General features: G+C 38.6%; 56 protein-coding genes (2 of these 56 cut by a window edge). 28 read left to right on the top strand and 28 right to left on the bottom strand.

The window, feature by feature from the left end:
• Window positions 1-899: the 5' end (the start) of an aminomethyl-transferring glycine dehydrogenase gene (gcvP, locus tag IPI99_02010; protein MBK7339286.1), read on the bottom strand. Its footprint begins 1,981 nt before the window's first position; 899 of the gene's 2,880 nt are visible here — the first part of the coding sequence; the start codon lies at window positions 897-899; its stop codon lies beyond the left edge, outside the window.
• Between the two features lie 52 nt (window positions 900-951).
• On the opposite strand from gcvP, the gene IPI99_02005 reads away from it, so the two are divergent.
• Window positions 952-1,593, top strand: coding sequence for a DNA-3-methyladenine glycosylase (locus tag IPI99_02005; GenBank protein MBK7339285.1), 642 nt, complete (start codon window positions 952-954; stop codon window positions 1,591-1,593).
• A gap of 19 nt (window positions 1,594-1,612) precedes the next feature.
• Here IPI99_02005 and IPI99_02000 read toward each other — a convergent pair whose 3' ends face one another.
• Entirely contained in the window at window positions 1,613-2,206 is a 594-nt protein-coding gene (locus tag IPI99_02000; GenBank protein ID MBK7339284.1) for a TIGR00730 family Rossman fold protein, read from the bottom strand.
• 503 nt (window positions 2,207-2,709) lie between these two features.
• On the opposite strand from IPI99_02000, the gene atpB reads away from it, so the two are divergent.
• The 6 genes from atpB (at window position 2,710) to atpG (ending at window position 7,900) form a co-directional block, all read left to right on the top strand.
• Window positions 2,710-3,906: a F0F1 ATP synthase subunit A gene (gene atpB / locus IPI99_01995; GenBank protein ID MBK7339283.1), complete on the top strand. Its 1,197-nt coding sequence runs from the start codon at window positions 2,710-2,712 to the stop codon at window positions 3,904-3,906.
• A 33-nt stretch (window positions 3,907-3,939) separates the two neighbouring features.
• On the top strand, window positions 3,940-4,143 hold the full coding sequence (atpE, locus tag IPI99_01990; GenBank protein MBK7339282.1) for an ATP synthase F0 subunit C: 204 nt from the start codon (window positions 3,940-3,942) through the stop codon (window positions 4,141-4,143).
• Between the two features lie 97 nt (window positions 4,144-4,240).
• A complete protein-coding gene (gene atpF, locus IPI99_01985) occupies window positions 4,241-4,768 on the top strand; it encodes a F0F1 ATP synthase subunit B (protein MBK7339281.1) in 528 nt (175 codons plus the stop codon).
• 2 nt (window positions 4,769-4,770) lie between these two features.
• Window positions 4,771-5,340, top strand: coding sequence for an ATP synthase F1 subunit delta (atpH, locus tag IPI99_01980; protein MBK7339280.1), 570 nt, complete (start codon window positions 4,771-4,773; stop codon window positions 5,338-5,340).
• 30 nt (window positions 5,341-5,370) lie between these two features.
• Complete coding sequence (locus IPI99_01975; protein ID MBK7339279.1) at window positions 5,371-6,957, top strand: F0F1 ATP synthase subunit alpha; 1,587 nt, start codon at window positions 5,371-5,373, stop codon at window positions 6,955-6,957.
• 40 nt (window positions 6,958-6,997) lie between these two features.
• Entirely contained in the window at window positions 6,998-7,900 is a 903-nt protein-coding gene (gene atpG / locus IPI99_01970; protein ID MBK7339278.1) for an ATP synthase F1 subunit gamma, read from the top strand.
• 185 nt (window positions 7,901-8,085) lie between these two features.
• On the opposite strand, the gene IPI99_01965 is transcribed toward atpG, so the two are convergent.
• Window positions 8,086-8,442 carry a hypothetical protein gene (locus tag IPI99_01965; GenBank protein MBK7339277.1) on the bottom strand — a complete coding sequence of 119 codons (357 nt, stop codon included), beginning with the start codon at window positions 8,440-8,442 and terminating at the stop codon, window positions 8,086-8,088.
• Between the two features lie 286 nt (window positions 8,443-8,728).
• On the opposite strand from IPI99_01965, the gene IPI99_01960 reads away from it, so the two are divergent.
• A complete protein-coding gene (locus IPI99_01960) occupies window positions 8,729-9,544 on the top strand; it encodes a mechanosensitive ion channel family protein (GenBank protein ID MBK7339276.1) in 816 nt (271 codons plus the stop codon).
• Between the two features lie 238 nt (window positions 9,545-9,782).
• Entirely contained in the window at window positions 9,783-10,658 is an 876-nt protein-coding gene (gene trxA / locus IPI99_01955; GenBank protein MBK7339275.1) for a thioredoxin, read from the top strand.
• 27 nt (window positions 10,659-10,685) lie between these two features.
• Here trxA and IPI99_01950 read toward each other — a convergent pair whose 3' ends face one another.
• From IPI99_01950 to IPI99_01930, 5 genes are read right to left on the bottom strand one after another with little or no spacing between them, the layout of a single operon-like run.
• The gene (locus IPI99_01950) at window positions 10,686-12,035 is read right to left on the bottom strand and encodes a hydroxymethylglutaryl-CoA reductase (GenBank protein MBK7339274.1); all 1,350 of its coding nucleotides are present in this window, start codon (window positions 12,033-12,035) and stop codon (window positions 10,686-10,688) included.
• Window positions 12,028-13,047, bottom strand: coding sequence for a type 2 isopentenyl-diphosphate Delta-isomerase (locus IPI99_01945; protein MBK7339273.1), 1,020 nt, complete (start codon window positions 13,045-13,047; stop codon window positions 12,028-12,030). Before IPI99_01945 ends, IPI99_01950 begins: the two co-directional genes overlap by 8 nt.
• On the bottom strand, window positions 13,034-13,747 hold the full coding sequence (gene rsmI / locus IPI99_01940; protein ID MBK7339272.1) for a 16S rRNA (cytidine(1402)-2'-O)-methyltransferase: 714 nt from the start codon (window positions 13,745-13,747) through the stop codon (window positions 13,034-13,036). Before rsmI ends, IPI99_01945 begins: the two co-directional genes overlap by 14 nt.
• A 2-nt stretch (window positions 13,748-13,749) precedes the next feature.
• Window positions 13,750-14,004 carry a phosphoribosylformylglycinamidine synthase subunit PurS gene (purS, locus tag IPI99_01935; GenBank protein ID MBK7339271.1) on the bottom strand — a complete coding sequence of 85 codons (255 nt, stop codon included), beginning with the start codon at window positions 14,002-14,004 and terminating at the stop codon, window positions 13,750-13,752.
• Between the two features lie 12 nt (window positions 14,005-14,016).
• Window positions 14,017-14,706, bottom strand: a complete 690-nt coding sequence (locus tag IPI99_01930) for a CDP-alcohol phosphatidyltransferase family protein (protein MBK7339270.1) — start codon at window positions 14,704-14,706, stop codon at window positions 14,017-14,019.
• A 152-nt stretch (window positions 14,707-14,858) separates the two neighbouring features.
• Here IPI99_01930 and IPI99_01925 point away from each other — a divergent pair, with 152 nt between their 5' ends.
• The 3 genes from IPI99_01925 to IPI99_01915 are packed head-to-tail and all read left to right on the top strand — an operon-like array spanning window position 14,859 to window position 18,773.
• Window positions 14,859-16,970 carry a gliding motility-associated C-terminal domain-containing protein gene (locus IPI99_01925; GenBank protein MBK7339269.1) on the top strand — a complete coding sequence of 704 codons (2,112 nt, stop codon included), beginning with the start codon at window positions 14,859-14,861 and terminating at the stop codon, window positions 16,968-16,970.
• A gap of 26 nt (window positions 16,971-16,996) precedes the next feature.
• Complete coding sequence (gene lptC / locus IPI99_01920; GenBank protein ID MBK7339268.1) at window positions 16,997-17,530, top strand: LPS export ABC transporter periplasmic protein LptC; 534 nt, start codon at window positions 16,997-16,999, stop codon at window positions 17,528-17,530.
• A 4-nt stretch (window positions 17,531-17,534) separates the two neighbouring features.
• Window positions 17,535-18,773, top strand: a complete 1,239-nt coding sequence (locus IPI99_01915; GenBank protein MBK7339267.1) for an HlyC/CorC family transporter — start codon at window positions 17,535-17,537, stop codon at window positions 18,771-18,773.
• A 7-nt stretch (window positions 18,774-18,780) separates the two neighbouring features.
• Here IPI99_01915 and IPI99_01910 read toward each other — a convergent pair whose 3' ends face one another.
• Window positions 18,781-19,773, bottom strand: coding sequence for a glucose-1-phosphate thymidylyltransferase (locus IPI99_01910; GenBank protein ID MBK7339266.1), 993 nt, complete (start codon window positions 19,771-19,773; stop codon window positions 18,781-18,783).
• A 107-nt stretch (window positions 19,774-19,880) separates the two neighbouring features.
• Window positions 19,881-20,585, bottom strand: coding sequence for a hypothetical protein (locus IPI99_01905; protein ID MBK7339265.1), 705 nt, complete (start codon window positions 20,583-20,585; stop codon window positions 19,881-19,883).
• A 176-nt stretch (window positions 20,586-20,761) separates the two neighbouring features.
• Here IPI99_01905 and miaB point away from each other — a divergent pair, with 176 nt between their 5' ends.
• The 7 genes from miaB to groL all read left to right on the top strand — a co-directional run bounded on the left by miaB (window position 20,762) and on the right by groL (window position 27,347).
• Window positions 20,762-22,183: a tRNA (N6-isopentenyl adenosine(37)-C2)-methylthiotransferase MiaB gene (gene miaB, locus IPI99_01900; protein MBK7339264.1), complete on the top strand. Its 1,422-nt coding sequence runs from the start codon at window positions 20,762-20,764 to the stop codon at window positions 22,181-22,183.
• A gap of 2 nt (window positions 22,184-22,185) precedes the next feature.
• Window positions 22,186-23,454, top strand: coding sequence for a sigma-54-dependent Fis family transcriptional regulator (locus IPI99_01895; protein MBK7339263.1), 1,269 nt, complete (start codon window positions 22,186-22,188; stop codon window positions 23,452-23,454).
• On the top strand, window positions 23,451-23,945 hold the full coding sequence (locus tag IPI99_01890) for a hypothetical protein (GenBank protein ID MBK7339262.1): 495 nt from the start codon (window positions 23,451-23,453) through the stop codon (window positions 23,943-23,945). The genes IPI99_01895 and IPI99_01890 overlap by 4 nt, the downstream gene beginning before the upstream one ends.
• A gap of 21 nt (window positions 23,946-23,966) precedes the next feature.
• The gene (locus tag IPI99_01885; protein ID MBK7339261.1) at window positions 23,967-24,893 is read left to right on the top strand and encodes a hypothetical protein; all 927 of its coding nucleotides are present in this window, start codon (window positions 23,967-23,969) and stop codon (window positions 24,891-24,893) included.
• A 12-nt stretch (window positions 24,894-24,905) separates the two neighbouring features.
• A complete protein-coding gene (secG, locus tag IPI99_01880) occupies window positions 24,906-25,187 on the top strand; it encodes a preprotein translocase subunit SecG (protein ID MBK7339260.1) in 282 nt (93 codons plus the stop codon).
• Between the two features lie 212 nt (window positions 25,188-25,399).
• A complete protein-coding gene (locus IPI99_01875) occupies window positions 25,400-25,666 on the top strand; it encodes a co-chaperone GroES (protein MBK7339259.1) in 267 nt (88 codons plus the stop codon).
• Window positions 25,667-25,715: 49 nt separating this feature from the next.
• Window positions 25,716-27,347: a chaperonin GroEL gene (gene groL, locus IPI99_01870; GenBank protein MBK7339258.1), complete on the top strand. Its 1,632-nt coding sequence runs from the start codon at window positions 25,716-25,718 to the stop codon at window positions 27,345-27,347.
• 734 nt (window positions 27,348-28,081) lie between these two features.
• Here the strand turns inward: groL and IPI99_01865 are convergent.
• The 9 genes from IPI99_01865 to ligA all read right to left on the bottom strand — a co-directional run bounded on the left by IPI99_01865 (window position 28,082) and on the right by ligA (window position 38,531).
• Complete coding sequence (locus IPI99_01865) at window positions 28,082-29,188, bottom strand: cytochrome C peroxidase (protein ID MBK7339257.1); 1,107 nt, start codon at window positions 29,186-29,188, stop codon at window positions 28,082-28,084.
• Window positions 29,188-29,928 (bottom strand): hypothetical protein, encoded by a 741-nt coding sequence (locus IPI99_01860; GenBank protein ID MBK7339256.1) that lies wholly within the window; start codon window positions 29,926-29,928, stop codon window positions 29,188-29,190. Before IPI99_01860 ends, IPI99_01865 begins: the two co-directional genes overlap by 1 nt.
• A gap of 140 nt (window positions 29,929-30,068) precedes the next feature.
• The gene (locus IPI99_01855) at window positions 30,069-30,923 is read right to left on the bottom strand and encodes a 3'-5' exonuclease (GenBank protein MBK7339255.1); all 855 of its coding nucleotides are present in this window, start codon (window positions 30,921-30,923) and stop codon (window positions 30,069-30,071) included.
• Window positions 30,920-31,357, bottom strand: coding sequence for a DoxX family protein (locus IPI99_01850; protein MBK7339254.1), 438 nt, complete (start codon window positions 31,355-31,357; stop codon window positions 30,920-30,922). The genes IPI99_01855 and IPI99_01850 overlap by 4 nt, the downstream gene beginning before the upstream one ends.
• A 10-nt stretch (window positions 31,358-31,367) precedes the next feature.
• Window positions 31,368-32,210 (bottom strand): TerC family protein, encoded by an 843-nt coding sequence (locus tag IPI99_01845; GenBank protein MBK7339253.1) that lies wholly within the window; start codon window positions 32,208-32,210, stop codon window positions 31,368-31,370.
• Between the two features lie 91 nt (window positions 32,211-32,301).
• On the bottom strand, window positions 32,302-33,813 hold the full coding sequence (locus tag IPI99_01840) for a hypothetical protein (protein MBK7339252.1): 1,512 nt from the start codon (window positions 33,811-33,813) through the stop codon (window positions 32,302-32,304).
• On the bottom strand, window positions 33,794-34,351 hold the full coding sequence (locus IPI99_01835) for a sigma-70 family RNA polymerase sigma factor (GenBank protein ID MBK7339251.1): 558 nt from the start codon (window positions 34,349-34,351) through the stop codon (window positions 33,794-33,796). Before IPI99_01835 ends, IPI99_01840 begins: the two co-directional genes overlap by 20 nt.
• Before the next feature lie 22 nt (window positions 34,352-34,373).
• Window positions 34,374-36,137, bottom strand: coding sequence for a hypothetical protein (locus IPI99_01830; protein MBK7339250.1), 1,764 nt, complete (start codon window positions 36,135-36,137; stop codon window positions 34,374-34,376).
• 210 nt (window positions 36,138-36,347) lie between these two features.
• Window positions 36,348-38,531, bottom strand: coding sequence for an NAD-dependent DNA ligase LigA (ligA, locus tag IPI99_01825; GenBank protein MBK7339249.1), 2,184 nt, complete (start codon window positions 38,529-38,531; stop codon window positions 36,348-36,350).
• A 50-nt stretch (window positions 38,532-38,581) separates the two neighbouring features.
• Here ligA and IPI99_01820 point away from each other — a divergent pair, with 50 nt between their 5' ends.
• Window positions 38,582-39,373 carry a TIGR00266 family protein gene (locus IPI99_01820; protein MBK7339248.1) on the top strand — a complete coding sequence of 264 codons (792 nt, stop codon included), beginning with the start codon at window positions 38,582-38,584 and terminating at the stop codon, window positions 39,371-39,373.
• 61 nt (window positions 39,374-39,434) lie between these two features.
• Here the strand turns inward: IPI99_01820 and IPI99_01815 are convergent, their stop codons facing one another.
• On the bottom strand, window positions 39,435-42,056 hold the full coding sequence (locus IPI99_01815) for an AAA family ATPase (GenBank protein MBK7339247.1): 2,622 nt from the start codon (window positions 42,054-42,056) through the stop codon (window positions 39,435-39,437).
• 132 nt (window positions 42,057-42,188) lie between these two features.
• Between IPI99_01815 and IPI99_01810 the strand changes: the two genes are divergently transcribed.
• From IPI99_01810 to queG, 6 genes are all read left to right on the top strand, one after another.
• Window positions 42,189-42,530, top strand: coding sequence for a 2Fe-2S iron-sulfur cluster binding domain-containing protein (locus IPI99_01810; protein MBK7339246.1), 342 nt, complete (start codon window positions 42,189-42,191; stop codon window positions 42,528-42,530).
• Window positions 42,531-42,541: 11 nt separating this feature from the next.
• A complete protein-coding gene (iscX, locus tag IPI99_01805; GenBank protein MBK7339245.1) occupies window positions 42,542-42,790 on the top strand; it encodes a Fe-S cluster assembly protein IscX in 249 nt (82 codons plus the stop codon).
• A gap of 112 nt (window positions 42,791-42,902) precedes the next feature.
• Complete coding sequence (locus tag IPI99_01800; GenBank protein MBK7339244.1) at window positions 42,903-43,526, top strand: RNA polymerase sigma factor; 624 nt, start codon at window positions 42,903-42,905, stop codon at window positions 43,524-43,526.
• The gene (locus IPI99_01795) at window positions 43,477-44,358 is read left to right on the top strand and encodes a hypothetical protein (GenBank protein ID MBK7339243.1); all 882 of its coding nucleotides are present in this window, start codon (window positions 43,477-43,479) and stop codon (window positions 44,356-44,358) included. Before IPI99_01800 ends, IPI99_01795 begins: the two co-directional genes overlap by 50 nt.
• Before the next feature lie 29 nt (window positions 44,359-44,387).
• A complete protein-coding gene (locus IPI99_01790; GenBank protein ID MBK7339242.1) occupies window positions 44,388-45,302 on the top strand; it encodes a hypothetical protein in 915 nt (304 codons plus the stop codon).
• A 550-nt stretch (window positions 45,303-45,852) separates the two neighbouring features.
• Window positions 45,853-46,779 carry a tRNA epoxyqueuosine(34) reductase QueG gene (queG, locus tag IPI99_01785; GenBank protein ID MBK7339241.1) on the top strand — a complete coding sequence of 309 codons (927 nt, stop codon included), beginning with the start codon at window positions 45,853-45,855 and terminating at the stop codon, window positions 46,777-46,779.
• 306 nt (window positions 46,780-47,085) lie between these two features.
• Here queG and IPI99_01780 read toward each other — a convergent pair whose 3' ends face one another.
• From IPI99_01780 to IPI99_01770, 3 genes are all read right to left on the bottom strand, one after another.
• Window positions 47,086-48,381 (bottom strand): phosphatidylserine/phosphatidylglycerophosphate/cardiolipin synthase family protein, encoded by a 1,296-nt coding sequence (locus tag IPI99_01780; GenBank protein MBK7339240.1) that lies wholly within the window; start codon window positions 48,379-48,381, stop codon window positions 47,086-47,088.
• Between the two features lie 285 nt (window positions 48,382-48,666).
• On the bottom strand, window positions 48,667-49,278 hold the full coding sequence (locus tag IPI99_01775) for an HmuY family protein (protein ID MBK7339239.1): 612 nt from the start codon (window positions 49,276-49,278) through the stop codon (window positions 48,667-48,669).
• Entirely contained in the window at window positions 49,275-51,437 is a 2,163-nt protein-coding gene (locus IPI99_01770; GenBank protein MBK7339238.1) for a TonB-dependent receptor, read from the bottom strand. The genes IPI99_01775 and IPI99_01770 overlap by 4 nt, the downstream gene beginning before the upstream one ends.
• A 167-nt stretch (window positions 51,438-51,604) precedes the next feature.
• Between IPI99_01770 and IPI99_01765 the strand changes: the two genes are divergently transcribed.
• Window positions 51,605-52,459: a helix-turn-helix transcriptional regulator gene (locus tag IPI99_01765; GenBank protein MBK7339237.1), complete on the top strand. Its 855-nt coding sequence runs from the start codon at window positions 51,605-51,607 to the stop codon at window positions 52,457-52,459.
• Window positions 52,460-52,470: 11 nt separating this feature from the next.
• Window positions 52,471-53,244 carry a TatD family hydrolase gene (locus IPI99_01760; GenBank protein ID MBK7339236.1) on the top strand — a complete coding sequence of 258 codons (774 nt, stop codon included), beginning with the start codon at window positions 52,471-52,473 and terminating at the stop codon, window positions 53,242-53,244.
• A gap of 155 nt (window positions 53,245-53,399) precedes the next feature.
• Here the strand turns inward: IPI99_01760 and IPI99_01755 are convergent, their stop codons facing one another.
• The 5 genes from IPI99_01755 to IPI99_01735 form a co-directional block, all read right to left on the bottom strand.
• Window positions 53,400-54,215, bottom strand: coding sequence for an N-acetylmuramic acid 6-phosphate etherase (locus tag IPI99_01755; GenBank protein ID MBK7339235.1), 816 nt, complete (start codon window positions 54,213-54,215; stop codon window positions 53,400-53,402).
• Window positions 54,205-55,689 carry a sodium:solute symporter gene (locus IPI99_01750; GenBank protein MBK7339234.1) on the bottom strand — a complete coding sequence of 495 codons (1,485 nt, stop codon included), beginning with the start codon at window positions 55,687-55,689 and terminating at the stop codon, window positions 54,205-54,207. The genes IPI99_01755 and IPI99_01750 overlap by 11 nt, the downstream gene beginning before the upstream one ends.
• A 16-nt stretch (window positions 55,690-55,705) precedes the next feature.
• Window positions 55,706-56,146, bottom strand: coding sequence for an OsmC family protein (locus tag IPI99_01745; protein MBK7339233.1), 441 nt, complete (start codon window positions 56,144-56,146; stop codon window positions 55,706-55,708).
• 47 nt (window positions 56,147-56,193) lie between these two features.
• Window positions 56,194-57,225, bottom strand: a complete 1,032-nt coding sequence (locus tag IPI99_01740) for an SRPBCC family protein (GenBank protein MBK7339232.1) — start codon at window positions 57,223-57,225, stop codon at window positions 56,194-56,196.
• A gap of 265 nt (window positions 57,226-57,490) precedes the next feature.
• On the bottom strand, window positions 57,491-57,671 hold the 3' portion of the coding sequence (locus IPI99_01735) for a hypothetical protein (protein ID MBK7339231.1). Its footprint extends 167 nt past the window's final position; 181 of the gene's 348 nt are visible here — the last part of the coding sequence; its start codon lies beyond the right edge, outside the window — the gene reads right to left on this strand; its stop codon occupies window positions 57,491-57,493.

Genomic DNA, 57,671 nt, shown 5'->3' with positions numbered 1-57,671 from the left:
CTACCCGGCATAATTCTCTTGAATTCTTCTCGGGTGGCAAAAAAAGCTGCATGAGGTCCTCCAAAACCCATAGGCACACCGAACCTCTGACTGTTTCCCAAAGCGACATCTGCTCCAAGTTCGCCGGGCGATTTCAACAAACATAGAGCAAGTAAATCTGTGGCCAATGCTACGTTGCATCCTTTGGCTTTAGACATCTGTATGAAAGTCTGGTAATCATGAATTGCCCCCCTTTTGTCAGGATACTGTAAGAGGACGCCAAAACATTTTTCCGGCAACTCCATTTTTCTCCAATCTCCAACTATTATTTCTATCCCTTGAGGCCAGGCTCTCGAGCGCAGCACGTCGATGGTCTGATCGAAAACATTGTGATCCACAAAAAATTTGTCAGGGGATTCTTCTTTGTTTTTCTTTTCATTTGCATGGAAAAACATCAGCATCGCCTCTGCAGCTGCTGTGCCTTCATCCAAAAGCGAAGCATTGGATATCGGCAAACCTGTAAGGTCAGATATCATCGTCTGAAAATTCAACAAAGCTTCCAATCTCCCTTGGGAAATCTCAGCCTGATAAGGTGTGTACTGAGTGTACCAACCCGGATTTTCAAATACGTTGCGACGCACTACAGATGGTGTGATCGTACCATAGTACCCCTGTCCGATAAAGCTTCTATACACTTTATTTTTTTGAGCATTGATTTTGAGCTGATTGAGATAATCGAATTCAGAACTTGCTGGTGGTAGTTGTAGTTTTTTGTTGAGTCTTATCTGAGCGGGAACAGTTTGGTCTATCAATTCATCCAAACTGGATACTCCCAGTTGTCTTAACATTTGCGCCAGAGCGGGTCCGGTAGTGCCAATGTGTCTGTTTTCAAATCGATCATTTCTTTCAAAAGAAGCCATACTTTATTTTTAGGCCGCTAAATTAAACATTCAATATAAATTCGCCAACCAAATGCAAAACCACATTGCATCTCAAACGCTGAATCAAGCCTTCTTCGCATCTGAAGATGTAGTGGGCATTGCATCCGAGTTGATAGGATGCCTTCTGATTTCAGAAATTGAAGGCAAAATTTGTAGTGGAAAAATAACTGAATGTGAGGCTTATCGAGCTCCCGAAGATCGGGCAAGCCATGCTTTCAACTGGCGTCGCACTCAGCGAAATGAAACAATGTACGATGAACCGGGCACAATTTATATGTACATCTGCTACGGAATCCATCGGATGCTGAATGTTGTCACAGGGCCAAAAAATCTGCCTCATGCGATTTTGATTAGATCCATACAGCCTGTAGAAGGTCAGGAATGGATGTTGGCAAGAAGGTCTATGAAATCGATTCATCCGAGTTTATGCTGTGGCCCGGGCAATTTATCCGTGGCCTTAGGCTTGGGTATGGACTTGAATGGTTTAAAATTTGGGGATCAATCCCCCTTGAGAATTGCAAAACGATCTCCGGAAATAAATACGGACATGATTACAGCGACACCTCGAATAGGAGTTGAAAGTGCGGGCGAGTCAGCTTCCTGGCTATATAGATTTGTACTGAATTCATCTCAGTTTTATAGTGCTAAATCTTTCACAGCAAAGTATTTGTAAATTTTTTCAGGTTTGGTACTTATACTTTTTCGAGTCCAAGCCACTTTGTGAGATTTGGTGCTTGACAAGTTTTCATTTTTTCGAAAAGGCGAATAAAATCAGAATCCACAATGATCAGAGAATGATGTTCTTTTTTGATAAATCCCTTTTCCAACAAACTGTCTGCCATGTTTAGGATTGGGTCAAAAAATCCATTGATATTGAGCAAGCATACGGGTTTAGTATGTAAACCCAGTTGAGCCCAGGTCAGTACCTCAAAAAATTCGTCCAATGTTCCAAAACCTCCAGGCAGTGCAATTACAGCATCACACATTTCATACATTAAGCTTTTTCTTTCATGCATCGTCCCAACCTGAATCATTTCGGTGATGGCATCATGAGCTACTTCTTTAGTTTTTAGAAAACCGGGTATGACCCCGACGACTTCCGCACCAAACTTCAGAGCAGCATCTGCAACGATACCCATGATACCTAGTTTAGCTCCTCCATAAATTAGCTTGATTTTATGTTGCCCGATATATTCACCAAAAGTTCGGGCTGTATCTTGTAGCAGCTGGTCATTGCCGGAATTGGAGCCACAGAAGACGGTGATGTTTTTTATTTCGCGATACATATCAGGAGTAGTTTGTGATACAGATAAAATTAAGCAAAGATTTAATTTTTATCAAACTGAAAGTCCCAAATGTCGTAAAATCTCTCGTACACTTATTCCGGAATCATTAAATTGCTTTTTACTTATACCAAATAAAAATTGGCATTTCAAATGACTTTTTTGTGATAATAGGAGGAATTTGTGGCTTACCACTTTTTAGATATTGTCTCTGATCGTTACTCGTGAAATTAATTTGAAGAGTCTCCGGGGTGAAAGAAGTTATCAATGTGTAAATCATCCTATTTTCTTGGTCTTTCGCTCCGTATACTGTATTTTTGCAGCGTTTTTTAGAAAAAAGGGTTTATCCCATGAAAAAAACGATTAAACTATTCTTGATTTTGATGGCCTTTGGCTGGACAGCGATGGACGCACAGTCACACGATGGCCCTCAACACTCTTCTCCTGCCTCAGAAGAAGTAGATCCTCATGCTGGACACGACCATGGTCCGGGGGAACAACATGAGATGCCAGCGGAGGGAGTTTCCCATGATGCAAACCAAGATGCTCATGCACAAGGGGATCATCACGAGGAGTTTAGTGCAGACGCTACGGCATTCCATCATATTTCTGACCTGAATGTATATAGTATTGGTCCCTGGAATTTTCCTTTACCCTGCATTTTATACGCCCCGACTCATGGATGGTCTGTGTTTTCGTCTTCAAAATTTGATATAGACGATGCACATCATGGTACTGGTCATAAAGCCGTGGATGGATATGTGTTGTATAAAGGAAGAGTTCAGAGAGTGGCAGATCCATCTTTCCCGAAAGGCGAATTGGCGATTGGCGAGATCCATACAGAAGAAGTAACGGATGACAAAGGAGTGAAGAAAGAAAGACAATTCGTAGAATATAATGGGCAATCCTTTGCACTTGACAAATCCAGCACTGCTGATGGTGGATTGTTTGGTGGAGGAGTGACATCTTTTTTTGACTTTTCAATTACTAAGAATGTGATGGCCATGTTCATCGTTTTTGCATTATTGGCCTGGCTTTTCATATCGATGGCTCGAGCATACAAAGCTGCTCCGGGTACAGCACCGAAAGGAGCACAGAAATTATTCGAACCTTTGATCAGTTTTATTCAAGATGAAGTAGCAAAACCTTTTATAGGACCTAAGTACGTGAATTACATGCCACTATTGCTCTCTATATTTTTCTTTATTTTGGGATTAAATCTATTTGGTCAAATTCCATTTTTTGGAGGTGCTAATGTGACCGGTAATTTAGGGTTTACTATGGTGTTGGCGCTGATCGTTTTTGTGGTTGTTAACATCAATGGCAATAAGCATTACTGGCAACACATTTTTAATATGCCGGGTATTCCGGGTTGGATTAAAGTATTGATCACACCGATTGAGATACTCAGTGTATTCATCAAGCCGATCACATTGATGCTCCGATTGTTTGCCAATATCACAGCTGGGCATATTGTGATTTTGATATTCATCTCATTGATATTTATTTTTGGAAAAGCAGGTGCCAATCCTGGTGCTGCATGGGGCGCATCCATAGCATCAGTATTGTTGGCATTATTTATATCCGCGATTGAATTATTGGTAGCATTTATTCAAGCATACGTGTTTACACTTTTGACCGCTTCCTATATTGGAGCGGCCACAGAAGAACATCACCATGCTGAAGAAGCTGACCATCATTGAATTTTATTGTAAACCATTATAAACTAACCAATTATGGGTTCTATTGTAGCAATTGGAATGGGTCTTGCAGCGATTGGTGCAGGAATCGGAGTAGGAAACATCGGAGGCAAGGCTATGGAAGCTATAGCTCGCCAGCCTGAAGCTATCGGTGATATCCGTGCCAACATGATCTTGACAGCAGCTCTTGTTGAAGGAGCAGCTTTGATCGCTATCTTGATGGCGTTCCTTGCGAAGTAAATGACAAAAAGCCGGATACAGGACGGTTGGTCTCTGTATCCGACTTCTATTTTTAAAAATCAGATAGTTCAACCTTTACAAGACAAGTAAAATAATCATGGAACTTTTATACATAGTTGCCGGACTGGATTTTAGCGTGATCAAGCCGGATTTTGGATTGTTAGCTTGGGCTACAATCGTCTTTATCATATTTTGGTTGGGTATAGGAAAACTTGCCTTCAGGCCCATAGTCAATGCATTGAACTCCAGGGCTTTGGATATACAAAACTCATTAGACGCTGCAAGCAGAGCTAAAGAAGATATGAAACATCTCATTTCTGAAAATGAGAAAATAGCTGCTGAAGCGAGAGAAGAAAAAGCATTGATCATTAAAGAAGCAAAAGAAGCAGGCAATCAATTGGTCGCTGAAGCCAAAGAAAAAGCTAAAGAGGAGGCCCATCGTATTCTGGTCAATGCTAAAAATGAGATCGAAAATGCTAAGAAAGCAGCAATTGTAGATGTGAAAAATCAGGTAGGAACATTAGCTATCGATATCGCTGAAAAAATCATGCGCAAGGAATTGGCATCCAATCCACCACAACAGGAGTATGTCAAAAAATTGGTAGACGAAATTAAATTGAACTAATCATGGCGTTCCATAAAGTAGCCTCACGATATGCAAAATCATTGCTTGATCTAGCCAAAGAACAAGGCAATGTAGCCGGTGTATATGAAGACATAAAAACCTTTATGCAGGCGGCACAGAATCGGGAGTTCTACCTTTTTCTCAAGAGCCCGGTGATCAAAGCAGACAAAAAAGAAAAGATCTTTCAGGAATTGTTTCAGGGAAAAATTCAAGATCTGACATTCAAGTTTATGCAACTCTTGATCCAAAAAGGTCGCGAATCTTTGTTGCCAAGTATTGGTACCGCATTTGTTGATTTGTACCAGCACCTTCATAAGATTAGACCCGCTACCCTGTACGCTGTGGAGCTTATGAATGATGATCAACTTGCACATTTACAAAGTAGTTTTCAGAGCTGGCTGGAGCCCGGTGAGAAAATGGAAATACAACAAAAAAGCCGACCTGATCTCATCGGAGGATTTATCCTCGAAATGGGAAATCAACTCTATGACGGTAGCGTAAAGCGTCAATTGGAAATTATGAAAACATCTCTTTACGATAAATCATATATCAACTTAGTCGAAAAAAAATAATCTCTTTTTCATCAATAAAAAGAATCCATCATGGTATCAATAAGACCCGAAGAAATATCATCCATCCTGAAACAACAAATTTCAGGTGCAAATACTGCTGCTGAATTAGAAGAAGTAGGAACCGTACTCCAGGTAGGAGACGGAATTGCACGCGTTTATGGATTGACAAATGCACAAGCAGGAGAGCTCGTTGAGTTTGAAACCGGAGTGCAAGCAATCGTACTTAATCTTGAAGAAGACAATGTGGGTGTGGTATTGATGGGACCTTGGAATGGAATCAAAGAAGGTTCTAAAGTACGACGAACTCGAAAAATTGCTTCTATCGAAGTAGGGGAAGGATTCTCAGGTAGGGTGGTAAACCCATTGGGTCAGCCTATTGATGGAAAAGGGCCCATATCAGGCGTAAAGTATGAAATGCCAATAGAACGCAAAGCACCGGGAGTTATCTTCCGACAACCCGTCAACGAGCCCCTCCAGACTGGTATCAAGGCGATAGATTCGATGATTCCAATCGGAAGAGGTCAGCGTGAGTTGATCATTGGGGACAGACAAACCGGAAAAACAGCGATAGCCCTGGATACCATTATCAATCAGAAAGAATTTTATGATCGCGGTGAACCCGTTTATTGCATCTATGTCGCATCAGGACAGAAAGCTTCTACAGTGGCCAAAGTTGCCAAAACTCTGGAAGATTATGGTGCAATGCCTTACACGACCATAGTTTCAGCCTCCGCCTCTGATCCGGCTCCATTGCAGTTCTTTGCACCTTTTGCAGGAGCAGCTATCGGGGAATTTTTCAGAGACACTGGGCGCCCTGCTTTGGTGATTTATGATGATCTTTCTAAGCAGGCAGTAGCGTATCGCGAAGTTTCGCTATTGTTGAGAAGACCTCCGGGACGCGAGGCTTATCCTGGAGACGTATTTTATCTGCACTCAAGATTGTTGGAGAGAGCTGCAAAATTGATCAATAATGATGAGATCGCCCGCAATATGAACGACCTACCGGAGTCTCTCAAAAAGGCAGGTATCGTTAAAGGTGGTGGATCATTGACCGCATTACCTATTATTGAAACACAGGCAGGTGACGTATCGGCATATATCCCAACCAATGTGATTTCTATCACTGATGGCCAGATATTCCTTGAGTCAAATCTATTTAATTCCGGTATCAGACCTGCGATCAACGTTGGTATTTCGGTATCTCGTGTGGGTGGTAACGCACAGATCAAATCTATGAAAAAAGTGTCCGGTACCCTCAAACTTGATCAGGCACAATATAGAGAATTGGAGGCATTTGCAAAATTTGGTTCTGACCTCGACTCCGCAACAAAAGCAGTGTTGGATAAAGGAAAAAGAAACGTGGAAATCCTCAAGCAAGCCCAGTATAGCCCTGTAGCCGTTGAAAAACAAGTGGCCATGATTTATTTGGGCACAAACAATTTATTGAAAGACGTTCCTGTAGAAAAGATTAAAGATTTTGAATCATTGGTGATGACTGAACTCGACACTAAGTTTCCTCAGGTTTTGGAAAATTTCAGAAAAGGAAAGTTAGATGATGCAGATCTAAAAGTTCTGAAAGATGTTGCAACAGACCTCTCCTCACAATATCGCGTTTAAAGAGTCTTACTTTAGGTTTTAACCACAAGCTTTAATTTATATGGCAGCAAATTTGAAAGAAGTACGCAGTAGAATCAAATCCGTGATTTCTACACAGCAGATCACCAAAGCCATGAAAATGGTTTCTGCTGCCAAATTGCGAAAAGCGCAACAAGCCATAATTCAAATGAGACCATACTCCAACAAATTGAATGCGATGATGAAAAATATCATGACATATTCAGATGGTGAAGGTGCAGCAGAATATGCAAAAATCAGTTTGAATAAGAAACCGCTCCTCGTCATAATTACTTCAGATCGCGGGCTTTGTGGTGCATTCAACAGCAACATACTGAAACTAGTCCACAAAAGTATTTCAGACAATTATCAAAGCCACTTACTAACAGGAGACTTAACTGCTATTTGTATTGGTAAGAAAGGTTTCGAATACATGCGAAGGAGATTTCCTAAATGTCAGATCATTTCAGATCACCAGCATCTGTATCATGATTCAACATTTGAAAATGTTGTGAATTTGGCAGATAAATTGATGGAACATTTCAAATCAGGTACCTATGATCAGATTGAAATTTTTTATTCAAGATTTAAAAATGCAGCCACTCAGTTTCCGGAAAGAGAACAATATTTACCGGTTCCAAAAGTAGAAAAATCACAGTCAGAAAATAATACACCCAAACACAAACCGGATTACCTTTTCGAACCAAAACAAGACCAATTGTTGGCAGGCTTGATTCCTTCTATCCTTCAGGCACAACTGTACAAATGTATATTGGACACACAGGCTTCAGAACATGGGTCCCGGATGACTGCTATGGATAAAGCATCAGAAAATGCAGAAACAATGCTGGGAGAGTTAAAGATCAACTACAATAAAGCCCGACAAGAAGCAATTACCAAAGAATTATCAGAGATCGTTGGTGGTGTAGCCGCGCTTGCAGGATAAGTGATCCATAATCAATTTTAGCTTCTCATAAACATTATTCAACTGAAGAACAACATCTTGCTATTCTACAAGAGGTTTGATGTCAGTCCTGTAATTGATTTTAAAGTCGATTTTGTTTGCAAAAGATCTACAAAGTAAAATCTGGGCTGCTCTAACAATAATTATTGTTAGAGATATAAGGGATCTTATTCACCCCTTACTCTGTAGTACACATTGGTGTTCATATCATCCATGAGATGTAAAGAATCAGCGAATACTCTTACCGTATAGCCGTACTCAAATTCAGGGTAACGAATCACAAAAGAATCTTTTTCGAGCCTATAGGTGAAAGGTCTGAAATTACCTTCTTCATTAAAGTAAAAAAAGTCTTTGTCCAATTTGAAAGCGATGTCTTTATTTTTACCATATCGCCAGGAACCGGTCATGTTTTCACGAGTAATGTCTAAATATGGAGGTTGTTCAGTTTTTCCAGCAGATGCTTTTTCTTGTTTACAAGAAAAAAATAATGGAAACAATAACGCTAAATAAATAACGAATTTCATTTTGCCTGAGTTTATTCTAGCTCAAAGATATATTAATTTAATTTAAATATGTAGTGACTTGAAATAATAAAAGAAAAGTTCGAACAGCCTCATTTGTGAAATACTACTAGCTGTAGCAAATGATATCTGCCTCTAAGCAAGCTATAAATCCATGAAGTTGTAGAGCCAAGTGTCTTAAATGACCATATTTTGAAATAGATAGGTGACAGGGCTTAGAACTTAGCGTCTCAAGGATATTCCACAACAATTAAAATTCTACAATATGTTATTAGTCGTACAAGAAGTTGTGACAGATTCTACAGGTTATGTCGCAAAAATTATTGAATTGGCAGTTGAATTCGTTCCAAAGCTATTGGGAGCAGTAGCGATTTACTTATTTGGATCACTTATTATCCGATGGATAACGAGGATAGTAAAGAAAGCTATGGAGGCAAGACAGATAGATGCGTCACTGCAATCTTTTCTCGCGTCTTTGGTCAAAATCTCTTTGACCATTTTATTGATACTTACTGTGTTCGGAACGCTTGGAGTTCCATTAACTTCATTTGCAGCATTGCTGGCAGGTCTCGCTGTTGGTGTAGGTGCGGCACTCAACGGAACTCTGGGAAATTTCGCCGGCGGTGTAATGATGCTCATGTTCAAACCGTTCAAACTTGGGGACCTGATTGAAGCACAAGGACATTTGGGAACTGTATCAGAACAGGGAATTTTCAATACGATGCTCCTTTCTCCCGAGAATAAAACTATCATACTTGCCAATGGAGCTCTGTCCACAGGTACTATAGTCAATTTTACTACACATGGAAACTTAAGAGTGGATTTGGTTTTTAGCATTGATCCGGGTATGTCCATTGAAAAGGCACGTAAGGTAGCGATCGATACCATGTTGACTCATCCACTTGTACTCAAAACTCCTGCACCTGAAGTGAATGTGTTGAAAGTAGGTGATGGTATGGTCACTCTTGCCATTCGCCCTTATTGCGCTCAGGAAAACTATTGGGATGTTTACTTCCAAATTCAGGAAGCAATCAAATCAGCTTTTGACTCAAATGGAATTGCAGGACCGGTTCCTCATCGCGTCCTTATCAGCAAGCCGGCATAACTTGAAGGCTTTTGAGCTGAAAATTTTAAAATTATATATCATAAACCGGGTATTTGCAATGATGCACCATTGTACATATTCGGTTTTTTTTTATTTGATAATGAATTCTTGTTAACCAAACTGATGATAAATTAATGTAGATAGTCTATTGAGAATTGTTTGCCAAATAGATGACTTTATGAACAATCCTTTGATTTTTAAATTGATAAGCTTGGGGTTTTGAATTGCAATCGAGCCAATGAAATTGGAATTGAGGCAGCAATCCTACAATAAGCTAATTAATTATTTAAAGCAAATGAATGCGGATTTTGACTTTCAAAAGGATGTAGTAGAACTCAGTCAGGAGAAGCCTGTACTCGTAGATTTCTGGGCAGAGTGGTGCGGTCCATGTAAAATTTTGGGACCCGTGTTGGAGCAACTGGAGCAAGAATCAAATGGAAAATGGAAATTGGTAAAAATCAATACTGAGGATTTTCCTGAAATTGCCTCTTATTTCAGAATTCAAAGCATACCAAACTGTAAACTCATTTATCAAGGTAAGCTCGTAGATGAGTTTTCAGGTGCACTCCCAAAACCAGCAGTGAAAAAATGGTTGGACGACCATCTTGCAAAATTGCTTCCCCCTGAGGAAGAACCGGTTTCGGATGATTATGGAGATTGGATTACTGAATCACCACAGACTTATCCTAACAAGAATTTATTAGATAAAATAAACATATTTCTTCAAACTATCCCTGACCATCCAGCTGCAAATCTTGATGCGATAAAACACTTGGTGTTTTACGAGCCCGAAGCATCTATTCAAAAATTGAACTCGTTGAAGGATGTTAAAAATATTGAAGAACTCAAACAAGATTTTGATACAATTTCTTCATGGATGAATTTGGTTGCATCGGAGGAGAATGCAAACCACAATCTGCTGCAGGCACGCAAAAGTTTACTCGAAGGAAACGCTCAGCTAGCTATTGATATCATCATTGATACTGTCATGAAAAATCCGGCGTTTCATGATCAATTACCAAGGCGTGTTGGGATTGCACTTTTTAGATTTTGGGGATCTCGGCATCCCTTAACTTTGGAAAACAGAAAGCTCTTTGATATGGCAATTTACTAATATGTGTAAAGAAGATTTGAGTTAAAATCAACTTTCTTTTTTCTGAAGGGATGTATAGTAATTTCGCACATCACTGTAAGATATTTTTTTATGAGCGAAATATGTTTCGATTTGATTGTGGTATGTTACAGGAATATTCAATTGGTTCAAAATATTGGCCAAATGCATTTTCATATGACCTTGCTGAATTCCGGTAGTTATCAATGATTTGACCGCAGCAAAATTTTGCATCAATCCTGTAGAAGCGGTTATCATCATCAATTCTTCAGCTCCGGGATTGCCCAATAATTCAAGAGATCGATTTGCCATGGGGTGAAGTTTAGTCAAACCTCCTACTGATCCCATAGCAAGAGGAATGTCAAGCCAGAAACGAAATAAATCATCATCAACTTCACAATCACTCAAGCTGCGATATTTTCCACTTCTCGAAGCATAAGCATGACCACAAGCTTCTATCGCTCTAAAATCATTGGCTGTAGCGAGCACAACAGCATCTATACCATTGAAAATTCCTTTATTGTGTGTCACTGCTCGATACGAATCTTCTTTGGCAATTTGGATTGCGGTAAAAAATTTATGTGCAAATTCCTGAGCTGGAATTCCTCCTGAAAATTCTCCAAGATCTTCTATCCTACAACTTACTTCTGCACGGACCAAACACTGCGGAGTATAATTGGACAAAATGCACATGATAATTTCTGAATGGCGTTCAGTCTCAGATAAACTTTCATGGGTTGCCAGAAATTGCTGTAAACTAATGGCGAATGATTCCAGGCAGCTGTTTATAAAATTTGCTCCCATCGAATCACAAGTTTCGAAGCTGACAAGAAACTGACAATAGTTTTCCAATTTTGGAAAATGTATCAATTGCATTTTCTTAACTCCTCCTCCCCTTGCTTCCATATTTTGAAGAATGTCTCTTGCATTTTCTTTCATCATTTGGAGCAATTCGGGAATCTGATGCTCTAACCAGGACTTGTTTCCTTTCCAATTGAAATGAATTTGGCCCAGTTTTTCTGTACCAAAAATTTTAGTCTGTATGCCTCCCCTGTCCATCCAATATTTGGCAGCCGAAGATGCAGCCGCAACAACAGAACTTTCTTCTATGACCATCGGAACACAATATGTTTTTCCGTTGATCAGGAAGTTAGGCGCTACACTGAGTGGAAGAGGAAAATTTGTTATTGTATTTTCTGCAAAACCGTCGAGGATTTTTTGTTGGTCTTCATTTTTATGCCAATAACTCATCAGTTCATGCATCACAATCTCAGGATCTTTAAAAAAATTTTCAACCATCCATTTGATTTTTCCACGTTTGGATAGTTTTGAAAATCCGCTGATTGTTTTTGATACCGGTATATGTGCGTTTTCAGCCATTTGCGGATTTTTTAAGTTTGAGAAACTGTTTGGCTAACAAAAAACCATTTATTTGAGCCTTTGTATATTCCCGGAGTTTTTCATAACTCTCAGTTGCCGCATACAAGAAAGGGGCTGCTTGTCCGTACATCGCAGGAATTTTACTCAAGGAAGTCAGATAGTATCCATCCAGAAAATTCTGAACACCACCGGAGATAATCAGTCTCAGATTTTTACCTGATATCTCTGGATATTCAACAAAAATTTGATTGCAAGATTGCGTCATTTCTTCTGCATCATGGCCAACAAAACAAATTGGTTCAAAATAGTTTTCATCATTTGTCCGCAATGATTCTAATTTTGAAAAATTTGTCCCTCCGAAAGCACCAAATTCAATCGCTGCAAGTGGTAATGAAAGTAAAGATAAAAGAGCCGACTTGCTCATGCCTTGACCAACCTCTTTGACTATCAATGGAAATTTTGAATATTCAATGGCTTTAAGAATGGTTTCCAATGCTGTTTCGCTCATTCGATCACCTTCTTTTTGCATCCATTCTTGAAGCGGGTTAACGTGAATGATCAGCCCATTAGCCTCTAGTCTAGATACCATATCTTCAACAAGATGCCAACTTCCATTCTTTATGGATTCATGTACTTGAACTATTCCGAGATTTGCGTACAAAGGTTGATTCCCTATAAATTTTCGAACATTAAAATCATCAAACGTCTCAGGATTTGTCAGAATTTTGCGACATGATCCCAGTCCCATTCCCAGTCCAAACTCAGCACACACTTCTGCCAACCTTTGATTAATGATTCTGGAATGTTCGGTACCTCCTGTCATGCTGGAAATCCATAATGGAAATTTCAAATCCGCTCCAGCTAAATGAATATGAATTTCATCCTCTGTTGTAGGATGTATTCCATTTATTGGATCATAGTCAAATCTGTCATCTTTCAAGTTAAAATTCACCTGAGATGCTTTCGCCAGATCAAGATGGTCTTTCTTTCGATCTCCACTATTCGTCATCATCAGTAAATTGCTGTTTCAAAGCAGATTTTAAATTTGTAGCAGGCCCAATGCAAAGGACAAATTCACCATGCATCTTAGGTATTTGAACTAGTTGCTGATAAACCTCTTCCAAACTACCATTAAAATATTTTTCATACAATTTACTGATTTCCTTTGCAATACTGCAATCGCGGTCTTTGCCAAAGATTTCTTTTAATTCTGCTATAGTTTTGACAATGCGATGTGGAGATTCATAAATGACTATAGTGACTGGAAGTTTAGATAAAAACTTCAGTTGGGTTGCTCGACCTTTTTTAGTGGGTAAGAAACCTTGGAAAAAAAATTTTTCACAAGGCAATCCGGATGCGCTGATTGCCGGAATAAGTGCAGTGGCGCCGGGCAAAGCAATTACTTCCATTCCTTCTTGTCTGCATGCGCGTACCAACAAGAATCCTGGATCAGAAATTGCAGGAGATCCTGCATCTGAGATCAATGCTATTTTTTTGCCACTTTGCAGTTCATGGATGATTGTTTCTACAGATTTGTGTTCATTGTTGAGATGAAATGATTTGTATGGAGTAGAAATGTCAAAGTTCCTGAGTAAAGTTTTGCTCACTCTTGTATCTTCTACAAGTATCAAATCTACTTCCTTGAGGGTTTGGATTGCCCTCATTGTCATGTCACCAAGATTTCCAATCGGAGTAGGAACCAAATACAACATCTTCAGGCAGAAGTTATTTGGAAAGTATAAGTTTCAGTGATTACGTTGGTCAATAATTTTTGACAAGCATCATGTATAAGTTTCTCAGCAGATTTTTCATCCGCTGCTTCAAATTTAACTTCTATATGCTTTCCCACTCGTACATCACTTATACCATGTAGGTCCATATGGTCCATGTTTCTAGCTACTGTTTTACCCTGTGGGTCAAGTAGTTCTTTGTGAGGCATAATATCAATTGAAGCCAAATACTGTTTCATTCGGATTTTATTTTATTGACGAAGTTTATTTTTATTCAAAAGAAAAAAGTAAAAACTATATAATACATAGAATAACATCCATGCACTGAAAATCAATCCAGGGGACTGATACAAAAAAAATGCAGCACATAGAAATAACAACCATAGCGGCCAATGTTTGCGGAACCACAATGTTGTCGGAATAAATTTTATGATTGAAAACACACTGATCATCATGAAAGACCAAAATGAAGAAAATGCCAAAAGTATCCACGGATTGTCGGATAAGATATGCGGAGTCGCCAACATAATACCTCCAAAAAATACAGCTACTACAGGTGTGGGCACTCCTTGAAAATCTGAAGGGGTTAAGTCCGTATTGATGTTGAATCGAGCAAGTCTCAGCGCGCTGAAAACTGGAATCATGAATCCCAAAAAAGCAAGGTAGCTTAATTCAGCTGGCAGAGTTTTCTGGAGTTGTAAAAGCACAAACACCCCAGGTAGTATCCCAAACGTTACCAGATCGGCAAATGAGTCCAACTGAACTCCAAACGGACCCTCTTTTTTCAATAATCTTGCCAGATATCCATCAAACAGATCAGCAATGAGCCCGATTAGAATACAAATAGCTCCGGTTTTGGGCTGCCCGCTAAATACGGCATGAGTTCCCACCAATCCGCTGGATAGGTTGATCAGTGTGAGAAGGTTGGGCAGTGAAAACATTAATCTACTTTAACGAACAAAGTTACTCAGACCATATGAAAAGCGGACATTTTGAACAAAATCCCTTGAAATATTGTAATTTTCGCATAAATTAATCTCGCGCAATAAGCTATTTTGCATCAAATTGCGTCTTAGTTGTACAAATAGTGCAAATGAAAATTATTCTACCTTATTTTATACTCTTGGTCAACCTGTTTGTAATAACTGGCGTGGTTGCCCAACCTGCTAATGACAATTGTCAAAAGCCCGAAAAATTGAGTGATGTTAGTAAGTATTGCAGTGCAGTCGGAGCCTTTACAACTGTTGGGGCTACGCCTAGTGGTTATGGGATTCCCAGTTGCTGGAACAGTTCAAACGGAGATGTTTGGTTTTCATTCAGAGCCTTCGCCAGTGATGTAAGTATTACCGTTATCGGAACCAATATCGTCAACAATAGTCCTGGTGGAACACTTGCATCCCCTCAGGTAGCTCTTTATTCCGGTGTATGCGGTGGTGTTATCTCCGAATTAAATTGCGGGTCAGATGCTACACGACAAGGTGTAATCACGATCTACGAAGGCGGTCTCATCATTGGGCAGGATTACTTACTGAGGATTGATGGTTTGAACGGAGCTTCAGGTACTTTTCAGCTCTGTATCAATAACTATTTTCCTCCAGCCCAGGCAGAACAAGATTGTAATCGGGCAACCGTCATCTGTGACAACTCTCCTTTTGTCAACAAGAGCTTTCAAGGTGCAGGATTAATTCGTGACGAGGGCAAAGGTAGCTGTCTTGGGGAGGGCGGTGGTGCTCAAGCATCAGAAATGCAGAGCACTTGGTATACCTGGAAATCAACTAGTCGATGTACCCTTACATTTTCAATAGCTCCACTGAATCCAGGAGATGATATTGATTTTGCCTTGTACGAACTACCCTCAGGCCTGCACAACTGTAATGATAAAAAACTGCTTCGTTGTAATGCAACGGCTCCGCCTTGTTCTCCAACAGGTAGAGCGCCATATGTTACAGGGCTAAGTCTCACCGAAAGGGATACAACCGAGAATTTTAATTGCGATGCCGGGGAAAATGCTTTCAGCAAATACCTCGTACTGGAAAAGGACAAATATTATTCTTTATTGATTAACAATTTTTCAGCAACAGGCATTGGTTTTGCTATGGAATGGGGAGGATGCGATTTTGCTGGTCCTGAACCGGCCTTTACTACGAATCCATCTTCAGGTCTTAGATGCGAGACCGATTTTATAATACAGGACAGTTCTGTGTTTGAAGGAGGAAGGATTACCAGGTATGACTGGAATTTTGGGAAGGACGCCATTCCACAGACTGGGACTGGGCCGGGTCCTCATAAAGTGAACTACTTTTCCTTTGGCGAAAAGTTTATCACCCTAACCGTTGAAACTGATTTGGGATGCAAAGTAACTGAGGTGAGGAGAGTTTTTGCTGAACCTTGTTGTGAAGACTTACCGGATTTGCTATTGTCGGTGGATAGTGTCCTGAATACGAAGTGCCATCAATCCAATGACGGTGCAATAGTAGTTAGGGGAGAGTTAGGCAATCCTTACATTGACCAGTCGACCAATCAGTCATTTTATCTTTTTTCCTTAGATAAAGAGAACTTTTTCCCTTTGAATAAATTTTCAAATTTGTCACCCGGGGTGTATAAAATATATATTCAGGATAGAAAAGGCTGCTTGGACTCTACTAATGTCACTATCACAGAGCCACCACCCATCATAGCTGATGCAGGTGCTGACAAAACTATCGATTTGGGTGATGAAATATTCGTCAACGGATCAGCATTGCCTAACCAAAATTACGAATATGAGTGGTCAGGGAATCACGACATTGAATGCAAAACTTGCCAGTCTTCCAAAGTGTTGCCACTTCAGGAAGGATATCTTGTTCTCAAAGTAGTAGATCAGAATGGATGTGAAGGATATGACTCACTATACATTCGTATCATTAAAAATTATGATGTCTTTGCTCCAAATGTATTTTCGGCAAATGGAGATGGAATAAATGATGTGTTTACTGTGTTTGGTAGTAAAGCTGTGAGATCCATTGAATATTTGCGGATTTATGATCGATGGGGAGAGGAAGTTTATCACGGTGCGAACCTTCCATTGGATGACCCTACTACAGGTTGGAATGGTGAGTTCAGAGGAAGTAAAATGAATCCGGGAGTATTTGCTTATGTGGTCAAGGTCAAATTTATCGACGGTTTTACCAAAGAAATTTCAGGGGAGTTTACCTTGTTGCGATGATGAGGGATTACACAATGATGTTGTTGTTGATAGTTTTTTTGTATTCCTGCAAAGAAGAGAGAAAAGAATGGTCCGATGAAGAAGCTGCCAGCTATGCCGACAAGGAGTATATCGAAAATGTAAAAATTATCTATAGTGATTCAGGAAATATCGTGATCAAAATCAAAGCACCTTTGATGATACGTCACACAAAACTCAATGAACACAAAGAGGAATTTCCAAATGGTTTTCTTGCTGAGTTTTATGATAAAAAAAATGTGTTACAAAATACACTCAGCTCTAAGTATGCTATTCGGAGTTTGGAAAGCAGAACCACTACCATGCAGGACAGTGTTTACTTTATCAATAACAGGGGAGAAACCATGCATAGTGCCGAGTTGATCTGGGATGAAAGAGAAGGCAAACTTTACACCGACAAATTCGTAAGGGTAACAAGAAAAGATGAAATCATTCAAGGGTATGGTTTCGAAACTGATGAGAAATTCCAGAAGAGTACAATGAAATATATTGATGCTCAAATTCCTGCGTCAAAACTTATCAAACCAGATGTGCTGAAATAAATATATGGGGACTTTTCTATTGATATTATTTTTTCTGGCCTTGACAGCTTTCTTTTCAGGTTCAGAGATCGCTTTCGTCAGTGCAAACAAACTTGCTATCGAAATTAAAAAAAGTCGAGGGAGTAGTAGCGGAAAAATACTTTCTATATTCTTTGACAATGCAGACGAATTTATATCGGTGATGATGGTGGGATTGAATATTTCATTGGTTACTCTGTCCTACCTCCTCACAGATTTTTTTACGAGCACTTTACATTTTCTTCCTGTCCGTGAAGGAGTTTTGATTTTATTGAATACATTTCTTGTCACCTTAGTGATATTAGTTTTTGGGGAGTTTTTCCCAAAAGCACTTTTTAGATTGTATGCAAATGATATTCTGATTCCTCTTGCTTATCCATTGTATTTTTTTTATAAACTTTTATCATGGCCGGCACGATTTTTATCATGGATTTCATCTTTTATCATACGTAGAGTGTTGGGTGCTTCTATGGAGAAAAATCAACAGCGATTCAATACCATGGATCTGGAGCATTTTATCCAGGGGCAGGTGCATATCTCGGATGAAGTCATTGACGCAGATATTTTTAAAAATGCGCTCAATCTCAGACAAATTAAGGTTAAAAATTGTATGATACCTCGTACTGAGATCGTCGCGATTGACGTACAGGAAAGTCTTGCTGATTTGCGTCAGGTATTTTCCGAATCAAGTTTATCCAAGATTATAGTAATTGATGGTGATATCGACAATGTTTTAGGTTACATTCATCATCAACAAATGTTTAAGGAGCACAAGACGATAAAGGCCATGGTGATGGATATGCCATTTGTTCCGGAAACTTTGAATGTTTATGATTTGATGTTGCGGATGAATAAATTGAGAATTTCAATGGCTTGTGTTGTGGATGAATTTGGTGGCACATCCGGCATCATTACACTGGAAGATATTTTGGAAGAAATATTTGGTGAGATCGAAGATGAACACGATAAGGAGGAGTTCATTGAAGAAGTCGTTTCGCCTTATGAATTTGTTTTTTCAGGAAGACTCGAATTGTCATATCTCAAACAAGAATTTGATATTGATTTGCCACCGGGAGAATACCAGACCTTATCAGGTTATATAGTGACGCAAAGTGGTAATATTCCGGAACAGGGTGATGAATTCATTTGGGATAATTATAAATTTATTTTAGAATCAGTAAGTGATACAAGAATTGAAAGAGTGCGCATCGTGAAGCAGAATTAATTTTGGTTTACACCATGTCTATTTCTGTGTTATCCCCAATATTAAAACTTTGAAATTTTCCTCGTATCACGGCATCATTTCCAATGATGGAGTGATTGAGTACCAGATCGGCTATCACGGTGAAATTGCCAATAATTGCGTCCTTTAATATGGCATGTTCAATTTGTGCTGAATCACCGATGGTCACTGACGGTCCAATAATTGAATTTTTTATTGTACAGTTTTTTCCAATGCTTACAGGAGGTACAATAATGGTTCCTGGAAAATCATAAATTCTGGACTCATCGTGTTGCCTTTCCAATAGTATGGCATTATTCTGCAAAAGGACTTCTTTTTTACCACAATCAAACCAATTCCTTACTTCCATAGTATCCAAAATATGTCCTTGTTCGACCATTCTCATCAAACCATCCGTAAGATGAAATTCATCTCGAGTTTTGAGATTATTTCTGATGTTATAGTCCAGTGCTTCAAATAAGTTTCCAAACTCTTTGATGAAGTATAAACCTACCAGGGCGAGATTGCTTTTTGGTATCAATGGTTTTTCGACAAGGCGCATGACATAGCCTTTATCGTTGAGTTCTACCACACCAAAATTGCGAGGATCAGAAACTTTTCTCACTGCAAGAGTGGAGTGCCTCGAATTGCTGATTACCTGATAATCCATATCCAATATCGAGTCACCTAGCTGAATAATGACTTCGTCGCCCGGATTTATAAGAGGTTGACAAGAATGTATCGCTTGTCCCAAACCCATTCTGTCTTCCTGGAGGATAAAACTTTTTTTGATCTTAGGATAATACTCTTGTACATAAGCTTTTATTTTTTCACCCATGTATCCGATGACAAAAATAAATTCTTCGGTTTCTGTCAGGATCAATTGGTCAAGGATAAATGAAATGATGGGTTTGCCTGCTACCGGAATGAGGGGCTTGGGTTGAGTATATGTGAGCGGTCTTAGTTTAGTGCCCGCACCGGCAACTGGGATGATGGCTTTCATATTAAAGTAGCATACAAATTTTATTCCAATCGCGACTGTCTCCAGCATGTGTGGAATCAGAGCTTAGTAGATTATTCAAAACTGTCCATTCACTCCATAAGAAGAACTTATTCTTCATAGACTATGATCTGCAAGAATCTAAAATAGACACTTAACTCCAGACTAAAATTTCGGATACTCTGCTCCGCACCAATAGTATAGCTGCCAGTATAGTAATCATACCATTTGGTTCCTGCAGGTACCCAAATCTGACGAGAAATGTCCTGTGCGATGTTGAATTCAAATCCCATTGCTGCTACTTTGCTGACCCTAGATTCAGCTCCTAATCTCAGGGAAATTCCATAGTTATATTTACGAACGAAGTCCCTGTAACTTTCCTGGATCTCAAATTTAGTTTTTGCAGTGTATTCCCCTCTCAGACCTAATGCGTAAAATGCCTGAAGTTTGGTAGGAGTTTTGATAAAACGTTTCATTCCAAGCTCCAGGACAATATTGTGAAATTGCATTGAAAAGCTTCCTCCCTTGGACACATTTCCATTTAAATCTATAAATCTTGAATAACGAAATGCACTTCCTCTCGTATGGTAACCGAGCTGCCCGTAAATAGTATTTCTGGTATCTCCTGATCCTTCACTATCGGCAAAAATATCCACGCTAAATTTAGTCAAGGGCTGCCGGGAAGTTCCTCCCCATTTTTGAAACCCCAGCGAAGGACCTGTTTTGAACCCAAACCCATTGGCTTGTCCGAACACACCGCCAATCATAGTTAGGCTGCATACACATGCGATCAGGTACTTATACTTTTTGTTCATTTGTTTTTGATTCAGTAATAGTTAAACAAAATTACGATGAGATGATTTGCGTTAAGGTTAAATTAATTTACTGCCATTTTGTCATTTCATTTTTAGACTTATTCTATCTTTGTGCCTTTAAATTCAGTTGTTTGACGAACAAAATGTCAGATTTTGTTCAGTTGTAAAAGCTTACTATGTTCGACGAAAGTACTACACTTCATACTTTAGATGAATCTCGACAAGGGGAAGCATTGGTCTTTGAAGCCGAAGTGTTGAGGCCGGCAGGGACAAAGTATTATATAGAAAGTTATGGCTGTCAGATGAATTTCAGTGATTCAGAGATAGTCGCATCTATATTGGCCCAACAAGGTATGATGAGTACCAGAGATGTGACAGATGCCGATTTGATCTTTCTGAATACCTGTTCAATAAGGGAGAAAGCAGAGGAGACCGTTCGAAAACGCCTGAAAGAACTTTCTCATCTCAAGAAAAAGAAACCGGAACTACTTGTGGGAGTATTGGGCTGCATGGCGGAGCGACTCAAAAGCAAGTTTCTTGAGGAGGAAAGATTGGTTGACCTTGTAGTCGGCCCAGATGCTTATCGAGACATTGGTCAGTTAGTAAATAAAGCTGCGGATGGGGATAAAGCGGTGAATGTGTTTTTGTCCAGAGAAGAGACATATGCAGATATAGCGCCTGTCAGACTTGATTCTAACGGTGTGACCGCATTTATCTCTATCATGCGTGGCTGCGATAATATGTGCTCATTTTGCGTTGTTCCTTATACTAGAGGAAGAGAGCGAAGCAGAGATATGTTCAGTATTATAGCAGAAGCAGAAGACCTTTTTCATCAAGGCTACCGCGAGGTAACTTTATTAGGTCAAAATGTCGACAGTTATAAATGGACCAACCCGGAATCAGGCCGGGTAGTGACTTTTGATCAACTTCTGGAACATGTAGCACAGGTCAATCCAGCTCTGAGGATCCGCTTTTCAACTTCTCACCCTAAGGATATTTCTGACAGGCTCATAGAGATCATGGCAAAGTATCCGAATATCTGTAAGTATATCCACTTGCCTGTGCAGTCAGGAAATAGCAGAATTTTAGAGTTGATGAATAGGACATACGATGCTGAATGGTATAAAAACCGGGTATCTAAAATCTATTCCATCATGCCGGAGTGCGCCATTTCATCAGACATTATCGCTGGCTTTTGCACTGAAACAGAAACAGAACACAATGATACCTTAGAGATGATGCGTTATGCTCGCTATAGTATGAGCTATATGTTCATGTATTCTGAGAGACCTGGTACACCTGCAGCTCGCAAGTTGAAGGATGATATACCTGATGCAATCAAAAAGTTCAGACTCAATGAAATTATCAGACTACAAAACCAACTCAGTTATGAGCACAATAATGCCGATATCGGCAAGGTGTTTGAAGTTTTAATTGAAGGGGATAGTAAAAAATCGGCTGAAGATTTCAAAGGCCGTAATTCACAAAACAAAATGCTTGTATTTCCTAAAAAAGAATCCTATCGCCCCGGAGACTATGTAAAAGTTAAAGTACTTTCTGCTAGCAGCGCAACATTGGCAGGTATAATCGTAGAATAAGAATGGTAAGCGATTCAATACAAAGTATCAAACAGAGATTTGGGATCATAGGTCGATCCGAAAAGCTCCACCAGGCACTCGACACTGCTGTCCGGGTGGCTTCCACTGATCTTACAGTTTTAATCACGGGAGAAAGCGGAACCGGGAAAGAAGTTTTTTCAAAGATCATCCACCAGCTCAGTCCAAGAAAGCACAATGCTTTCATTGCTGTAAACTGCGGCGCAATCCCTGCCGGGACAATTAACTCAGAGTTGTTTGGTCACGAAAAAGGATCTTTCACCGGCGCTACGGGGGAAAGAAAAGGTTATTTTGAAACCGCTGATGGAGGTACTATTTTTCTCGATGAAATTGGAGAAATGCCGATGGACACCCAAGCCTTTCTATTGCGTATATTAGAATCGGGTGAATTCATAAGAGTAGGATCCTCTAAAGTGCTCAAAACCAATGTCAGGGTCATAGCTGCCACCAATGTCAATCTCTTGGAGAAGGTAAACAAAGGAAAGTTTCGAGAAGATCTATATTACCGACTGAATACAGTTCCAATTAGAATTCCGGCCCTCAAGGAAAGGAGAGAAGATATCTTACTGCTTTTCAAAAAGTTCGCTAAGGATTTTGCAGAAAAGTACAAGACATCGGCAATTGAGCTGGATGAGAAAAGTACTGAGTGGTTGCTCTCTTATCCCTGGCCCGGCAATGTCCGCGAATTGAGAAATGCAGTCGAACAACTCTCTGTGTTGAGCGATCAGAAACTCATCCATTCTGACCAATTGGAAAGAATAATTCCAGATATACGTAGTACCCATCTTCCAAGTTTGAAGGGTGATGGAAATGATCATATGAGCTTTCAGGAAAGGGAAATCTTGTACAAGTTGCTCTTTGAGATGAAGCAAGATCTCAATCAACTCAAAAGCATGTTTTTTCAAATGGCACAGGTCAATGACCTTGAAATTCCCAATGCGATGATGCCTTATAAAAGTGTGATGTCCCAACCTCTGTACAATGGCAATTCATCGAACTGGTCTGATGAGCATAATTACAATAAAGAAATGACGGAGAGCTCAGACAAGCCAAGGATTATAGGAAAAAATACAGAAGTCTTCCATCCTGTAGAAATGGTAGAAGAGAAACTTTCTATTGAAGAAATGGAAAAGGAAATGATCCGAAAAGCTTTGAAAAAATTCAATGGAAAAAGGAAAGATGCCGCTGATGAACTGGGGATATCAGAGCGGACGTTATATAGAAAAATCAACTTCTACCATCTAGACTCATGAGGTATTTCTGGTATTTTGCTCCGGTTCTGTTTTTGCTGAATTCCTGCAGCCTTTCATTCAAAGGTATAGTAGTTCCAGAAGGTGTTGAATCTTTTTATATTGAAAGTTTGGAGGATATTACGTCTAATTCCCCTCCGATGTACACAGTAAACTTGGCGGAAGATATGTCCAACAAATTCAGAAAAGACAGCAGGTTAAAATATATAGAGCAAGGTGCAGATATGGTCTTCAATTGCAAAGTGATCGAGTTTGGAGTAAGCTCACAAGCTGCAAATGCAGAAGGATATTCCTCCTTAAACCGATTGACTATCAGCTTAGAAGTGGAAAGCAAATTTGACAAAGACGAAAAAAAATCCTGGAAGAAGAATTTTACTCGCTATGTAGATTATGATGCAAACATAAATTTCGATTCCGAAAGCGAAAGATTAACCAAGGAGGTCAATGCATTATTGATTCAAGATGTGTTCAATGTCGCTTTTTCGAATTGGTAACTTTCATTCAAATAGCAAAATATGGATTCTGAGAATAGAAATAAACCGAGTGAGGTGGATCAAACGAACTTTGATTTCCCATTATCAGCATATTATTGGAAAGTAAATGAGGATGTGCTGAGTGAAAGAGCTTTGGCGGGATTGCCCGATCCAATGTTTGTTGATCCAAGAAGACGTAGGATAGAATTAACAGAAAAAAAGAAATTCTCTGACGCTGAGACAAAACCAGCGCAAGACAGCATAGTGGATCGTAGCAATTCAGTTATTGAGTCAAATGACCAAGAACTTCCAGAGGTCAAATCCGATGCGAGAGTTCAATCGGTAGAACCAAAACCTAGTGACAAAAAGCAAGAGCTGATTAACGATGAGATCAAAGGGAATATTCTCACCGAAAAATCTCACAATAAAAAGGAACCCATTACAAAAGAAATGGATAGAGCATTGCCGCCGCCATCTGCTAAGAATTTGAAATCTAAAGATTTAGGAGAAAAGAAAAAGCCAATTGCAATCTCTAAGACCAAAGATTCTGAATCAAAGGATCAGAGACCAAAGAAGGAACAAGCTAAATCTGTTTCGAGAGAAATGATAAAGTCAGCGGAGCCCAAATCCAACTTTGCCAGTTCGGACAGAATTCCTTCAGGTTATGTTGAATGGCTATTGCATTTCAAATCCTCTACTGACGAGCAGGGTAGAAAAAAAGCGAAAGCTGAAATGAATACTAAACTTAAGGAAAATGCCGAATCGCCAAAAAAGTCAAAAAGAACAGAAAAGTCTGTCTCACAGATAGAGGATCATGTCGTTCTGGATGAAAAAGTCATTAGCGAGACACTAGCTGCATTACTAGCTCAGCAAGGCCATACTGAACAAGCTAAACAGATGTATCAAAAATTGGCCCGGAAGTTTCCGGAAAAAAGTTCTATCTTTGCGTCTCTTATTGAAAAACTATAAAATTTATCAGATATGTTGCCTCTAGTTACCGTTCTGATCGCAATAATCAGTGTTCTTTTGATCGCGGTTATACTTATTCAGAACCCGAAAGGTGGTGGTATTGACTCTACCTTTGGTGGAAGTCAGGCAAATCAAATGTTTGGTGCTGCACGCTCGGCAGATTTTGTCGAAAAGCTTACTTGGTACTTGGCAGCGGCATTATTGGTACTTTGTATTGTAGCTGCAATCATGGCAGGTGCTGGAGCAGAGAGCTTGCCAACTCCGGAAGTGCCACCAACAAATACTCCGCAGTAAATTTATCTTTCCTTTTGGGTTAAAGCAAATTGAGCTGTTCATCCGGACTGGTATAATCCTTTATTCTATTACTCAAAGGGCATCAAATTGCGAAAATCTGTCTGGTTTTGTCAGGAATTACTGACAAATTTACCTGAATGTCATGCTGGCATAGTTCATGATATATTGGGTTGTTTCAAAAAATATTTTTCAACAACTTATTCTATTTCTATATGAAACCAATTAATGATCGAGTAATTATCAAGCCCGCTTCAGCGGATGAGAAAACAAAAGGTGGAATCATCATTCCGGATACTGCAAAAGAAAAGCCTCAGAGGGGTGAAGTCGTTGCAGTAGGCCCTGGAAAAGATGGCAATATGATGACAGTAAGCAAAGGAGACATTGTCCTTTATGGCAAATATTCAGGGCAAGAGTTCCAATACAAAGGTGCAGACTATCTGATCATGCGTGAAGATGATATCCTCGTGATCATAGACTAACTCTCCCTGAGAAAATTAAATTTTAAAGAATATCAAAAACTAAAATAAAATGGCAAAAGAAATAAGTTTTAAAGCAGATTCTCGTGAAAAATTGAAATCCGGAATCGACAAATTGGCTAATGCCGTAAAGGTTACCCTTGGACCTAAAGGAAGAAATGTAGTCATACAAAAGAGCTTCGGCGCTCCTCAAATTACAAAAGACGGCGTAACCGTTGCAAAAGAAGTTGAACTCGAAGACGCAGTTGAGAACATGGGGGCTCAAATGCTTAAAGAAGTCGCATCTAAGACAGCCGATATAGCAGGAGATGGTACGACTACAGCTACTGTTTTGGCTCAAGCAATGGTGACGGCAGGAATGAAATATGTTGCCGCAGGTGCAAATCCTATGGATCTTAAAAGAGGTATTGATAAGGCGGTTCAAGCAGTAACTGCTGACCTTAAAAAACAATCAGAGCAAATCGGGAACGACATAGGAAAAATAAAGCAAGTAGGTTCTATCTCTGCTAACAATGACGAAGAGATTGGTGGTTTAATTGCTGATGCGATGAAGAGAGTCTCCAAAGATGGGGTCATCACTGTCGAAGAGGCAAAAGGTACCAATACTTATGTGGAGGAAGTAATCGGGATGCAGTTTGATAGAGGTTATTTGTCGCCATATTTTATTACAAACGCAGACAAAATGATCGCTGAGTATGACAACCCTTACATATTGATCACTGACAAAAAGATCTCCAACATGCAGGAGATCGTACCAGTGTTGGAAAAAGTGGTGTCTTCAGGTCGCCCTTTATTAATTATTGCAGAAGATGTGGATAGCCAAGCTCTTGGAGTATTGGTCGTAAATAGACTTCGTGCAAATTTGAAAGTTGTTGCTGTAAAAGCTCCGGGATTTGGTGACCGCCGAAAAGCAATGTTGGAAGATATCGCTGTATTGACAAATGGTACTGTGATCTCTGAAGAAAAAGGTTACAAGCTGGAAAACGCAGAACTATCTGACCTCGGGCAAGCAGAAAAGATTGAAACGGACAAAGACAATACAACGATTGTTAATGGCAAAGGTCAAAAGAAAATGATCGATGCTCGTATCAATCAGATCAAAGTTCAAATCGGAGAGACAAGCTCAGATTATGACAAAGAGAAACTGCAGGAGCGTTTAGCAAAATTGGCCGGTGGGGTAGCAGTGCTTTACGTTGGAGCCGCTACTGAAGTTGAAATGAAAGAGAAAAAAGACAGAGTGGACGATGCTTTGCACGCTACTCGTGCAGCTGTCGAAGAAGGAATCGTTTGTGGAGGTGGCGTTGCTCTTTTGAGAGCAATCGATAGTCTGGAAAAAGTCAAAGCAAATAATGAGGATGAAAAGATAGGTGTAGAAATTGTAAAGAAAGCTCTTGAATCACCTCTCAGAGTGATTGCAGAAAATGCTGGCGTTGAGGGCAGTGTAGTTGCGATGAACGTTAAAGCAAAAAAAGGATCTTTCGGATACAATGCCAGAACAGATGTGTACGAAGACTTGAAGAAAGCCGGAGTGATCGATCCAACCAAAGTTACTAGAATCGCTCTTGAGAACGCAGGATCTATTGCCGGCATGGTGTTGATGACGGAGTGTGTGATTAGCGACAAGCCAAAAGAAGACAAAGGTCACGCTCATCCGCATCCGGGAGGCATGGATGGAATGATGTAATCCTCGATCAAAAACAAATATTGACTTATAATAGGTCTGCTGTTATCCGGCAGACCTTTTTTTTTATCTATGATTTTGGGAAAACGGAGCAGTTAACCCATTTCTTGTTTTGAGATTTGTCACAAGAGGTAAATCTCAGCTGCAATAATTATCGTCTATAGTTAGAAACTCATCCCTTGGTTCTTTTCAAAAAAAAATCCCGTCCGCAAGGACAGGATTTCTGTTTTTCGTTTTGAAATAGGTTTTTACGAATTGCTTTTTTGTTTTCTTTTGAAGGAAATAGCCGGTTGAAGGCACCAACCGGCTATTATAATCCCATGAACATATCCAAACTAGCTTACTTTATAAATATAATCTCATGAACTTCTTCGCTTAGATGGTTCGGGAGACTTGTTAATAGAAGCCCGGCCATTTAGCCAGACTTCCTATTAACAAATTTTAATCCCATGAACATATCCGAATTTTACGGTCGCTGATACGTTTACCAGCATTCTGATTGTAATTCTTCCCTTTGTTAAACAATCACGATACAATTATCCGACGATTTCCGAGAGCCCACAAGTACAAAAAAATGGCATTATCACATATAAATAATTTATATATTTATATTATTTAATGTAAAAAGCACTAAATATTAGTTTGTTATAAATTTAATTTATAAAACTGATGCTTATAAAATCTGAAGAAATCATTTTTTTGTAGGTGCGTGAGCTCAATTTTTTTTTATTAAAAATCTAGAAAGGGCTGAAAATGTCCGGATTTTGAAGGTAAGTGGTGTCTGTGAGGGTCTTCAAAAAGCTGATCAACTGCTTTTTTTGTTTATTACTCAGACGCAAAGGATAGATCAAAGGATTTTTGTTGGGGCTGCCATGACCACCAGAATTATAGTGTTCCACCACCTCTTCTAAAGTTTTAAACCTTCCATCTTTCATATATGGAGCAGTCAAGGCGATATTAAACAGAGTTGGTGCTTTAAACTTGCCGGTATCAGCACTCACCCCTGTAATTTTACCTCTTCCAGGGTCTTTGAATTCACTGTAACTCGCTGCAGAGTCCAATCCGTTGTTGAAAAAGTCATTGGCAGTAAAAAAAGGAACTGCATGACAATGGTTACATTCAGCATCTTGCAATAGCGGATCCAAATCAAAAAACATATCGTGCCCGGTTTGCTCATCATCAGAGAAAAATATCTCCCCTCGCTTCTGTTTGAAAAAAATGCTGTTTTGTCCGGTGACCAAAATTCTTTCAAATTGTGATATGGCTTTGGCTGCTAGTTCTTTTGAGATTTCTTTCCTGGATTGGATGCCAAAAGCTTTTCGAAACATAGCAGGATACAAAGGATGTCTCCTCAACTTTTCTTCAACATTTGGCCATTGTTCGTGCAATTCTACAGGATTTTCAACAGGTTGTAGCGCTTGATCTTCCAGAGTAGGTGCCCGACCATCCCAAAAGTATCCTTTCGATGCATATACTGCATTCAGCACACTCATGGAACTCCTTGAACCCAACTCTCCCGTGACACCTTTGCTGAATGCTACATTGTCAGTAAAGGCCGTTCGTGGATTGTGGCAACTAGCGCAAGACAATGAACTATCTGATGACAGAATCGGATCATAAAACAAATGCCTGCCTAATTGTACGCCCTCAGCACTCAGTGGATTGTCAGGAATGGTGGCCGGTTTTGGAAAGTCCGAAGGGTAATCTATCTTATATTCAGATGGAGAATATGCAATATTCGTCAGGTCCGTTTCTCCCTTTTGATCAGAAGGCTCCTGATTACAAGAAGAAGCTATTGTGAATAGGATTGAGAATATGACTAAATACTGCCTAACCGAATCCATTATTTAATTGAAAAAGAATTCTTAAAGTGGTCCATAAAAATAAATATCCTAGTATCATCCAGATCATGAAATATCGGATCTGAAATGATATCCAGATAATTTTGTTGATCGCCAAACAATCGTTTATGGTCCAACTCCAAAGTCAGAGCAGTTGTTGCATCATCATCGATTTCAATAATTTTGTTGAGTACGACCTGCTGCATTAGGGTATCAAATCCACTATGAAAAGCGAAACTCTTGGATATACCTTTTGAGTTGGTTATGTTGCCCTCGGTTTTTGAGAATATATAGCTTTTCCAGCCAGCCCAATAATTAGTGCCTTCACTCAAAGGGTCTCCCACTTGAAAGTCCGCAGGATCTTTTTTATTGAGTTCCGGCGGAAGTCCAATTTTAAATCTGATTTGTGAATAGTTTCCTTCCGGAATATTGGCCAGATGAATATGTACTCCGGCTTCAGCTTTGGTCAAGTTTGTATGATCATTGAATTCAATAAAATCATAATCTTTTAATAGCGCGGTGTCAGTTCCTTTGACCAATTCGATATCACTTATAAACCACTCTGATCTTGAAAAATTGATGTCTGACCCATCAAAATACTTGTAATTTTGGTTCATGACTAAAGCTTCACCATTGTATCGGCCTTTGATCGTTAAACCCAATTCGCCGTGTCCTTCATGATTTTTATCACCACATGACGTGAGACCCATTACAATAATGAGTAGCAGTCCAATTTTATTCATATATAGTTTTTAAAAGCAAATGTTTTGCTTCGGGTACAAAAGATAGAGTTAAGATACTACATTTATTTTTAAATTGAAGAACTCTGTAGCAACTTTACTCCGCACTTAATTAAAAACGATTAGGTTCAAGGCTTGGTTCATTATTGAGTATTATTGTTGCTGCCTTGTTGCTTGATTTGGATCTCGTATTCTTTGGCTAATTTTTTAACCAGATTTTTTACCTGAAAGGAGAATTCTTTTTCCAACATCCAGTAATAGTAGTTTTTATCTTCATAAAGCACCTTGTCGGCTTTCCTTCCGATGTATTTGCCAAAATTGAAGACAATATTGCCTTGCTCATCATAACGAAATTTCTGAGTGGCATCCGGGGTTCTCAAATCATTGGTAAAGTCATGTAAAGCTTGCATGTCATTGCGAACAGGATTGGGTGTAGTGTTTCCATCTTCATCAATAAAATCCTGGCCTTTATACCGTTGTAATTGTCCTTTCAAAATTTCAACTGTAGCGCGTATATCCGACAAGGCGTCATGAGCATTTTCTAATTCTGAATTGCAGTAAAATTGGTAAGCAGCCTTAAGGGTTCTTGGCTCCATTTTGTAAAAAATTCGTTGGATGTCGATCAGGCGTCTGTTCTCAATTTGGAGGTCAAACCCATATCTGGCTAATTCTTCCATGAGAATGGGCACATCAAAACGGTTACTGTTGTATCCTGCTAAATCAGAATTGCCGATAAAATCGAAAATTTTCTGAGCCACTTGCTGAAATGTGGGTTTATTAGCCAGGTCAGCCGGCGTTATACCATGTACGCCCATGGCTTCTTCAGATATCGGTATTCCGGGATTGATCAACAGACTGAGTTCCCTAACTTCTCCTCCCTCGTGTGGGTATCGTAGCATGGCAATCTGTAAAATTCGATCTCTGATCACATGCAATCCTGTGGTTTCGACATCAAAGAAAACGATGTCGCGATCCAATTGGAATGGAACATCTATCATTTAGTTGAGTCTATTCTGGTATTGAAAAGTTGTTGGTCCAGACTGAGTCTGCCGGGTCCCAACAGGTAAATCACATAAAATGCTGCCAAGTACAAAATGGCCAACTCTTTTTTCTCTAAAGGGTCACTCCCATGCACAATAAAAACTGCAACCAACATCGTAATCATCAAAGGTATACAGGCTAGTCGAGTGCACAACCCGATCATCACAAAGCCTGCACAAAATAACTCTGCAAATACACTGAGATACAATGAAGGCGTTTCGCCCAATCCTATAGGATCTACAAACTGGATGTCTCCTGATAACATCATATGAAACTTTCCCCAGCCATGAACAAACATCAATGCACCAAATATTACTCTTAGTAAGAGTACACTGAAATCTGACCTGACTGAATATAAAGGTGGCACCAGCCAAGCGATAAATTTCTTCATAGATTTTTGATTATTTATTGTCATTAAAAAATCCTCCTTCTTTTGCATCCTCCTGAATCCCATGTAATTGGACTGGTTTGACTTGCTTCTTCATTCTGATGTTCAAAAACTCAACAAAAAGAGAAAAAGCAATAGCAAAATAAAGATAACCTTTAGGTATAGATCCCACTTCCTCACCTCCAATCTTTATATGTGCAATATGAGCTCCTTCAGCTATCAAAGTGAATCCAATTAGGATCAAAAAGGATAAGCCTAACATTTGAACCGTAGGATGATCATTGACAAATTTTCCTACAGGATAGGCAAACGCCACCATAATTAGTATAGATACAATCACAGCGGCAATCATGATCCACAAAGCGCCATGCACACCATTTGTCATTCCGACTGCGGTGAGAATGGAATCCAATGAAAAAATAAGATTGATCAATGTTATCTGCAAAATAGCGCTGGTAAAATTCAGTTTTTTCTTATTCTGGCCTTGGGAATTTGGATCGTCAGCCTCGAGTTTATGATGGATTTCGGTGACGGATTTATACAAGAGAAAAATACCGCCAATGATGAGGATCAGGCTTTGAAGTGAGAAACCTCCACTGAGCCAGCCAAAATCCAAATGAAAAAGTGCTGCCTGCATGGCTGCGAGGTAGCTCAACCCAAATAGTAACATGATTCTCAGCACCATAGCCGCAAGTAGGCCGAGATTAGTCGCTCTTTTCCGGTCATTCTCTTCCAGTCTGCTAGAAGTGATAGAAATAAAAATAATATTGTCCACACCCAGGACGATTTCAAGAAAAGTTAATGTGAGGAAGCTTATCCAAACTTCAACAGAGCCTAGCATCGGGATCTCGTACATGATTCTAAGTTTTTGTGCGAATGCGCAATGATACGTAAAATCATGCAAACTCAAAAGAGTGAATAGCTTATACTAATTCCAGGTTCTACAATCAAAAGCTTTTGCTGATCCTGATCAGTCCACTCATAAATGTATGCTTTTCATCAAAGCCTGTTGATTTTTTTGTTCTTGAGAGCATGTCCTGTAAAAAATGAACACCTATCGAGGATGTCAAAGTTTTCGTGAATCTGTAATTGAGACCAATTTCTGCCTTGAATTGAGCATTTCCAAATTTTTTGAATGCAACATCCTGATAATTATAAAATAGAACTCGAGAAGATGCTTGAGGTAAATGTCCAGTATTTAACGAGAAGATGCTTAGGGTAGCTCCTACATCAGCAAAAACAGAATATCGTCTCGAGATTGCTTTTTCAACGCCAATCAGCAAAGGGATCTGAACAGTCATGAATTTATTGAAAAGTTTGTAATCATAATTATAAACCTGATCTGTCCACACATCTCCATAGATTTCCCTGATTTCGCCGTTTTGATATTTTTCTATTCTGAGAAGTCTGTCTTGCAGGAGTAATTTTTGAGTGGAGACTTCTGAATATTCTATCTTATTGAATAATAATTGGAATTCGATTCCGGTTTGTATCCTGAGCATTCCCAGCTTCTTTCCTAACAGAAATTCGGATGAAAGTCCATCACATGCATGTTCTATACTGTCTCTTAAATTTATATGAGACGTTTGTTCCTCTGACGATGCCTTTGATTGGTAAAAAGATGGTCCGTACGAAATGGAAGCACTCCACCACATTTGTTTTGGATTTGAATGTGAGATGATCTTCTTTTCTACAGGAATTAACTCAACCAGAGGAAATGCCGAATTGGTTTGATCCTGAGAAGTTGTCACTTTTAATTGAAGCGGAAGAATACTTTTGAATTCTATATTCATTGCGTTTTTAGTATTCATCTGGTTTGCATTCTCACTTATCAATTCTTTTGTATGCTTTGGAGATATAGTTTCTTGGGTTACAGTTTGGTTTGAGCTGAAATTTTCTTGTTGTTTGGAATAAAAATTGTCTGAAGTAGATGGTGTAAGATTTTTTTGAGAACTAGATTTTTCTTGTGAGTTTACTTGATATTTTGTAGAGTTGGTTGATTCGCCTTGAACGATAGAGTGATTGTTGTAGTGAGTATTATTTAGGATTGGGTGTCTTTGTGAGTTGGTGTTAGAATATTCTTTTGAAATGATTTCAACGTTCATTTCTGATGAGTTAGATTTTGCTTCAGCCAAATTATCTTGGTCAGCTGAATTTACTGAAATAGTTGATAAATCTACCTTATTACCGGAAGACTTTGTTTCGTGTAAGGCAGATAATGTTGTCTGCTGTGAATTTAGGATAGAAGGACTAAAATCATTTTGATGGAAGTATAGTACTGACAGGGCTCCACTCAAACCTGCAAGAAGGAAAAAAAGGATCCATCTTCTGTTTTTATTTTTTTTACGTTGCTTGGTCAGTGATGCATGCAGTTTTGTCCACTGCGTATCCATATCATAAGGATATGGTGAATTTGCAAAATCACCCCATTGCTTAGTATCAAAATTCTGATTTCTCATAAAATTGATTTTTATGTTGGTGAATAAATTGTCTCAAATACCTTTTTGCTTTGGTAAGTTGTGATCGTGAAGTACCCTCTGTAATTTTCATGTGGGCCGCTATCTGTTTATGCGACCACCCTTCCATTACAAAAAGACAAAAAATATCTTTATAACCTTTTGGCAATCCATTCATAGCTGTTTGGAGTAATTCATGGGGGACTTCTTCAAATCCTCCATTGGTATCATCAGCAATATCCGGAATGGATTCAACTGGTAGGGAAGAGTATTGGATTTTTTTTGCTCTGATGATTTGCAAGATGGTATTTACACATACACGATACATCCAAGCTTCAAAATTTCCTTTGCTTTCTTCAAATTTGTCCATCTGTGAGTAGACGCGAATAAAACATTCCTGCATCATATCATCAGCCTCCTGCACATCCAGAGTGTATTTTCTGGCTAGAGCATGTATTTTTTTGGCATAAGCATAGAAGAATTCCCTTTCAGCTTTGAGCTCTCTTTTTTTACAACCGGATATAAGATCAGATAATTCCACAGCAATTTATCGTAGTTGGGACTTATGGAATTTCGGCTTTTAATATGATTTTGCCACTGTAAGTTTTTCCAGATTTTTTTTCTTCGATTGAACAAGCATCTAAAATAAAGTGAACGATTTCTTTAGATGACTTACCGGTAGCTTTGGCTTCGGATGTACCACAGGTGCTAAAATAAAATAGGTCCCCCGGATTCCCGATGATTGTTGGTATTTTAGTTGTAAAAAAGTATTCGCTAGAAAATTTGGGTCTCGCAAAGGCAAATCCATAACTCACCTGATTGCCATTGCCATCATCGTCCAGTGCTTCAAATAGGTAAGTTTCTGCTGTTGTATCTGCAGTTCTACTTACCTTAATATTGTTAATATGTTTTGTCAAATTGCCATAATGGACAGTCATTCCAAATAAATTAGATTGATCACAAACTTCAAGTGTTAATTCTGAATGAAGAATTCCGGAGTTAATATTCTTTATATTTCCTGTAATTTTATTTTTATAATCTACCGGTGTGCAATTCAGAGAGGCTGATGTACAAAAGTCAACCAGAGCTTTCACTTGGCCTAAAGAATCCGCCGGGAGGATGTGAAAATAATCATTTGATGGAGATTGGATTTTAAGATATGCTTGAGTATTGGGCAAGGAATTACAATCAATAATTTTAGCATTTAAGATTGTGTATGACTTTTCACTTTGAAAATAAACCTCTGGAGCAGTAGCTTGTAAGCCACTGTAAGCACCTAGTGGAATCGTATAGAGTTCAGAACCACACTCATTGAATATAACAAGGCTAAGTTGCTTGTTTTCTGGTACGAATACTCGATATTTTCCTGTGTTATTGGTTGTAAAATCATAGAAAAATCCACTGAGTTCATCTTTTATTCTGCCATAGATGATTACAGGTGATTGGTCGATTAAAATATTGCCCTGAAGTGCAGCATATTTTCCATTTTCGGCAACCGCAAGCATAGATGGATGTAAACTTTTAAACTGATATTTGGCATTTGTCATTTTTGTCGCGGTTGATTCCTCTTTCCACGCGGATATACTTTCGTCGATATAAAATGATTTTACAATATCTTTTGTCTGTGATTCAATAGATATCGATGTGGGTACTTCAAGCAAGACAGCTTTGGTCAAACTCAGTTTTTGATTTGAAATATTGCGAAATTCTATTGATAAGAAGGCATAAGGACTGAGCAAGCCATCGCTGCCATCCCTATTGATTGCCTGAAGATTGGTAGGTACAGTTCTGGAAGTGTTTGGGTCTGCCGGATCATACCACTTTGAAAAAACTCGCACGGTTCCTGAATAAGCCTGATTGTTTTGATCCACAAAGGAGTTAGGATCTATCTCAATTTTAACACCGTTTTGGAAATCAATTTTTTCACCTTTCTGAGCTTGAAAAGTCCAACCTCCTCCAAGTAATTTGGGCTGAATTGCGCGTAAATGAAGAGATCCCACATCGGCCAACTTGCTGTGTTGGAAAGCTTCGAAATAGTAAACATCTGAAAATTTCAATAAAAAGTTGTCTCTGTCAATTAATTCTTTGAAAGTGAAAAACCCGTCGTCATTGGTCAAGAGCATGTTTTTGGAGGTCTGAATTAATTGAGAACCGATGGGAGCCATATCTTCCGCCAGCAGTTCCCCTGTCATTGTCTGTTCCAGAGAAACACCAGGCGCAGGATCCGGATCCGGTGTAACTCCTGAGTTGATTTGGTCTTTTCTACACGAAATGCTGCTGACCAAAACAATGAAGAAAAAATTAATTGCCAGACGATTTAGTGACATGAATTTTTGAATAACAGTACGGTTTACAAGATAGAATATGCAGAAGCAAATAAAATGTTGCCTGTATTTGCAAGATTTAAAATAAAAATTGTCATCCTTTGGTTTTCAAAAAGGTTAAAAAATCCAAGCTGAATTCCAAATGGTCAAATATCAGCGTTTTTTTCGGTTTTTTAAGCTGTCAACGCTTGAAAGTCTGAAGAATTAAGGAAATTATGCTTCGTCGCTTTGGAGAAAACCCAAAAATTCAGATTCTGTCAGTATAGTCACCGTTCCTAGCGCTTTTGCTTTGGATAGTTTGCTCCCGGCTTCCGCACCTATGACCAGAAAATTGAGCTGACTACTGACTGCGGATAAATTCCTTGCCCCTGCTTTTTCTGCCAATTCCTGAGCTTCCTTGCGACCTAATGTTTCCAGAGTACCTGTAAACAAGATAGTTTTTCCTGAGAATACAGAACCTTCGACTGCTTGCCTGAGCTTATCTTCTTCGGTTTGGTAAAAATTTACGCCCAGGCTTTCCATGATTTCTAACATGGCTAAATTTGCAGGATTATTAAAGTATTGGATGATATTCTGTCCAACAACAGGTCCGACATCTTTGATGCTTTTGAACTGTTCAAGTGTCCAATCCTTTAATTGGAGCAAATGGTCCAGATGAGCTGCGATGAGTTTGCTCACTTTCTTCCCCAAATGATGAATGCATAAACTATGAAGCACACGATGTAAGGGATTTGACTTTGCTTTTTCGATGGCTGCCCTTAGTTTCTCTGCCGATTTTACTCCCATCCCCTCCAATTTCGCAATGGACTCATAATCGAGACGGTAGATATCGGACATATCTTTTAGCCATCCCAGGTCAAAAAATCTTTCAATCAGTGAACTACCTAGTCCATCGATGTCCATTGCATCCTTGGATACGTGATGTATCAATCTTTGGACGATTTGTGCTGGACAATAGTAATTAGGGCATCTCCAGGCTGCTTCTTCTTCAGCTCTGACCAAAGGAGTTTTGCAGGATGGACACAAGAGTGGAAAGTCAATTTCTTTGGATTCCTCCGTTCTGAGCTCAGGGTAAGACTGTACGATATATGGGATAACGTCACCGGCTCTTTCTATCAGTACTTGATCATTGAGTCTGATGTCTTTGGATCGAATAAAATCTTCATTGTGCAAGGAAATTGAGCTGACAGTTACTCCTGCTACTGTAACGGGTTCAATTTTCGCAACCGGAGTAATGCTACCGATTTTACCTATCTGAAATTCCACTTGCAACAACTTCGAGGTCGCTTGTTTTGCTTGAAATTTGTAAGCTACTGCCCATCGTGGATGGTGTGCCGTGGAACCACATTGTCGCTGGAGAGCGAGTGAATTTACCTTGACAACTATTCCGTCCAACTCATAGCTGTAGTCATCTCTTTTCTGAGCCCAATCTTGTATAAAATCATGAACTTGCTGGATGCCTTCACATACGCGTCGTTCAGATACAGGTACGAGAAAACCTAAATCTCCCAACACCTTGATCAATTCATTCTGAGTGTTGAACTCATCGAGCTTATCGCGGTCGTCTGATGAGCGAGCGTACGAAAACTGGAAAGCGAATAAATCTAATTGCCTGACGGCAGTTTCTTTGGGATCTTTAACTCTTAACACACCCGTTGCTGCATTGCGAGGATTAGCCAGCAGAGCTTGCCCTGTAGCCTCGCGTTTTGCATTTAATTCTACAAATCTATCCTTGCGGATGATTGCTTCTCCTCTTAATTCAGCAGTTTTAATTCCAAATTTTGAAAATGATGCTGACAAAGGAAGAGATCGGATGGTTTTCGCATTGAGTGTCATTTCGTCTCCACGTATTCCATCTCCTCTGGTAGCGGCTCTGATGAGCTGGTCATCCTGATACAATATTGCGAGACTGCCGCCATCATACTTGGGTTCAACAAGGTATTCCAATGTAGTATCATCATTTAAATTGCAAAGTTTTTTTACCCTTTTGTCAAAATCATAGAGGTCCTCTATAGAGTATGTGTTGTCCAGCGATAGCATGGGTTCCATATGATTAACGGTTTCGAATCCGCTGATCATATCATTGGAGACTCTTTGACTGGGACTATCCTCTTTTATCCATTCCGGATGTATTGTTTCTGTAGAAACCAGGAGTTTGTACAGTTTGTCATATTCTTGATCTGTGATGATTGGCTGATTTTGAACATAATATTTGTATTCATGATACCTTAATGTATCTGCCAATTGGTCTAATTTTTCTTGAGAATGAATCGCTGAAATACTGGCAAAGCTGTTAGTAAGCTTTGCAAATTCGAGTTCTTTGGTCGATGAATACATAATGATTCTTTCGGTAAATGTAACGATTGTCGAGATTTTGAAAATTCCTTTTCGCAACATTTTGTGCATCGGACATTTGCAACTTACTTTGTAATTAAAATAAAAGAAATATGCCTGCGCACGAGTTGGATTACAAAATTTATGGTGAAGAACTCCAATATGTCGAGATTGAGTTGGACCCGAACGAAACAGCGATAGCTGAAAGTGGATCATTCCTGATGATGGAAGATGGAATCCGAATGGCCACCATTTTTGGTGATGGCAGACAACAATCCGGTGGTTTTATGGGAAAGCTGTTTTCTGCAGGAAAAAGGCTACTCACGGGCGAAAGTCTATTCATGAGCACGTTTACAAATGAAGGTTCAGGTAAGGCAAAGGTGAGTTTTGCTGCTCCATATACCGGAAAAATCATCGCACTTGATCTCAGGCAATACAATGAAAAGATTATTGCTCAAAAAGATTCATTTTTGTGTGCTGCAATGGGTGTCAGCATAGGGATAGAATTACAAAGAAAACTTGGGACAGGAATTTTCGGAGGAGAAGGATTTATCATGCAGAAGTTGGAAGGAGATGGTATGGCCTTCGTGCATGCAGGCGGCTATGTGAGAGAGATAGACCTTGGGATCGGGCAAAGTCTGAGAGTAGACACCGGTTGTGTAGTCGCTTATACGGACAGGGTGGATTTTGACATAGAATTTATCAAAGGTATCAAGAACATGGTATTCGGAGGAGAAGGATTGTTCTATGCTGTCTTGCGAGGGCCGGGAAAGGTTTGGATTCAATCACTTCCGATAAGTAGACTTGCTTCCAAAATAATGCAATACGGAAGTGTCGGTGGAAGGAGAGAGGAGGGCAGTATTCTTGGAGGTCTGGGCAATATTCTAGATGGTGATGGGTTCTAAATCCTGATCAGCAAAGTTAAACTCGTGCTGTTCATACTGAGGAACTTGATTTTAGGTTAGCTTAAGCATTTTTCTTAAAACCCAACCTCGGTCTTGCAAATATTTCACGTCTATCATGGCCTGGTCCCAGATGTTGCACGTCCATCTGGCGAATGTATTTATCAGGTTCGGGGTCAGTGCTTTCAGTTTGTCTTAACTCGTAATTTTGGATTACTTCCTGGATGATTGATCGGATAAGACGCCCGTTGCCAAAATGTTTATCCTTTGTATCGACTAAATAACGAAAATATTCCATCACCACCTCCTTAGCATCTTCCTGAATATCCAAACCTGCATCTGTTATCATCTTGAGAGAAATAAGGTAAAGCTCGTCTGCTCCGTAATCTTCAAATTTCAATATCTTGTCAAAGCGACTGCTCAATCCCGGATTAGACTTCAAGAATTGCTCCATCTGGTCGGTGTACCCTGCGACAAAAACAAAGAACAAACCTCGTTGATCCTCCATTCGCTTCAAAAGTGTCTGAATGACCTCGCTTCCATAGTCGCCCTGGCCATGCATAGATTGGGTCAGACTGTATGCCTCATCTATGAATAATACACCACCCATTGCCTCGTCTATCCTTTCCGCCGTTTTTATAGCACTTTGACCAATATATCCTGCGACTAGTCCCTGGCGGTCTGTTTCAACCATGTGGCCCCTTTCCAAAATTCCAAGCGCTTTGTATATCTTGGCTAAGATTCGCGCAACTGTGCTTTTTCCGGTGCCTGGATTCCCTAAAAAGACCGTGTGCAGAAAGTATTTATGCAAAACCTCTTTGCCATGCCTTTGTGCATGACGCACGATTCGAACCAGTTCGTGAATTTCATTTTTCACTTTGTCAATACCTATCATGTCATTGAGCTCGTGCATAGCCGATTGGAGCAATTCTTCATCTACCGGAATGACAGGTTTTGATTTTTCAGGTTCAATGGTGATTTTTCTCACATCCTCTGAGCTGATCATTTTTAACTCTGCGGTATCCAGATTTTCAGGTGTCTGAGTGTCCATGATCCGAATACCTAGATTCATTTTGGCTTTGTCCACCAGATCATATACAAATCTTGCATTGCCAAAGCTGGCATCTCGCTTGCGGTACGCACTGAGTATTATAGATTGAAACAATTTCCAAGCATCAGCCTGGAATTCCACCTGTTTTAAACTAGAGGCATACAGAGCAATTTCGTATAATTCTTGTGGGAGATAATCCGAGAAATGATAATAGTGCTTAATCCTTGATTTTAGGCCGGGATTGGAATCCAAAAAGAACCTCATTTCTTTAGGATAACCTGCCAAAATCACAGCGATATCACCCGGGCCATTTGACATTTCCTTGACCAATATTTCAACGACTTCACGACCAAAATCCTTACTGTCATCATTGGTTCTGGCAAGTGCATAGGCTTCATCAATAAACAATACACCGCCTCTGGCTTTTTCAATGACTTCTTTCACTTTTGGCGCTGTCTGGCCAATAAATTCTCCAACGAGTTCAGCTCGATCAGCTTCTTGGACATGTCCCTTTGAAAGTACACCCATTTTTTTGTAGAGCCTCCCAAGCATTTTGGCTACAGTTGTTTTTCCTGTACCCGGGTTTCCTAGGAATGCCGTGTGCAATACCATTTGATCTTTGTCATCAATACCCTTTTCCTTTCTCAACTGGAGGAATTTAATGTATTGGGCGTGTTCTTTGACTTTGACCTTAATTTCCTGAAGTCCAATCAGTTCGTTAAGTTCAGCCAGAACTTCATCAAAAGTATCATTGTCCTCAATGGTACCCGGAAGCGTTACAGGTTCAGATTTATGAGGTAAAGTTACAGGGGCATCGCCCTCCATAAATTCGTCGCCTACTTCAAAAGGCATGACAGCGAGTAACTGATCCATGCATACGACTTCGGCGGTATATCTGCCCATCCACCAGGAACCTTTCACGTTGGAGCCCCACCCTGCGGTCAGCTGTATGACAGGATCTTCCCTTCTCACCTGCATGAGTCGTACCACCTGACCTTTGAGTTCTCTGGATTCGTTATAAAATTTGATGAATAGCTCACATTGCCAAATAGGCTGCTTTACGTTGTTCTTTAAACTCAGGTCCACATAAATATATCTGGTTTCTTCCGCATTGAACCCTTTGAAATAATGTCTGTTTTCGTCGGAAACATCATCAAAAGGGCCTTCGTAGAGCTTCATGCCGAGGAGCTCAACATAGGGAAAGTATATATTTTCATTCGCCCCAGGATCTTCAATGTAAAAATACCTGGTGGCAACTTTTTCGCCGTCGATCCAGGCTTCCCAATAGTATGATCCTTTTTTCCAAAAGGAGCCTTCTTTTTTATTACCCCAGCCTTCTCTGATATAGACCGTAGGGTCATATTTGGAGATTTTGCGACGAAAACTCAAGTTACATAGCTCTTTTTTTGTCTTGATCAGACTAAAGCATTTGAGTTCTATATCGGTTTCCCAGACATCTCGTTCGAAAAGTTTATTGTAAAATGAAAGTTCAACATAGATATATGTGGTATCCAACCTGTCAAATACCTGGCGATACTTTTTCTTGTTGTCTGCCAGCCATTCAGTAGAGGCATAAACCTTGAGTTCTTTGAACTTATACTTCTTTACTTCAGTTTGCTTTTGAATTTCGTCCATAGTTGATTGATACTTCAAAAATAAGTTTTATAAAGGGAAAGGAGGAATGCTTTTTGGATTTTAAGAAAACATTAAAAAAGTAGACGCTCCCTGAACTTATAATGGCTATTTCCAGTTTAACTTTCACTTGTTATGGCAAAGATTCACTTCAAATTTGAAGATATCCAGATTCCGGAGAAGGCGGTTGAGGGAGAGTTTAAGGAGATGAGTATTCTTGAAATTACTGAGGAATATGGGGTCCATCTCAACCACAATTGCGGTGGGGTGTGTGCCTGTAGTACTTGTCACATCTATGTACAAAGCGGTGATCGGCACCTGGAGCCTCTGTCGGACAAGGAAGAGGATTTCATTGATCGAGCGATCAATCCCAGACTTGAATCCAGGCTGGCATGTCAATGTATTATCTTAGACGATCATGCAGACATTGTCATTGAAGTACCTGATCAGAAAAGGATAATTGGACACGAACATTAATTGCAGTCAATATGTCGAGTTTTAAGAATATAGATGATCTTCCAATCAGTTGGGCTGATCACGAGGATATTGCTATGGGGCTTTATGCCAGATTCGGACCAGAATTTGGTGAGTCCCAAATCTACAGGATCCGATTCACGCAGTTATTGGATTGGGTTATGGAACTGCCACACTTTGAAGGAAAAAGAGAAGAATGCAACGAATCCCATTTGGAGCAAATTCAAGCAAAATGGGTCTATGAATGGCGCGACAACCAGTGAGGTCTTTTTTCCGCCCTATCCTGAGAATTTTTAATTTTATGTTAGTTTAAAGATCAGGTCATGCAACTTTTAGGCATGTGCAAGATCCTTATGTTGATTTGCAAACGGAAAAATGAGCTTTTTGACAAAAGACCAACACGAAAGCGACTACAAAACACTGATTGACAAGGTGCTGCAGGGTGATCAGATTTCTGCAAGAAATCTCTATGACCGTTTTTCGTCTGCAATGTATCAAGTGTGCCTCCATATTATAAGAAATGAAGTTGAAGCAGCGGATGCATTGCAAGAATCATTCGTTAAAGTTTTTTTGCATTTGGATAGTCTGGAAAATGAGAAACTACTGCCTGCATGGATAAAACGAATCACAGTAAATACCTGTGTTGCTATGGTCCAGAAATCTGCAAGATATAGAATGGAGCCTTGGGAAGATCAAATTTCCCATCCGGTAGAGAGCGATGATTCTGTGGGTGATTTGGAAGCGGCTTACGAAGCGGATCTACAAGATGTAAATTCCTGTATTCTCCAACTTCCAGAGCGATATAGATTGGTTTTTACTTTGTACGTAATAGAAAATTACTCACATGATCAAATATCAGAAATGCTGGGAATAGCACCTTCAACCTCAAGGAGTCAGTATTTGAGAGCAAAAATTAAATTGATACAGTTATTGAAAAATAATAATAAAAATGAAAGATCAATTCAAGGAATATTTCCACGCACGATTGCAGCAATCTGAGCTCAAATCGGCACCCGACAATATTTTTGATAAAGTCATACAAGATCCGCGACTTAAGGATAAGGCTTTCGCTCCAAAAAAATCAGCTAGTGCAAATTTGTTTCAATTTTGGATTTCCGGAAGTATAGCAGCAACTGTTTTGATTTGTGTTGCAATTTGGTATTTTTCTAGTGATAAAGGATCACAAAATGACAAAATGAATACGTCAACTTATTCAAATCATACAGCTCATGATCAAAACATTCCAAACGCTAAATTGAATACAGGCAAACAGGTGAATGATGAAATGAAATCTTCGGTTGCTGAGACCAGACACAACATGATGAAAAGTAAGGCATCTGATCTAATTCAAGAAGGTCAATTAGGGAGCGCTGCCAATTTGATCAATTCGAAAGCGGAGTTCCTTCATAGAGAATATATTGAAAATCAAGAAAAAAATATTGCTGACGATGCAACATTAAACACCACAACGCATCTTTTGATTACAAATGAATCCTCAATGTTGAAAGATATAAAAGCGTCACCAGTGAAACTTATAACTTCTTTGGCTTCTGTTTCAGCTAAACAAGAAAAAGTACTCCCGGATATTAAGATCAAAGTTGAAAATTTATCTGATGCCAAAGAAAATCTTATGACTGATAATGTAGGCAAAGAGAATTCACTTGAAAAGCAAGCAGGGAATTTGTTTTGGAAATGGATTGCTGGAAGAACTCGCAAATGGACAAATGATGTACTCCAGATTCAGGTCGATCAGAGCACAGAGCATGTAGCAGTTGAACTAAAAACAGAAAAATTAGAAATAATAAAACAATTGACTTTATTTAGAAATTGATTTGAACAAAAAACATAAAATTCATATAAATGAAAAAAATATTATTTATTCTATTCGTAACCTTTATCGCTGTAGTTTCTAAAGCACAAGATGTACCACCACCACCACCACCGCCACCGCCTTCTCCAAGTCCTGCTCCCAGTATAGGGAAAGAGGATACTTTAAAGTTTAAAGTAAAAGACAGGGAAATTTTAATCATACAGAAACCTTCAATGGAAAAATCTGAATCAAAGATTGACGAGAAAAGTGAGCCCTCATTAGCAGATAGTCCTGATATGCCTATGAGAAAAGAAAATGTGGCTCCGGCTAAGAAAAAACGATCTAAAGCTGCATCAGTTGACTTTATTGATTTTGATCTTGGTATGAACTTTCTTATACATAATGGAGACGCTGCAACTAAGCAACAAGCCAAAGACTTAAGCCTGAAGACTTTCCGGTCATGGAGTTGGGGATTTACTTTCCTCCCAACTAAAATATATCTAGGCAGCAAAAATGTACTATTGTTAACAGGACTTACTTGGAGATTTGGAGAATTGGAGTTTGATAAAAAACTGAACTTTACTCCTGACAAGACTCTTGAGTACACCATCAATGAAACTGTTAATGGATCTGAAATTCGAAAGAGTGAATTTGATTTTAGCCATCTTGAAGTTCCCCTCACCTTATATCTGCAATCAAAAAAATACAGAGGCTTGGGCAATATCGGTATAGGATTAGGTGGATATGTAGGAGTGTTAACACATCAGGAACATGAAATTAAAACAACCAATTCAAAACGAAATATCGAAACGGAAGAGGATTTTGGTTTTTCTACGTTCAAATATGGACTGAATGCAAAGGTGGACATCGGTGCAATCAAATTTTATGTAAATTATGACCTGACGCCAACATGGAAGGAGACGGATTATCATACCCTTGAATGTGGAATCTGGTTTGATTTATAAAAATAATATTAAAGTATATCGTTTTACTTTCTTCAAATTGTGGTCAAAGCCTGCACAAAATTAGTGCGGGCTTTATTTTTTTATATTGAAATTTATAAGTTCCAATGATTATAGTTTGATAAATAGGAATGCGAGGCATTTTTAAATATAGTTTTGCAAAGTTTGAGTAATTTTCTCATAGCCATTGTCTTCAATAAAGTGAATCCCTTTAGGAATTTAGTCATTTGAAATCTATTGAATCTGAGATCCAATAGATTCCGTAAGGATCGAATAATTGGTCAGATCTATGACTTTATACTTCATTACATTAGTATAATCTGATACCTGAATGTTTGCACAATTTTGGATTTGAAAAAAATCAGAACATCTATGTGGGAATTTTCCTTTTTGCTTAAAATAATCAGAGAAGAAAAATGTGATATTAGATTGGGAATTATATATTCTCGAAGCTTTTAAATGACATTTACGTGAAGTAAGTTTTGGATTCGGTAATTAATATTCAGGAAGGATCTATTTTAAGAATTGGAATAGTTTTCTTTTCTTTGCAAGAATGGTTTATTCTTCTGAAAAGATCAAATCCAAAGCTCGGGAGCTGGGATTTCTGCAAGTTGGTGTGGCTAAAGCTCGTCAGCTTGATAAGGAGGCAAGGAATCTGGAACGATGGTTGAAGCAAGGGATGCACGGTGAAATGAGCTACATGGAAAATTATTATGAAAAGCGCATCGACCCAACATTGCTCTTTCCTGGTTGTAAATCAGTCATAATGCTGGCGCTCAATTATTTTCCTGAAAATCAATACATTCATAAAGAAGGAATTAAAATATCTAGATATGCTTATGGTCAGGATTATCATCAAGTGATAAAGTCAAAATTGAAAGTTTTAACTCACTGGTTGAATGATACATATGGAAACATTCAACTTAGATATTTTGTAGATTCAGCTCCGGTGCTGGAACGTGATTGGGCGAAAATATCGGGAATTTCGTGGAGCGGAAAAAATACACTTAGTATTCATCCAAAACATGGGAGTTATTTTTTTCTGGCCTGTGTATTAACAGATATTGAATTTCAGGTTGATCACCCGATCAATGACCACTGTGGGACCTGTACTCGCTGTATTGAAGCTTGTCCAACCGAAGCTATACATGCACAAGGTTATATAGTGGATGCATCTAGGTGTATTTCTTATCTTACGATTGAACTTAAGAATGATATACCTGAATCTTTTTCAGGAAAAACGAAAGGATGGATTTTTGGCTGTGACATCTGTCAGGAGGTATGTCCCTGGAATAGATTTGCAAAACAACATCAAGTCGATGAATTTGAACCTAAAGTAGAATTATTGAACCTTTCTCAACAGGATTGGCTCGCCATGACTGATGAAGCTTTCAATGAAATAACGCTAAATTCTCCAATTCAACGAACTAAATTGAAGGGAATGAAGAGAAATGTGATGTATTGTATAGACAAGACATAAAATCGTGTCATTCGAATTTGATCTAAATGAAAGAGATGAGAACACAAGTTTACCTGTTGTAAGGGCAATTGCAATTTCCTGCAAAGTATTGTCAGCCTCTCTCCTTGAGGAGTGAAATCGTTCAGCTGATGGTCGCAACCGGGTGATCATTCAGCACATCCAAAGCTCAGTTTTTATATCCAATTAGGCTTCAGAATTAAATCTCTTTTGCAAAATTCGAGCTAAATGAAAGAGATGATTTATGTTTCGAATTTTAACTTCTTTATAATTTATATCAGGGAATAATAATTTATTCCTCAACCCTAATCAAATAAAAGGGCGATAAATAAAAGCTGTTTTTCGGAAAATGGAGAATAAAAATCGCTGTTTAAATTTGAGATTGCGAAAGGGGTCCGGTTCATCTTCAGCCGATATCAAAGTGCTCTGTTTTATACGTGATTTAAGAATTCGTGAAACTTTGTGAGCAAATGCTGTATCTTCAATTACTGTAATTGTTTCAGAATTAAATTGGTGTGACAAATTATCCAAATTATAAGTACCAATCACGGTAATTTTATTGTCGATAACCATCGCTTTAGAATGCAGGGTACTTTGTCCTTCAAACTCATAAGCGTGTATACCCCATTTGAGATATAGGTCTCTGTCATTTGCATATGCAGCCGAGCTAACAGGCACATCGGTAACATAAGCAGCATTGCTGTTGAGTTCAATCTTAACTTTTTTAAATGCTGCATTGCGAAGCGCTTTTCTGATGCTGCGTGGAGGCGTAAGGTAAGGTGATTCAATTTGGATTGTGCTATCTGCTTCATAGATTAAACTCATCACTTTGTTGGAAACAAATCTGGTCCGAGGTAGAATATGGTAATAGTCTCTGATAAAGTTAATTTTCTGAACAGGATCGGTTTTGTCACTCCAATATTTTACTGGATGAAATTGTTGAATATTATAGATTGAATCCAAAACCGCCTCAATATGTTTATAATCCTTAAGTGTAGTTTTGTAAACTTTATTGTTCATGTATTTGGTGAAAGGAGCCGTCCAAACATGGTTAAAATACCTGCTAGCTTGGGATACAACTTCGCCTTCTGTAAATATTTCAAGATCAATAAATTTTTTTTTACTTCGATTGAATTTTGAATAATAATTATTAGTGAGATTTCTTCCACCGGTGATGAAATATTTACCATCTACGACAAGGAGTTTATCATGCATTGAAGTGATATTATTCCATCCTTTCTTCCAACTAAACTTGTTAAAGTATTGTACAGGGATATTGTAATTACATAGATAGTCGAGCATCCCTTTTGAAATGCGGGAACTCAGACTTTCTACTATAATTCTTACATCGACACCTCGTTTTGCTGCATGAACGCAGGCGGATAGAACAGCGAGCCCGGTGTCATCTTCATAGATTGCATAATATGCAACCATGATTTCTTTTTGGGCACTGTTGATCAAATCCAGTTTTGCTTGAAGGCCTTCTGCTTCACTTTCTAAGAGATAAACTTTGTTTTCAGCATGTATGGGATGGAGTCCAAGAATAATCCATGTTAGCAGGAACCTAACTATATGATTGAACGAAGGAAATGAGATGCATGCCATTTTTTCCATTTCAGCAGAGGTAAAAATAACTCAAATGCATAAATTGTTCATCTTTACCGTATACCAGGGTAAATTTATTCCAAATTTCAGCCTCAAAATTTGGTTTATAAGGTAAAATTATTTGAAAGTTGTTAAATCTTTGGTTCCCTAGGATTCACAGTGGTAAAGGTATGTTCCCTAAACATACAATGTGGTAAAATGAAAGCCTGAGCTTAGCAATAGCATTTGTAGATCAGGCTTTCACTTCTTTTTGGTTGAGCTTCATTCTTTGTTTGAAAATGGCTTTTAGAATTTCTTGGAGCCATCCTGTTGGATGATGTAGCGGAAGGTATAGTAACGCGCCAGGTCGGTACGGTAATTTGGAGTGGTCGGTGCATTTTTGTAGTAACTCAGAATTTCCAGTTTTGCATATTTCTGATCACTGGTACGCAAAATTAAAACTTTGCCCGGCTTTGGATAGAATACAAATGCTGCCTGATCATAAGTGTACCAATTTTTTCCAATAGCATAAACAGGAGCTTGGTCTATATGGAAACTGCTGTCTGCAGGGACTTCAGAAATGGATTGATAAACACCGTCCAACAAAAATGCACCTGCGCTTCCAGGGCCTGAAGATCCACTATTGATCAAAATTGTATTTGCCCGGAATGCAATATCCCATTTGCTTGTAGTCGAGTCAGAATTAGCGACGATACTGCTGTCAGATAATCTGAAAAAAGTAAATTTGCCGGTTTCGCCTATCGGTTGTCCGGTAGTAGGGTCAAATGAAGTAGGTGGGTCTGCCGGTAAATTTTGTACAGTTACAGATAGAGATTTTGAGCCAGGGGATGATTCAGATGAATCATCGCATGAGGTAAGTAAGCTTATAGCGAAGAGTACTAAAATTAAATTTTTCATGATTTATTTTTTTTAAAAAATTCGAATTGTATTTGAATAAAAAAATTTCTACCTTTTAAAGTGGGTATGTATAATTCATCTTTGTAGTTGGCCAAATTTTCAACACCGGTACTTATTCGCCAATTTGAATTAATTTGATAAGCATATCCTGCATTGAGGATAAAATAATCAGTTACCAGGTGATCATATCGATCCAATATACCATTGCTGTTTCTATCAGACGAAGGTATAAGTGTGCCTGATACTGATCCTGCAGTAGCAGCCGAGCCATAACTACCTCTGTAAATACATCGTAGAGAGGCATCCCATTTTCCACTTTTACTTTGATATCTTAATTTGGCTATACCTGAATGAGGTGATCTGCCGTACAAACCTAAATAATCCTTTTTTGTGATCAGGTAAGATTCTAAAGTTTCCGGATTTCTACCATAGATTTGTTTTTGTTTGATTTGGTTAAGAATATCTTTGTCTTTAGCAAGCAAGTAATTATAAGATAAACTGATCTGGAAATTCCGAATCAATTTGCTTCTCCATTCTGCCTCAAAACCTTCTGTGTAAGCATTCTGAATATTATTGTAAGAATAAATGAATTGTCGGTTTTTAAGTAAAGCGACGGTTTGTATTTCTACTAATCCTTTGAGATCATTTCTGAAAAAATGTATTGAAAAATTACCAAACGTGGGATGATCATACTCCATCCCAAAATTCAGCGCAATTGATTTTTCTGGTTTTAATGTGGATTTTTGGTCTAAAGAAATATATATATCTTCAATTAATCCCTGTGTCTGTAATTTTTTGAGTTCGTCCAACACTACTTCGGTACCAAATACGCTGTATCCTGCCGCAGAATTTTTAAAATTCAAATACAATTGTCTGAAGTCAGGTGCTTTAAATCCTGTTCCAAAAGAGGCTTTGATTTGAATGCGGGAAGTAGGTTTGTAGAGTAACGAAAACTTTGGGCTCCATTGGCTGTGATACACTGAATTATCGTCGTATCGAAGTCCTGTAATGATGTCCACTTTAGGATTAAGCTTCCATTCATGTTGCAAAAACAAATAAGATGTATGTTGAGATCTAGTCACATTTTCTCCATATCGATTTGTATTTACTGATTCGTAAAGAATACCTGCGCCTGCAGTCCAATTTTGGTTTTTAAAATATCTACAAGTTGATTGAACTTCCGGTTTAAAATATTCCTGCCTGAATTGGTCAAAGTAATATTCATTTCCTGAACTGAGTTCGTTCAGTTTGGTTTCTGTATAATACCTGGAGTAATTGGCTCTAATATAAAATTGTGTGTTATTCTTCCAAGAATATTTAATTTGAGGAATGAAAGTCAAATCACTGACCTTACCCGGGCCATTGACTTTTATAGAATCAGAAGGAACGATGACCTGATATTCATTATCCTGAACTTCATGAAAAATGCGAATTGCAGTTGATAATTCTAGGGCTTCAATAGGTTGATAAATTAATTTATGTCTGAAGCTGAAATTTCGATATGGTGATATGGTACGACCATAATTTGCAGGATCAACATCAAATCCTTTTGAGTTGAAAAAATTAAAGAAAAGCTGATTTGATAACTTATATTTCACATGATCCAATTCTACATTGGCATCGAAATCACCCATCGTACTCAACCTGGAAGAAAGCAAAATACGAGGAGTTACAGGTCTACTCGTGATTATATTGACTACTCCGCCAAGCGCTTCCGACCCGTATAAGCTTGAGGATGGACCTTTTACGATTTCTATTTTCTTTATATTGCCGAGAGCTATTCTGCTCAATTCTAAAGTACCTGTATATCTGCCTATGAGTGGCTCACCGTCCATCATGATCATCGTATAATCGGCTCCTAATCCTTGGAGTTGGAGTCCATTTCCCACCCCATTTATTTGAGGCACTATGGTAAGTCCTTTTTGTTCGGTAAGTACGTCTTGCAGTCGGCTGCCTCCAATGGCTTGAATCTCTTTTTTGGTCACCAGATTGAAGGGCATAGGAATCTCGGTGAGTTTTCTTTCGGTCCTGGTAGCTGAAATAATTACTTCTTTGAGATCAACCGTATCTTGGTTTATTTTAGTAGGATCTATGCTTTGGACCTGACCGTAACCGAATACTGTCAAAGCGATAAATACAAGCAGCAAAATCCTTTTCATCAAGGCGCAAAGGTCTGACTGCAATAAATGTAAAAATATCCCAATTAGGAATAATTATATCCTGAACAGGAATAATTGAAATATGGAGCAATTGACAAGAAATTGATTTAAATAGCTTATTATCAGATAATTGTGTATCTTTGCGACTAGTATATTGTAAATTAAAAGTGAATAATACCCCAAAAATAGCTCAATACGGTCTCCCTTCAACGAAGGTAATGCGAATCCTATTGAATCCGGGTCGCGCAAGCAACAGTACTTATAATATAGTCCAAAAAAAGGTACATTTTATATTTAATGCAGCAGATAAAGCAACTCTCGAATTTGGTCCATTCTACCAAAGAGCTTTGCAGTCAGGTCATTATTTTATCATATATAACCCGGAAAAAGATTTGGAATTCAGCCTCAATCACGACAAACAAGTTGGCTTATTCTGGATTGAACTTGAATTGTCAGAACTGCATGAATGTATTTCGCGAGAAGAAAATCTTGGCAAAATTTTCGAACCTGATTTTGCAAAGAAGATTTATTATAAGGAGTATTCTATTCCGACAAATGTTGAATTGATTCTTCGTGAGATTTTTGAACACGATTTGCCGATGCACTTGGCTACGATTTACGACACCGGAAAATCTTTAGAAATCATTAGTTTATTATTGGCTGCTGACACCAATGATTTTCTCAGCTGTCCATTTCTAAATGATGAAGAGATCATGCGGAAAATAAAGCAAGCAAAAGATATCCTGGTCTCTCATTTTGCAGCTCCGCCTGTACTCGCAGATCTTGCAAAAGAAGTAGGAATTAATGAATTTCAATTGAAGTCAGGATTCAAACAGATTTATGGAAAGCCGCCCTATCAATTTGTATTGGAATATAAAATGAGTCATGCAAAACAATTGCTTGAATCAGGTAAGTATCTCGTGCATGAAGTCGCAGACCAGGTAGGTTATACAAATATTAGTCATTTCATAGAAGCCTTCAAGAAAAAGTACGGAGTGACTCCAAAGAAATTAAGTTCATAAACATATTTCGGATGAATTGGATTGATACACATACACATATTTACCTGGACGAGTTCCGTGAGGATAGACAAGATATGGTGCGGCGTGCCAAAGATAGAGGGATTGAATCAGTACTGTTGCCAAATATAGACCTAACGTCTTTGCCCCTAATGATGGAAACAGTTGAACAGTTTCCTGATTTTGCATTTCCCATGATTGGATTACATCCTTGCAGTGTAAAGGAAGATTTTAAATCACAATTGAATTTTCTCGAAACAAAACTTAATGACCATGATTGGATTGCGGTCGGAGAAATAGGGTTGGATCTTTATTGGGATAAAAGTTATTATGAAGAACAGCAACAAGCATTTCGGGTCCAATTGGAATGGGCCAGATCTCTTCAAATTCCTGTTTCCATCCATACTAGAGATGCAATGGATGAAACCATTGCAATTGTTAAATCCATGCAAGATGGTAATCTGAGTGGTGTTTTTCATTGCTTTGGTTCTTCTGTGGATCAGGCGAAAGAAATAATTAACCTTGGCTTTTATCTGGGAATTGGTGGTGTGGTGACTTATAAAAAAGCAAATCTCATACAGGTTTTACAACAAGTAGGATTGGATTTTGTAGTACTTGAGACAGATGCTCCTTATCTTAGTCCTGTGCCTTTTCGAGGAAAGAGAAATGAATGTGCATTTATAGCAGAAATTGGAATTTTTATTGCTGAGGGATTAGGTCTTTCCAATCAAGAAGTTGCATTAAAGACAACGACAAATGCAAAGAAAGTTTTCAGAAAATTAGTTTAATCCAATTATATAATTAGGATTTAAAATAGAATTTGACTCCAAAATTTGGGTTTAAAATTGAACGGAGGAAAGAATAAATCCATTAACGATTATAAGAGTTTAATAATAAACTGAAATTGCAATTATTACAACTATAAACTAAAGTATTAATGTATTTAGAGGCTGGATTTTAAATATTGCAACACTTTTCGGACTGATCCCATTTGTTCCAATAAATTTGCAGCATTATCTTTGGAAATGGGATATTGATTGCAGATCATATTAATACCTCTTACTCTTAGTTTCTGATTATTCAATTTCATATCGACCATTTTATTATCTTGTATCCTACCGAGACCGATCATCACTGATGTAGAGATCATATTGAGGATCAATTTCTGCGAAGTTCCAGACTTCATCCGAGTGCTGCCGGTGATAAATTCCGGCCCAACAACACAGACTATTGGGAAGTCTACTGTTTTTGTGATGGGGCTGTTCGGATTATTCGTTATGCAAGCAGTTGCGATTTGATTTTTCTTACATTGCTCCAATGCAGACACCACATAAGGTGTGCTGCCGCTAGCAGCGATGCCTATTACAAAATCCCTTTGATCTATTTCCCAGTCCTGTAAATCTTTCCAGCCTTGACTTTGATCGTCTTCAGCATTTTCTACAGCTTTTCGAATGGCTTGGTCGCCTCCTGCAATCAACGCAATAACAAGTTCATGTGGTACTCCGAATGTAGGAGGACATTCAGATGCATCGACTACTCCCAATCTTCCGCTTGTACCTGCACCAAGATAAAATAGTCTTCCTCCACTTTTCAATTTTGTAGTTATTTCTTTTATAACCATTTCAATTTGAGGAATACAAGCTCCTATGGAATGCACAGCAGTTAAGTCCTCATGATGTATGTGTTGTAGAATCTCAGCTACCGACATAGCTTCAATGTTCCTGTAATGAGAATCTTTTTCTGTGATTTTAAGCGACATTCACTTCCTGATTTTTCGCAATAAATAATAGACCGATAAATGTAATCAATCCGTTTACAGCTACTATTAGATTTCCAAAAGTGAATCCACCGAACCAGGTCTGGGAATTTTCACTAAGGATATATGTAATGATTGGTGCAGCAATGCAAATAAAAGGTAATAACTTGGGATAAGATATTTTTTTCTTCGTTAAAATGGCAAAACAAAAAATACCCAATAATGGTCCATAGGTATATCCAGCAAACTGAAACACTTTATTGATTACCGCATCATTATTTAATATATAGAACAATACGATTACGAAAAATATAATCATCGAAAAAATTAAGTGAACTATGGTTCTTATCCTTTTCTTTTTTGCCTCATCCCAGGGAGAATTTTTATAATTTAAAAAGTCGATACAGAATGATGTAGTAAGTGAAGCCAGAGCTGAATCAGCGCTTGCATAATTTGAGGCAGTGAGCCCAAGTAAAAATAGTATTGAGCCAAGGCTCGAAAGATAGTTCATTGCGATAAAAGGAAATACCTGATCTGATCTGGCTGGTACGGTTATTCCTTGCTGTTGCATAAAAATATATAATCCAGCTCCGAGGGAAAGAAATGCAATATTGACAACAAAGAGCAACATGGAGAAGCTAAACATATTGGTTTGCGCTTCTTTTAAATTGCGACAGGTGAGATTTTTTTGCATCATGTCCTGATCCAGTCCGGTCATGACTAAGGCGATCAACATACCTCCAAGCACTTGTTTGAAAAAATAATTGGAGTCTGACCAACCTGTATCCCAAAAAAATATTTTTCCGTACTCTGAACTGAATACGGTGTTAAAATAATCTACAATGCTGACGTTCAGCTGCCGGGAAAGAAAATATATGGTGATGACCAGGGAGAGTAACATGCATGTAGTTTGGAATACGTCTGTGATAACTATTGTTTTTATTCCTCCTCTGAAAGTATAAACCCAAATCAAAAAAATACTGATCAATACAGTTATCCAAAAAGGCACAGAAAAATGGGAGAAAATAAATTGATGCATCACAAGTGCAACGATATACATACGAAATGCAGAACCTACAGTTCGAGATAGTATGAAAAATGCAGCTCCGGTTTTGTAAGCGCTTTTCCCAAGTCTGCTGTTGAGATATTCATAAATGGAACTCACCTGATAGCGATAGTAAATTGGCATTAATACATTTGCTATAATTGCATAACCTATCAGGTATCCCCATACCATTTGCATGTATGAAAAGCATTGATTTACTTTTCCCGCACCTACCACACCAGGAATACTGATAAATGTCACACCGGATAGTGATGCGCCGATCATTCCAAATGCTACCAAATACCAAGGAGAACTGCGTTTGGCAACAAAAAAATTTTCATTGCTATCATCTTTAGATGTAAAATATGAAACTGCAATCAGCATCGCGAAATATGCGAGCATAATTGACAAATAAAGGAAAGGTTGAGCCATGAAAAGATTACGTTATTTAATGAGATGACAAGATTACTTTTTCTTCACCCCAATAAAAAGTCAAATGGATTTTAATCTCAGGATGTATACTCTTTGCGACCGGGCATGCTCTTGCGGTGTTTTCAAGTAATTTTTTTTCTTTCGAACTATAAGCAATTTCCGGCATGATCATATCAACATAAATTTCAGAAATTCGTCTAGGGTTGTCATCCATTACTTTGAGTACATCAGATTTTGCGCCAGCTATATTAATTTGATGACGATCCGCGACGATTCCCATCACGGTAAGCATACAACATGCCAGTGAAGTGGCTGTGAGATCCGTTGGAGAAAAAGCCTCGCCTTTTCCGTTATTGTCCGGTGGCGCATCTGTGACTATGATGGATTTACTTTTGGTATGGGTGGCTTCTGTACCCAGATGTCCATTATAGATCACTGTGGATGTTGTATTTTTCAAGACAATGCGATTTAAATTGATAATTAATTTAAAATAAGGAGTACATTTTATTTGACAGGCCAATATATATTGGTTATCAACTTTGTAACATCTTTTTCTTTCATAGGATCGCTAACATATTCTTCATAAGGATCGCCTGCAAAAGTGAGATGGTTTTCGCGACAATATTTTTCAATTTCATCATATGCAATTTGCGTGCCTTCATAAGGTCCAACATAATTTGCCTTCACTGTTTTTTGAGCTAACCAACTACCGCAGGAAATTCCATCTTTTGACTTTTCAGTACATGCTTTTTCAATGGGAAATAAAGCGATCACATGAATCATGGTATCACCAGGTTTGAAACCCGGATAAGTTGCTAATGGTGGGCTGGAAGGGCTAAGTTTATTTTCCTGGAGAAATTTTCCAAGTTTCGTGTACAATGCTTCCATAACATGATTGAGTTCATTTATTGAACAGCTTGTTTCAGTTTGTATAAAATGAGTTTCAGGAATTTTCGTTTCTATGATGGAGTTGACAGTTCCGGAATGTCCATGGTCTTTAGATTGAGCTGCCAATAGTTTAATATTCGCCAATCCTTGGTCGTAATCTTTTCCTACCAACTTGTCCATGAAAAGACTGAAAATATTATGTACAGGTTTCATATAAAATGGGACTCCTGTTGCATCACCATCAAATTGCCAAGTAAGAAAAGTAGAATCGTTATCCGGTTTCATTAAGAATGTACCATAGGCTTCTCCCATGCCATCAAATTCCAATTTTGTTTTTACCATTTCAGGATTGGATTCTAGGATAGTTGTTTTACCGTTTCCTAATACTTTACTCTCCCAGGTATAAAACGCAGATTGTCCAACTGGGTTGTCGCTATAGTTGATCTTCATATTCGAATCCATTCGGTGCCAGGGTGACCATTTCTCCCAATTCCTTAAATCATTGATGTAATGGTGAACTTGTCCTACTCCGGCTGGTATGTTTGCAGATCTTTCTAAATGGGCCTTTCCTGGTAAGAAAAATCCGATAATATAAATAATTAATATCAGAAGTGCAATTCCCTTTAAAATTGAAAATAACTTACTCATTTTTTGAATTTGCTTAAAGGTAGTTATTTTTTTACAATTGATTGTTTGAGTCAATTGTTTTATGACTAGGGTAGAAATACAGGAATTGTTTGAATTGGTTAAGTAGTTCTTATTGATACTACTTCTTTAAACTGAACCGAATAAGGATATAGCTAAATTCAAATTGGAAGGCGATCGTTCATGATGTTAAATTTAAAAGCCCATCCAGGTGGACAGGCTTTTAATTATTTTCTGATTATTCTTTCGAATTTAAATTTAATTCAGTTTACTCTGAATGTTTCATCTCATCATCAGCTTTTTTTCTTTTCTGGCCGTCATGTTTTTCTTCATGAATGTTTTTACCGGCTTTGCGTTGTTTATGCTTGATTTTCGCTTTTTCTTTCGGAGTGACATCGCCATCTTTTTTAGCTTTCATTTTCTCTTTGTGAATGTCCCTTTGATCTTTT

The sequence above is a fragment of the Saprospiraceae bacterium genome (assembly GCA_016710235.1).
Classification (GTDB): Bacteria; Bacteroidota; Bacteroidia; order Chitinophagales; family Saprospiraceae; genus Vicinibacter.
Note: the sequence above shows the minus strand (reverse complement) of the source record. Positions and strands in the feature narration are given on the sequence as shown.

Bases quoted from the DNA above. Each gene is read 5' to 3' on its own strand.
- IPI99_01795 (MBK7339243.1), top strand. From the start codon at position 43,477: ATGAAAGATCAATTCAAGGAATATTTCCACGCACGATTGCAGCAATCT.
- IPI99_01755 (MBK7339235.1), bottom strand. From the start codon at position 54,215: ATGTCGCTTAAAATCACAGAAAAAGATTCTCATTACAGGAACATTGAA.
- queG (MBK7339241.1), top strand. From the start codon at position 45,853: ATGGTTTATTCTTCTGAAAAGATCAAATCCAAAGCTCGGGAGCTGGGA.
- IPI99_01770 (MBK7339238.1), bottom strand. From the start codon at position 51,437: ATGAAAAGGATTTTGCTGCTTGTATTTATCGCTTTGACAGTATTCGGT.
- ligA (MBK7339249.1), bottom strand. From the start codon at position 38,531: ATGTTGCGAAAAGGAATTTTCAAAATCTCGACAATCGTTACATTTACC.
- miaB (MBK7339264.1), top strand. From the start codon at position 20,762: ATGTTCGACGAAAGTACTACACTTCATACTTTAGATGAATCTCGACAA.
- IPI99_01810 (MBK7339246.1), top strand. From the start codon at position 42,189: ATGGCAAAGATTCACTTCAAATTTGAAGATATCCAGATTCCGGAGAAG.
- IPI99_01885 (MBK7339261.1), top strand. From the start codon at position 23,967: ATGGATTCTGAGAATAGAAATAAACCGAGTGAGGTGGATCAAACGAAC.
- secG (MBK7339260.1), top strand. From the start codon at position 24,906: ATGTTGCCTCTAGTTACCGTTCTGATCGCAATAATCAGTGTTCTTTTG.
- IPI99_01915 (MBK7339267.1), top strand. From the start codon at position 17,535: ATGGGGACTTTTCTATTGATATTATTTTTTCTGGCCTTGACAGCTTTC.
- IPI99_01830 (MBK7339250.1), bottom strand. From the start codon at position 36,137: ATGTCACTAAATCGTCTGGCAATTAATTTTTTCTTCATTGTTTTGGTC.
- IPI99_01945 (MBK7339273.1), bottom strand. From the start codon at position 13,047: ATGATGACGAATAGTGGAGATCGAAAGAAAGACCATCTTGATCTGGCG.
- IPI99_01925 (MBK7339269.1), top strand. From the start codon at position 14,859: ATGAAAATTATTCTACCTTATTTTATACTCTTGGTCAACCTGTTTGTA.
- IPI99_01760 (MBK7339236.1), top strand. From the start codon at position 52,471: ATGAATTGGATTGATACACATACACATATTTACCTGGACGAGTTCCGT.
- IPI99_01930 (MBK7339270.1), bottom strand. From the start codon at position 14,706: ATGTTTTCACTGCCCAACCTTCTCACACTGATCAACCTATCCAGCGGA.
- rsmI (MBK7339272.1), bottom strand. From the start codon at position 13,747: ATGTTGTATTTGGTTCCTACTCCGATTGGAAATCTTGGTGACATGACA.
- iscX (MBK7339245.1), top strand. From the start codon at position 42,542: ATGTCGAGTTTTAAGAATATAGATGATCTTCCAATCAGTTGGGCTGAT.
- IPI99_01815 (MBK7339247.1), bottom strand. From the start codon at position 42,056: ATGGACGAAATTCAAAAGCAAACTGAAGTAAAGAAGTATAAGTTCAAA.
- atpE (MBK7339282.1), top strand. From the start codon at position 3,940: ATGGGTTCTATTGTAGCAATTGGAATGGGTCTTGCAGCGATTGGTGCA.
- groL (MBK7339258.1), top strand. From the start codon at position 25,716: ATGGCAAAAGAAATAAGTTTTAAAGCAGATTCTCGTGAAAAATTGAAA.
- IPI99_01840 (MBK7339252.1), bottom strand. From the start codon at position 33,813: ATGAGAAATCAGAATTTTGATACTAAGCAATGGGGTGATTTTGCAAAT.
- IPI99_02005 (MBK7339285.1), top strand. From the start codon at position 952: ATGCAAAACCACATTGCATCTCAAACGCTGAATCAAGCCTTCTTCGCA.
- IPI99_01775 (MBK7339239.1), bottom strand. From the start codon at position 49,278: ATGAAAAATTTAATTTTAGTACTCTTCGCTATAAGCTTACTTACCTCA.
- IPI99_01865 (MBK7339257.1), bottom strand. From the start codon at position 29,188: ATGGATTCGGTTAGGCAGTATTTAGTCATATTCTCAATCCTATTCACA.
- IPI99_01750 (MBK7339234.1), bottom strand. From the start codon at position 55,689: ATGGCTCAACCTTTCCTTTATTTGTCAATTATGCTCGCATATTTCGCG.
- IPI99_02000 (MBK7339284.1), bottom strand. From the start codon at position 2,206: ATGTATCGCGAAATAAAAAACATCACCGTCTTCTGTGGCTCCAATTCC.
- trxA (MBK7339275.1), top strand. From the start codon at position 9,783: ATGAAATTGGAATTGAGGCAGCAATCCTACAATAAGCTAATTAATTAT.
- IPI99_01855 (MBK7339255.1), bottom strand. From the start codon at position 30,923: ATGATAGATGTTCCATTCCAATTGGATCGCGACATCGTTTTCTTTGAT.
- IPI99_01975 (MBK7339279.1), top strand. From the start codon at position 5,371: ATGGTATCAATAAGACCCGAAGAAATATCATCCATCCTGAAACAACAA.
- IPI99_01910 (MBK7339266.1), bottom strand. From the start codon at position 19,773: ATGAAAGCCATCATCCCAGTTGCCGGTGCGGGCACTAAACTAAGACCG.
- atpH (MBK7339280.1), top strand. From the start codon at position 4,771: ATGGCGTTCCATAAAGTAGCCTCACGATATGCAAAATCATTGCTTGAT.
- IPI99_01740 (MBK7339232.1), bottom strand. From the start codon at position 57,225: ATGAGTAAGTTATTTTCAATTTTAAAGGGAATTGCACTTCTGATATTA.
- atpF (MBK7339281.1), top strand. From the start codon at position 4,241: ATGGAACTTTTATACATAGTTGCCGGACTGGATTTTAGCGTGATCAAG.
- IPI99_01845 (MBK7339253.1), bottom strand. From the start codon at position 32,210: ATGTACGAGATCCCGATGCTAGGCTCTGTTGAAGTTTGGATAAGCTTC.
- IPI99_01895 (MBK7339263.1), top strand. From the start codon at position 22,186: ATGGTAAGCGATTCAATACAAAGTATCAAACAGAGATTTGGGATCATA.
- IPI99_01965 (MBK7339277.1), bottom strand. From the start codon at position 8,442: ATGAAATTCGTTATTTATTTAGCGTTATTGTTTCCATTATTTTTTTCT.
- IPI99_01860 (MBK7339256.1), bottom strand. From the start codon at position 29,928: ATGAATAAAATTGGACTGCTACTCATTATTGTAATGGGTCTCACGTCA.
- IPI99_01780 (MBK7339240.1), bottom strand. From the start codon at position 48,381: ATGGCATGCATCTCATTTCCTTCGTTCAATCATATAGTTAGGTTCCTG.
- IPI99_01905 (MBK7339265.1), bottom strand. From the start codon at position 20,585: ATGAACAAAAAGTATAAGTACCTGATCGCATGTGTATGCAGCCTAACT.
- atpB (MBK7339283.1), top strand. From the start codon at position 2,710: ATGCCAGCGGAGGGAGTTTCCCATGATGCAAACCAAGATGCTCATGCA.
- IPI99_01875 (MBK7339259.1), top strand. From the start codon at position 25,400: ATGAAACCAATTAATGATCGAGTAATTATCAAGCCCGCTTCAGCGGAT.
- IPI99_01850 (MBK7339254.1), bottom strand. From the start codon at position 31,357: ATGAAGAAATTTATCGCTTGGCTGGTGCCACCTTTATATTCAGTCAGG.
- IPI99_01790 (MBK7339242.1), top strand. From the start codon at position 44,388: ATGAAAAAAATATTATTTATTCTATTCGTAACCTTTATCGCTGTAGTT.
- IPI99_01950 (MBK7339274.1), bottom strand. From the start codon at position 12,035: ATGGCTGAAAACGCACATATACCGGTATCAAAAACAATCAGCGGATTT.
- IPI99_01820 (MBK7339248.1), top strand. From the start codon at position 38,582: ATGCCTGCGCACGAGTTGGATTACAAAATTTATGGTGAAGAACTCCAA.
- IPI99_01890 (MBK7339262.1), top strand. From the start codon at position 23,451: ATGAGGTATTTCTGGTATTTTGCTCCGGTTCTGTTTTTGCTGAATTCC.
- purS (MBK7339271.1), bottom strand. From the start codon at position 14,004: ATGAAACAGTATTTGGCTTCAATTGATATTATGCCTCACAAAGAACTA.
- atpG (MBK7339278.1), top strand. From the start codon at position 6,998: ATGGCAGCAAATTTGAAAGAAGTACGCAGTAGAATCAAATCCGTGATT.
- IPI99_01800 (MBK7339244.1), top strand. From the start codon at position 42,903: ATGAGCTTTTTGACAAAAGACCAACACGAAAGCGACTACAAAACACTG.